Annotated in this window: 34 protein-coding genes, 1 tRNA gene and 1 pseudogene; 26 read left to right on the top strand and 10 right to left on the bottom strand. The window is 62.3% G+C overall.

Annotated elements, in window-relative coordinates:
* Positions 1-131: 131 nt before the first annotated feature.
* From fdhF to ACXAHG_RS20100, 5 genes are all read right to left on the bottom strand, one after another.
* Complete coding sequence (gene fdhF / locus ACXAHG_RS20120; protein WP_475060183.1) at positions 132-2,906, bottom strand: formate dehydrogenase subunit alpha; 2,775 nt, start codon at positions 2,904-2,906, stop codon at positions 132-134.
* Positions 2,907-2,909: 3 nt separating this feature from the next.
* Positions 2,910-4,598, bottom strand: a complete 1,689-nt coding sequence (locus ACXAHG_RS20115) for an NAD(P)H-dependent oxidoreductase subunit E (RefSeq protein ID WP_475060181.1) — start codon at positions 4,596-4,598, stop codon at positions 2,910-2,912.
* Between the two features lie 95 nt (positions 4,599-4,693).
* The gene (locus tag ACXAHG_RS20110; protein WP_475060179.1) at positions 4,694-5,602 is read right to left on the bottom strand and encodes a LysR family transcriptional regulator; all 909 of its coding nucleotides are present in this window, start codon (positions 5,600-5,602) and stop codon (positions 4,694-4,696) included.
* Between the two features lie 51 nt (positions 5,603-5,653).
* Positions 5,654-6,100, bottom strand: a complete 447-nt coding sequence (locus ACXAHG_RS20105) for a winged helix DNA-binding protein (RefSeq protein ID WP_475060177.1) — start codon at positions 6,098-6,100, stop codon at positions 5,654-5,656.
* 380 nt (positions 6,101-6,480) lie between these two features.
* Positions 6,481-7,128, bottom strand: coding sequence for a hypothetical protein (locus ACXAHG_RS20100; RefSeq protein WP_475060175.1), 648 nt, complete (start codon positions 7,126-7,128; stop codon positions 6,481-6,483).
* Positions 7,129-7,350: 222 nt separating this feature from the next.
* On the opposite strand from ACXAHG_RS20100, the gene ACXAHG_RS20095 reads away from it, so the two are divergent.
* From ACXAHG_RS20095 to ACXAHG_RS20080, 4 genes are all read left to right on the top strand, one after another.
* Positions 7,351-8,529 carry a YcaO-like family protein gene (locus ACXAHG_RS20095; RefSeq protein WP_475060172.1) on the top strand — a complete coding sequence of 393 codons (1,179 nt, stop codon included), beginning with the start codon at positions 7,351-7,353 and terminating at the stop codon, positions 8,527-8,529.
* Complete coding sequence (locus ACXAHG_RS20090) at positions 8,526-9,869, top strand: TfuA-like protein (RefSeq protein ID WP_475040434.1); 1,344 nt, start codon at positions 8,526-8,528, stop codon at positions 9,867-9,869. Before ACXAHG_RS20095 ends, ACXAHG_RS20090 begins: the two co-directional genes overlap by 4 nt.
* Positions 9,870-9,911: 42 nt before the next feature.
* Entirely contained in the window at positions 9,912-11,210 is a 1,299-nt protein-coding gene (locus ACXAHG_RS20085; protein ID WP_475060170.1) for a gluzincin family metallopeptidase, read from the top strand.
* A 174-nt stretch (positions 11,211-11,384) separates the two neighbouring features.
* Positions 11,385-12,251, top strand: coding sequence for a hypothetical protein (locus ACXAHG_RS20080; RefSeq protein WP_475060168.1), 867 nt, complete (start codon positions 11,385-11,387; stop codon positions 12,249-12,251).
* Positions 12,252-12,301: 50 nt separating this feature from the next.
* Here the strand turns inward: ACXAHG_RS20080 and ACXAHG_RS20075 are convergent, their stop codons facing one another.
* Both ACXAHG_RS20075 and ACXAHG_RS20070 read right to left on the bottom strand, forming a co-directional pair.
* Entirely contained in the window at positions 12,302-14,026 is a 1,725-nt protein-coding gene (locus tag ACXAHG_RS20075; protein WP_475060166.1) for a tetratricopeptide repeat protein, read from the bottom strand.
* A 120-nt stretch (positions 14,027-14,146) separates the two neighbouring features.
* Complete coding sequence (locus ACXAHG_RS20070; RefSeq protein ID WP_475060163.1) at positions 14,147-14,797, bottom strand: GNAT family N-acetyltransferase; 651 nt, start codon at positions 14,795-14,797, stop codon at positions 14,147-14,149.
* 230 nt (positions 14,798-15,027) lie between these two features.
* Here ACXAHG_RS20070 and ACXAHG_RS20065 point away from each other — a divergent pair.
* A tRNA-Arg gene (locus tag ACXAHG_RS20065) sits at positions 15,028-15,104 on the top strand.
* A gap of 185 nt (positions 15,105-15,289) precedes the next feature.
* On the opposite strand, the pseudogene ACXAHG_RS20060 reads toward ACXAHG_RS20065, so the two are convergent.
* Positions 15,290-15,814, bottom strand: a pseudogene (locus tag ACXAHG_RS20060) (DDE-type integrase/transposase/recombinase); the annotation flags it as partial.
* A 446-nt stretch (positions 15,815-16,260) separates the two neighbouring features.
* A complete protein-coding gene (locus ACXAHG_RS20055; protein ID WP_475060161.1) occupies positions 16,261-17,175 on the bottom strand; it encodes a LysR family transcriptional regulator in 915 nt (304 codons plus the stop codon).
* A gap of 116 nt (positions 17,176-17,291) precedes the next feature.
* Here ACXAHG_RS20055 and ACXAHG_RS20050 point away from each other — a divergent pair, with 116 nt between their 5' ends.
* The 20 genes from ACXAHG_RS20050 to ACXAHG_RS19955 all read left to right on the top strand — a co-directional run bounded on the left by ACXAHG_RS20050 (position 17,292) and on the right by ACXAHG_RS19955 (position 38,953).
* Positions 17,292-18,197, top strand: a complete 906-nt coding sequence (locus ACXAHG_RS20050) for a dimethylarginine dimethylaminohydrolase family protein (protein ID WP_475060159.1) — start codon at positions 17,292-17,294, stop codon at positions 18,195-18,197.
* Complete coding sequence (locus ACXAHG_RS20045) at positions 18,194-19,435, top strand: Zn-dependent hydrolase (RefSeq protein WP_475040420.1); 1,242 nt, start codon at positions 18,194-18,196, stop codon at positions 19,433-19,435. The genes ACXAHG_RS20050 and ACXAHG_RS20045 overlap by 4 nt, the downstream gene beginning before the upstream one ends.
* 128 nt (positions 19,436-19,563) lie before the next feature.
* Positions 19,564-20,454: an ABC transporter substrate-binding protein gene (locus ACXAHG_RS20040; protein ID WP_475045201.1), complete on the top strand. Its 891-nt coding sequence runs from the start codon at positions 19,564-19,566 to the stop codon at positions 20,452-20,454.
* A 77-nt stretch (positions 20,455-20,531) separates the two neighbouring features.
* Entirely contained in the window at positions 20,532-21,581 is a 1,050-nt protein-coding gene (locus ACXAHG_RS20035; RefSeq protein ID WP_475060156.1) for a quaternary amine ABC transporter ATP-binding protein, read from the top strand.
* Complete coding sequence (locus tag ACXAHG_RS20030; RefSeq protein ID WP_475060153.1) at positions 21,578-23,137, top strand: ABC transporter permease; 1,560 nt, start codon at positions 21,578-21,580, stop codon at positions 23,135-23,137. Before ACXAHG_RS20035 ends, ACXAHG_RS20030 begins: the two co-directional genes overlap by 4 nt.
* A gap of 87 nt (positions 23,138-23,224) precedes the next feature.
* Positions 23,225-24,214: an arginase family protein gene (locus ACXAHG_RS20025; protein ID WP_475060151.1), complete on the top strand. Its 990-nt coding sequence runs from the start codon at positions 23,225-23,227 to the stop codon at positions 24,212-24,214.
* Complete coding sequence (gene speB, locus ACXAHG_RS20020; protein WP_475060148.1) at positions 24,211-25,191, top strand: agmatinase; 981 nt, start codon at positions 24,211-24,213, stop codon at positions 25,189-25,191. The genes ACXAHG_RS20025 and speB overlap by 4 nt, the downstream gene beginning before the upstream one ends.
* Before the next feature lie 387 nt (positions 25,192-25,578).
* The gene (gene ehuR / locus ACXAHG_RS20015; RefSeq protein ID WP_475040412.1) at positions 25,579-26,973 is read left to right on the top strand and encodes a MocR-like ectoine utilization transcription factor EhuR; all 1,395 of its coding nucleotides are present in this window, start codon (positions 25,579-25,581) and stop codon (positions 26,971-26,973) included.
* A gap of 97 nt (positions 26,974-27,070) precedes the next feature.
* Positions 27,071-28,090, top strand: coding sequence for a TRAP transporter substrate-binding protein (locus ACXAHG_RS20010; protein WP_475060145.1), 1,020 nt, complete (start codon positions 27,071-27,073; stop codon positions 28,088-28,090).
* Positions 28,091-28,159: 69 nt separating this feature from the next.
* A complete protein-coding gene (locus tag ACXAHG_RS20005) occupies positions 28,160-28,723 on the top strand; it encodes a TRAP transporter small permease (RefSeq protein WP_475060143.1) in 564 nt (187 codons plus the stop codon).
* 10 nt (positions 28,724-28,733) lie between these two features.
* On the top strand, positions 28,734-30,020 hold the full coding sequence (locus ACXAHG_RS20000; RefSeq protein ID WP_475060141.1) for a TRAP transporter large permease: 1,287 nt from the start codon (positions 28,734-28,736) through the stop codon (positions 30,018-30,020).
* A gap of 10 nt (positions 30,021-30,030) precedes the next feature.
* The gene (locus tag ACXAHG_RS19995; protein ID WP_475060138.1) at positions 30,031-30,468 is read left to right on the top strand and encodes a universal stress protein; all 438 of its coding nucleotides are present in this window, start codon (positions 30,031-30,033) and stop codon (positions 30,466-30,468) included.
* A gap of 8 nt (positions 30,469-30,476) precedes the next feature.
* Positions 30,477-31,241, top strand: coding sequence for an ectoine utilization protein EutA (gene eutA, locus ACXAHG_RS19990; protein ID WP_475060135.1), 765 nt, complete (start codon positions 30,477-30,479; stop codon positions 31,239-31,241).
* 18 nt (positions 31,242-31,259) lie between these two features.
* The gene (gene eutB / locus ACXAHG_RS19985) at positions 31,260-32,267 is read left to right on the top strand and encodes a hydroxyectoine utilization dehydratase EutB (protein WP_475060133.1); all 1,008 of its coding nucleotides are present in this window, start codon (positions 31,260-31,262) and stop codon (positions 32,265-32,267) included.
* On the top strand, positions 32,260-33,252 hold the full coding sequence (gene eutC, locus ACXAHG_RS19980) for an ectoine utilization protein EutC (protein WP_475060131.1): 993 nt from the start codon (positions 32,260-32,262) through the stop codon (positions 33,250-33,252). The genes eutB and eutC overlap by 8 nt, the downstream gene beginning before the upstream one ends.
* A gap of 19 nt (positions 33,253-33,271) precedes the next feature.
* Positions 33,272-34,459 (top strand): ectoine hydrolase DoeA, encoded by a 1,188-nt coding sequence (gene doeA, locus ACXAHG_RS19975; RefSeq protein WP_475060129.1) that lies wholly within the window; start codon positions 33,272-33,274, stop codon positions 34,457-34,459.
* A gap of 3 nt (positions 34,460-34,462) precedes the next feature.
* Complete coding sequence (doeB, locus tag ACXAHG_RS19970; protein WP_475040396.1) at positions 34,463-35,455, top strand: N(2)-acetyl-L-2,4-diaminobutanoate deacetylase DoeB; 993 nt, start codon at positions 34,463-34,465, stop codon at positions 35,453-35,455.
* A gap of 13 nt (positions 35,456-35,468) precedes the next feature.
* Positions 35,469-35,948, top strand: coding sequence for an Lrp/AsnC family transcriptional regulator (locus ACXAHG_RS19965; protein ID WP_475040394.1), 480 nt, complete (start codon positions 35,469-35,471; stop codon positions 35,946-35,948).
* 125 nt (positions 35,949-36,073) lie between these two features.
* Positions 36,074-37,549 (top strand): NAD-dependent succinate-semialdehyde dehydrogenase, encoded by a 1,476-nt coding sequence (locus tag ACXAHG_RS19960; protein WP_475060127.1) that lies wholly within the window; start codon positions 36,074-36,076, stop codon positions 37,547-37,549.
* A gap of 30 nt (positions 37,550-37,579) precedes the next feature.
* Complete coding sequence (locus tag ACXAHG_RS19955) at positions 37,580-38,953, top strand: aminotransferase (RefSeq protein WP_475040391.1); 1,374 nt, start codon at positions 37,580-37,582, stop codon at positions 38,951-38,953.
* A 376-nt stretch (positions 38,954-39,329) separates the two neighbouring features.
* On the opposite strand, the gene ACXAHG_RS19950 is transcribed toward ACXAHG_RS19955, so the two are convergent.
* The gene (locus ACXAHG_RS19950) at positions 39,330-40,181 is read right to left on the bottom strand and encodes a LysR family transcriptional regulator (RefSeq protein WP_475060124.1); all 852 of its coding nucleotides are present in this window, start codon (positions 40,179-40,181) and stop codon (positions 39,330-39,332) included.
* Between the two features lie 99 nt (positions 40,182-40,280).
* Here ACXAHG_RS19950 and ACXAHG_RS19945 point away from each other — a divergent pair, with 99 nt between their 5' ends.
* Positions 40,281-40,871: an HD domain-containing protein gene (locus tag ACXAHG_RS19945; RefSeq protein WP_475040387.1), complete on the top strand. Its 591-nt coding sequence runs from the start codon at positions 40,281-40,283 to the stop codon at positions 40,869-40,871.
* The last annotated feature ends 145 nt before the right edge of the window (positions 40,872-41,016 follow it).

The following is a 41,016-nucleotide window of genomic DNA, read 5'->3' as shown; positions in this document are numbered from 1 at the left end:
GTGGTGTTTTTGAAGAAAAAGCAAGGGTTTTTTTCCACCCACCCTTCTTCCTTTTACGCTAGCCGCGACGAAAAGCATGGGCGCGGAACCGAGGTTTCCACGCCCGCCCTGTTCAGCCTTACCTGACCGCCTTATTCAGCTGCGATCTGCCCTTCGATCTTCTCGACCTTCACCGCCGAGAACTTGAACTCGGGGATCTTGCCATAGGGGTCCAGCGCCGGGTTGGTCAGGATGTTTGCCGCTGCCTCCACATAAGCGAAGGGTACAAACACCATGTCCTCAGCAATCGCCCGGTCGGCCCGCGCCATGATCTCGATCGAGCCGCGGCGGGTCGAAAGACGGATCATCTCGCCGGGCTCGATCCCCATAAGCTTGAGCGTGCGCGGGTTGAGCGAGCAGTTCGCCTCCGGCTCCACCGCATCCAGAACCTTGGACCGGCGGGTCATCGACCCGGTGTGCCAATGCTCCAGCTGGCGGCCGGTGGTCATGATCATCGGGAATTCCGCATCCGGTGCTTCATCCGGTGGGATCACAGATGCCGGGGTAAAGCGGGCACGGCCCTCGGGGCGCGGGAAGCCGTCACCGAACACAATCGCCTGACCGGGGTCGGTCTCATGCAGCGACGGATAGGTGATGGTCTCGGTTTCCAGACGCTCCCAAGTGATGTTGTTCAGGGACTTCATGTTCAGCTTCATCTCGGCAAAGACTTCGCTGACATCCTTGTAGTCCCATGGCAGGCCGATGCGCTGCGCAAGCTCGACAGTGACCTGCCAATCCTCACGCGCTTCGCCCGGAGGGGCCACGGCGGGGCGAACACGCTGAACCTGACGGTTGGTGTTCGACACGGTGCCGTTCTTTTCATAGAGCGCCGAGGCCGGCAGGATGATGTCGGCATAGTTCGCCGTTTCGGTCAGGAAGATGTCCTGAACGATCATCAGCTCCAGCTTGGCAAAGGCATCGCGCGCGTGATCGGCATCCGGGTCTGACATCGCCGGGTTTTCGCCCTGGATGTACATCCCCTTGATGTTGCCGGCATAGGCCTGGTCGACGATCTCGGTCACGGTGAGGCCCTTCTCGTTCGAGAAGTCGCCGCCGCCCCAGACGTCTGTGAAGCTCTTGCGGACATCATCCGAGGTCACGGTCTGATAATCCGGCAAGAACATCGGGATCAGGCCCGCGTCGGACGCGCCCTGCACGTTGTTCTGGCCGCGCAGCGGGTGCAGGCCGGCACCCGGCTTGCCAACGTTGCCGGTCATCAGCGCCAGCGAAATCAGGCAGCGCGAGTTGTCGGTGCCGTGAATATGCTGAGATACACCCATGCCCCAGAAGATCAGGCCCGCTTTGCCCTTTGCAAAAGTGCGCGCAACGCTGCGCAGCTGCTCAGGCGAGACACCGCAGATTTCAGACATCTTTTCAGGCGTGAACTGCGCCAGATGCTGTTTCTCCGCTTCCCAGTTCTCGGTGTACTTGTCGATGTATTCCTGGTCGTACAGGCCCTCCTCGACAATCACGCTCATGATCGCGTTCAGCATCGACACGTCTGCGCCGGGACGGAACTGCACCATCTCAGTGGCGAACCGGCGCAGGCCGACGCCGCGCGGATCCATCACGATCAGTTTGCCGCCGCGCTTGGTGAACTGCTTGAAGTAGGTTGCCGCCACCGGGTGGTTCTCGATCGGGTTGGAGCCGATGACGATCGCCACATCCGCGTTTTCGATCTCGTTGAAGGTCGCGGTCACAGCGCCGGAGCCCACATTTTCGATCAGCGCCGCAACCGAGGATGCGTGGCACAGACGGGTGCAGTGGTCGACGTTGTTGTGCTTGAAGCCTTGGCGGATGAACTTCTGGAAGAGATAGGCCTCTTCGTTGGTGCACTTCGCCGAGCCAAAGCCCGCAACCGATTTCGGGTCTTCGTTGCGTAGCTTGATCAGGCCCTTAGCGGCCAGATCCATTGCCTCTTCCCAGGTCGCTTCGCGGAAATGGGTCGACAGGTTGCCCGGATCGACGTTCAGCCCCTTAGCCGGCGCGTCATCGCGGCGGATCAGCGGCTTGGTCAGGCGGTGCGGGTGGTGAATGTAGTCAAAGCCAAAGCGGCCTTTCACACACAGGCGGCCTTCGTTTGCCGGGCCGTTGATGCCCTCGACGTGCTTGACCTTGCCGTCCTTGACCTTGAGCGAGACCTTGCAGCCGACGCCGCAGAACGGGCAGACGCTTTCGGTCTCGGAGTCGTAGTCCTTGCTGTCGCCAACCTGGTTTTCGTCCAGCACGGTTGCAGGCATCAGCGCGCCGGTCGGGCAAGCCTGCACACATTCGCCGCAAGCCACACAGGTGGACTGGCCCATCGGGTCGGCGATGTCGAAAGTCGGATATGCATCGTGGCCACGGCCGGCCATGCCGATCACGTCGTTCACTTGTACTTCACGGCAGGCGCGCACGCACAGACCGCAGGAGATACAGGCGTCCAGGTTCACCTTCATGGCGACATGAGAGTCGTCCAGCAGCGGAATGCGGCCCTCTTCCAGCTTGGGGAAGCGGCTTTCGGTGACGCCGTTCAGCTCAGCCATGTCCCACATGTGGGAGGACTTGTCGTGCGCCTCTTCCTTCTTGGGCTGGTCAGCCACCAGAAGCTCCATCACCATCTTGCGGGCGTTTTCGGCGCGCGCATTGTTGGTGGTGACAACCATGCCCTCGGCAGGTTCACGGATACAGGAGGCGGCCAGCGTGCGCTCGCCCTCGATCTCCACCATGCATGCACGGCAGTTGCCGTCCGGGCGGTAGCCCGGCTGCGGCTTGTGGCACAGATGCGGGATCTTCAGCCCGCGGCCGTTGGCGACTTCCCAGATGGTCAGGCCCTTTTCTGCCGTGACCTGTTCGCCATCGAGTGTGAATGTGACTTTATCGCTCATGGCTCAAACCTCTTCGGGGAAGTGTTTCATGGTCAGGCGGATCGGGTTCGGCGCAGCCTGGCCCAAGCCGCAGATCGAAGCATCAACCATTGCGGTGCTCAGCTCTTCCAGCAGGCCCTGATCCCACTTCTTCTCGCTCATCAGCTTGACGGCTTTTTCGCAGCCCACCCGGCAGGGGGTGCACTGGCCGCAGCTTTCGTCTTCGAAGAAGCGCAGCATGTTCAGCGCCGCATCGCGGGCCGAGTCCTGATCGGACAGGACCACCACGGCAGCGGAACCGATGAAGGTGCCATGCGGCTGCAGCGTGTCAAAGTCGAGCGGCACGTCATTCATCGACGCAGGCAGCAGGCCCGAAGAGGGGCCGCCCGGCTGATACGCCTTGAAGGCGTGGCCATCCAGCATACCGCCGCAGGCCTCAATGATGTCAGTGATGGTGGAACCGGCGGGCAGCAGGTGCACGCCAGGGTTCTTCACCCGGCCCGACACCGAATAGCTGCGCAGGCCCTTGCGGCCGTTCTTTTCAACCGAGTTCAGGCATTCCGGGCCTTCACGGTTGATCTTGCAAACCCAGTACAGAGTCTCGACATTGTGGACCAGAGTCGGGCGGCCAAAGACACCCACCTGCGCCACAAACGGCGGCCGGTGGCGCGGTTCGCCGCGCTTGCCTTCGATCGACTCGATCATCGCGCTTTCTTCACCGCAGATATAGGCCCCTGCCCCGCGGCGCAGGTCAATATAGCCTTCCTCTACGATACCGGCATCTTCCAGCGCCTTGATCTCGCGGCGCAGGATCTCCAGTACTGCCGGATATTCATCGCGCATGTAGATGAAGGCTTTCTCAGCCTCTACAGCCCAGGAGGCGATCAGCATACCTTCCAGGAAGACATGCGGCGTGCGCTCCAGATAGTAGCGGTCCTTGAAGGTGCCGGGCTCGCCTTCGTCGCCGTTCACGGCGAGGTACCGCGGGCCTTCGTTGGCGCGGACAAAGCCCCATTTGGTGCCGGACGGGAAGCCTGCGCCGCCAAGGCCACGCAAGCCGGCTTCTTTGACTTTCGCCTGAACCGCTTCCCAGTCGCCATTGGCACGCAGGTCTTTCAGCGTGGCATAACCGCCTTCGGCCTCGTAGGCTGCGAAGGTTTCATACTCGGGGACATGCGCGTGGGTGTCGTCTGCCGCAATCGCCGCTTCCACTTTCTCCACGGTCGCGTGGTCGATGTGGTTGTGGCCGATTTCCAGAACCGGCGCGGTGTCGCAGCGGCCCATGCAGGGCGCGCGCAGCACGCGGACCTGGGAGGCATCCAGACCGTCTTCCAGCGCCTTCTGCAGTTGCTGGGCACCTGCCAACTCGCAGGACAGCGAATCGCAGACCCGAATGGTCAGCGCCGGCGGCGGCGTCTCGCCTTCTTTCACCACGTCGAAGTGGGCATAGAAGGTGGCCACTTCGTAAATCTCCGCCTGGCCGGTGCGCATCTCCTCGGCCAAAGCCCGGATATGCGCCGCGCTCAGGCAGCCGTATTTGTCCTGAATCAGGTGCAGGAACTCAATCAAGAGGTCACGGTTGCGCGGGCGGTCCCCCAGCAGTTCCTGAACCTCGCTCAGCGCAATGTCGTCGACCTGGCGGCCTTTGGGCGTCTTGCGCCCTTTGCCTTTGCCGGACTTCCATACGCCCTTGCTATCATCCAATGGTGCCATGGGGTCCTCCAGTCAGCACGTCTTTCATCCCGGAATGCCATCAAGAATGAATATCGTCAAATCTAGAAAACCGATTGCACGATAAGGATTGCTTATCACGCCATTTGCGGCATCCCATCGTCCACAAACGTCGCAACCACCTCTTTCAGCGCCTGAACCGTGACCAATTCCGGTGTCCGGTCCAAGGTTGCAATGCAAATCGGCCGCGATTGCTCAGGCTCGACCAGCGACAAAACCCGGGTTCCGCCCAGCCCGCCCAGCGCCTGCATCAGCGCCCGCGGCAGAATCGTTGCCACCGACCCCTCCCGCGCCATCACCATCGAGGCCATGAATCCGTTGGATTCGGAGACGATCTCCGGCTTCAGCCCCAAGTCGGCGAAAATCCGGTCCAGAATGCGCCGGTTCTGCATCTGCTGGTCCAAAAGGCTCAGCGGCAGCTCCGCCGCCTCGGCCCAGCTGATCGCATCGCCGCGGCCCGCCACCATCTCCTCGGGCGCCAGCAGCACATAGCTTTCCTCGTAAAGCGGCTGCACCGTCACCAGGTCCCGGCCCATGCTGTCGGCATAGGTAATCCCGGCGTCGATTGTACCATCATAGAGCCGCTGCTGGATAGCCAGCGAGGTGGTGACTTCGACCTGGGCCAGAATCCGCGGATAGGCCTGGCGCACCTGATCCACCAGCTGCGCCGCCCAGGCGGTGGCGGTCGGCACCACCCCCAGCACCAGGTTGCCGGTCACCTCGCCGCGGGAGGCCGCAATCTCCTGCTCCAGCGCCTTGGCGTCATCCAGGATCGACCGCGCACGGCGCACGATCATCATGCCCTCTTCGGTCAGGCCCTGGAACCGGTTGGCGCGGCGCACGATAGACAGGCCCAGCCGCTCCTCCAGATTGCGGATCCGCATGGAAAACGCAGGCTGCGACATTCCGCAGTCAGCGGCCGCCTTGGCAAAATGCTGATGCCGCGCCAGCGCGGTCAGCAACTGCAGGTCCTTGAGCTCAATCATGGCCAAACCTTACGCCGCGCTGCACGGCGCGCGCAACGGGGCTGCCGCCTTTCACGCAGAGCTGTGCGCTTCCGTCCTGCGCAGCGCCTCGTCGTAGAGAGCTGCCAGCTCCTCCATCGCCTGCGAAACCGTTTCCAGCTGCGCTGCAAGCACAGGATGCCCGCCCAGCCTTTGCAGCAGCAGCGCTTCGCGATTGGCCAGAATTGCCTGCTCTGCCGCGCGGCCCTCATCCGTCAGGCTGTAAGTCACCCCGGAACGGCCGGCCCCTTGCTTCCTGGTCAGACCGGCGGAGGCCAGCTTGCGCAGGGAATACTGGATATTGGGAATATCCGTCCGGTTGGTGGCGCGGGCCAGTTCCTTGATCGTCTTTGACCGCCCGCCGCTGCCGATCAGCAGCAGCAATGTAACCTCGGCTCCGGCAAGCCCGGCGCCGCTGACCTTGTCAAAGCAGCCCGCTTGCCAGCGGATCAAACCTTCCTGCGCTTTCTGAATCGCCAATTCAAGACTGTACAAAGTGCCGCCAAGCCCCGAAGAACTCTCAGCGGCCGGAACGGAGGTGTCTGCTGCAAACGGGGAAAGAACGGCTTTTTTATCCAACAATCAACTCCGGCAAAAATCAGTTTTAATGCCCGCAACGGGCCAAAGATACTGCGGATCAGAAATGCAGCCACCGGGCCTGCCTGTATCCTGCAGCACCGGAAGAATTTCTGAAAATCCAACTCAAATCGGCCCAACATATCCAACCAATTCCGCTGAACTTCAATACCTGGCGGAAAACTCTGTTGCGGCTCCAATTCCGCAAGTCCGCCATTTTGCGGTAAATTTACGATCCGGACAGCCTCGCACAAACGGCTGCCCTGCAGGGACTCGCGGGGGCTTCAACTGCCGCTGCGGTGCACCTGCGCATCCCTTGCTGGCACGAAAACCTCCGCGATTTCCTGAACCAGGTTGTCGACGATTGCCTGGGCCTGAGCCTGTGACCGTTTGGCGCGCAGCCTGCGGGCAAGAGCGGAACCGCGCACCCCCGCTTCCTGCACCAGAAGCAGCAGCGCGATTTCCCGCAGCTGATGCATCGTCTGATCCGCCGCATCCTCAGGCAGGCCCTGCTGCAGCCGGTCAGGCACCGGACTGTTACCCAGCAGGCGCTTGATATCTCCGCCGTGTTTTGAGGCCTCTGCCTGGGCAAAACAAAGTTCTGCCATCGGGGCCATTTCCGACAAGAAGACCGCGGCAGGCAGCCGCGTGCTCTGCCGGGAATAGCCTGCCTGCCGCTCGATCCCAAGGTCTGCACGCGCCGGATCAAAGGCCAGCGTCAGGCCTTCCGCCGAAAACTCCGCAGCCCGGTGAAGACCAAAACTCTGATCCAGGCTCAGACCTTCTGCAAACAGTACCAGCCGGGCCAGCGCTGCAGGCGGCAAATCGCAGGACAGGCGCTGAATGCCGCTTTGGCCGGTCTGTTTATACTTCAGAACCAGGCGCGCCCCGCCGCCATCCCGCGCTTCCATGGAGAAACTTCTTGCAGTCATGCTGCGAGTTACAAGGGATTCCGCCAAAGCTTCAAGCACCGCTTGAACCAGCGGCAAATCTCCGCGGCCCCAAAGCGGCCTGCGCCTCCGCTGCATTGACCTAAGGGGCACTGGCCCCATCCTTAACCTGTGCCCGCCAGCCTGATCAGGACCCCTAGCAGCCTGGCAGCAGCGGCCCGGACAGAAAGGCGGCCTATGCCCAAGACGCCAGTAAAGGAATATATGCTGGACACGCACCGGCTTTGCGATCCGGCGCAGACGCTGGCTTCGGTCAGGCCGCATCTTGCGGCGATGGGTATCACCCGCATTGCCAACCTCACCGGCCTCGACCGGGTCGGCCTGCCGGTCGTCATGGTGAGCCGTCCCAATTCCCGTTCGGTAGCCGTGGCCCTCGGCAAGGGGCTGACCCTGGAGGCCGCACAGGCCTCAGGCGTCATGGAGGCCGTGGAGACCTGGCACGCGGAACGGGTGATGCGGCCTTTGCGGGTGGCAAGCTTCCGGGAGCTGGAGCAGACCGCCCGTGTTGCCGATGCCCGCCGTCTGCCGCGGGTGACCGGCGGACGCTTTGATCCGGACCTGCGCCTGCTGTGGGTCGAAGGGGAAGATCTTGCAGACGGCGGCAAGGCCTGGGTGCCGTTTGAGATGGTCGACACCGACTACACCGGCCCGCCCTGCGGCGGCCAGGGCGTCTTTCCCCGCACCACCAACGGGCTGGCGTCCGGCAACAGCCGGGCAGAGGCGGCCTGCCATGCCATCTGCGAACTGATTGAAAGAGACGCGCTGACCCTGTGGCACCATGCGGCGCCCGGGCCGCGCCTCGATCCGGAGACGATTGATGACCCGCGCTGCCAGGCGGCGCTGGACTGTTTTGCCGCAGCGGGCCTCAGGACCGGGGTCTGGGATATCACCTCAGATACCGGCGTCGCCACCTTTCTGTGCATGGCCTGCGGCGACGGCAGCCACCCAGGCCATATCGGCATAGGAAGCGGAACCCATCCGGACCCGGGCATCGCCCTGCTGCGGGCGCTGACAGAGGCGGCGCAAACCAGGCTGACCTATATTTCCGGCGCCCGGGATGATCTTGACCCGCTGGAATTCACGCCCAGCGCCGCCGCCGAACGGGCGAAATATGTCAGCCGCCTGCTGCAGCAAACGCAGCCGTCGCAGAGCTTCCGGCACTGCCCCGCTTTCACCTCGCCTGCTTTCGAGGAGGATTTGTCCTGGCTCCTGAAACGGCTGGCGGCAGTTGGAATCACCCAGGTGCTGCTCGTCGATCTGTCCCGCCCGGGCTTAGGCATCTCTGTGGTGCGCGCGGTGATCCCGGGCCTGGAGGCGCCGCATGATGATCCCGATTTTGTACCGGGCCCGCGCGTTTCGCAGCTGTCAGGAGCACGGGGATGAAAGCCATTGTCTTTGCCGGCCCTACGATCAGCGCAGCGGAGGTTCAGACCGTGATGGATGCCACGGTTCTTCCCCCTGCCGGACAGGGCGACCTTTACCGTGCGGCCCGGCAGGACCCGCCGGCAATCGGGCTGATCGACGGCTATTTCGAAGGTGTCCCCTCGGTCTGGCACAAGGAAATCCTGTGGGCGCTGGAACAGGGGATTGCTGTCTTTGGCAGTGCCAGCATGGGCGCCCTGCGTGCGGCCGAGCTGGCACCGTTCGGCATGATTGGCGTCGGGGATATTTTCGCCAGCTACTTGTCCGGTTCGCTGTGCGACGACGACGAAGTCGCCGTCCTGCACAGCCCAAAGGAACTGGGCTTTGCAGCGCTCAGCGAGCCGATGGTCTCAATCCGGGCAACCGCGGCCCGCGCCGAACAGGAGGCGGTGCTGGATGCGGAACAATCCCAAGCGCTGACCCGCGCCGCCAAGCAGCTGTTTTATCATGACAGAACCTGGGCGCAAATCCTGGCCGGATTTGCCGGCGCTGACTGGCATCCCCGGTTCTCCGCCTGGCTGGCCACCGGACGGGTCGATGCCAAACGGAAGGATGCGCAGGAAATGCTTGTGCGGATGGCCAACTATTTGAACGGCCAGAACGAACCTGCTGCAAAGCCGCCGCAGAAGCTGGAGCCGTCGCTGGCCTGGCGGGAGCTTGTCAGACGGGCCGGAACAGAACAACACCGCCCGCCCCCCGCAGACCTGCGCGTGCTGGATGAACTGCGCCTGGAGCCGGACCGCTACCAGGAATTCCGCACGCGTGCTGCGGCCCGCTGCCTGGCGCTTGGCACCGCCGAACGGGCCGGGCGGCAGGCAGAACGCGCTGCCATCCTTCGCCAGCTCGAGGACCACCGCGAAGCCCATGGCCTGTTCCAAAGCCGCGCGCTGCAGCGCTGGCTGGCAGAAAACCGGCTCACTCCGGCGGGCTATGAGGCCTTGCTGGCCGAGGCCGCGCTGGCTGGCAGCACGGTGGAGGAACTGGGGTCGAGCCTGGATGCGCATATGCTGGCTGAGCTCCGCCAGGCCGGGGCTTACGCCCGACTGCAGTCCCGCGCCGCCGCCAAGGCGCATCTGCGCGAACCGGGTGCGCAGGGGCAGTCTATGCCGCCGCAGCACCGCCTGCATGTCGCGGCCTGGTACTTTGAGGACCGGCTCCAGCGCAATATCCCCGACGATCTGGCGGGATACGGCAAATCCCTGGGCCTCGACGGACTGGAGGCATTCTATGACCTCATATGGCATGAATTCATGTACCATACGTCGGGGCAACCCCAGCCTGCACAAAGAAACAGGGAATAGGCAAGGCAAACAGGCGGAACCTCCGCGGAAGGGAGGTCTTGCATGAACAACGGCTATGATCCGGCGGAAGAGCCACCGGGAACACGCTTCCTGCTGTTTCCACAGTCCCCGTTCCGGACAGCGGATCCGGTGCCGGAACTGGTAGAAATCTCTGCCCCCCCCGGGACAATCGGGGCCGGGCCCTCCGGGCCGCGGATGTATGCCGTAAATCCGCAGGGAAAAACCATCCCCTTTGGCGCCATTGTTCCGGGCCCTTCCGGGCCGGGGATGTATCTGCCGCCCTGGCATGGCGAGCTGCTGCCACCGCCGGAACCGGATGAGGACGGCCATTTCACCCATATCCCCCCTTCGGACCCGCGGTTCGAGGCCGCGCATCTGTTTGCAGCGGCCCATTTCACGCTGGACGTCTGGGAGGAATATTTCGGCCACCCGATCCCCTGGCACTTTGCCCGGGACTACGACCGGCTGGAGCTATCCCTGCTGCCCAGCCTGGACAATGCGCATATCGGCTGGGGCTTTCTGGAAACCGGCGGCACCTGGGAGCACGGCGGCGAGTACCGCGCCTACAGCCTCAACTTCGATGTGGTCGCCCATGAAATCGGCCACGCCATCATCTACAGCGTTGCTGGCATGCCGGAGACAGCAGAGGTGCCGGGTGAATATTACGGCTTTCACGAATCCGCAGCCGATATGGTGGCGCTGATTGCCGCCTTGCATTTCGGTTCCGTTGTCGACGAGCTGCTGGAGAGCACGCGGGGCAATCTTTACACCTTCAATCAGCTGAGCCGCTTTGCCGAGCTTTCCGGCAACGCCCAGATCCGGATGGCGGCCAACACCCGGACGCTGCAGGAATTCGCGCAGGGCTGGAACAGCGAACACGCGCTGTCGGAACCGCTGACCGGCGCCATGTTCGATACCTTCGTCGATATCTTCCACGAACGCCTTCTGGTGCACGGGCTGATCACACCGGAAATGGAAGATCTGTCGGACCAGCTGGAGGAAACCCCGTTTTACAGCGACGTCATGCAGGCGCTGTTCGATGCGCGCTATGCGCTGGATCCCGAAGGGTTCCGCGTTGCGCTGCTGGAAGCGCGCGACTTTCTCGGCGGCTACCTCGCCGCTGCCTGGAGCCTGCTCGACGCCGGCAGCCTGACCTACGCGGCCGTCGAGGAGGCCCTGCTGGCCGTTGACCGCGAAACAACCGGCGGCGCCTTCCAATCCATCATCGAAGGCAACTTCCGGATGCGCGGCATCGGCCTGGTCCAGCCAGGCCCCCGCCTGCCGGAAGCGGATGAGGACAGCCACGCCCATTCTGTGAGGACACGCGTTCCCGGCGGTTAAGGCCCAGACGCTGGGAACAGGAGCTTCAGACGCCTATTGGCTGTAATTTGCAGCCAATTTGTGCTATTTTCACCCTAAGGGGGACTTTTCCGGAAATTGTAGTCGCGCATTTTGCGCGCGGCAATTGCGAAGAGAACGCCTGGTGTCGTTTCCATAGCCACAGGAGTGTGTACGGTGGCCGAGTCTTTACTGAGTTTTTCCGAAGTGCTGTTATTTGGACGTTTGATCGACGATATGACGGTGACCCCCAAGACTTATGGGGCCGCTGTGGGCACAACCGGCAATGTTGCAAATCTTGCAGGCACGTCGGTGAATAACCAGACCGTCAAGGCTGGCGACAAGATCCTGGTGATGGCCCAGACCAACAACCGCCAGAACGGCCTCTATACGGTTTCAAATTCTGCCGGAAACCCTTGGGTGCATCAGTTGCAATTGCCCGAAGGCACCCTGGTCGAGGTCGCCCGCGGCAACCGCCGCGGGCTGTGGAAACAGGACGGTGATTACGAGGCCGGGCAGCAGGAATTTTCCGCCCCGGAGTCGCGGCGGCGGAGAAGACGCGGAAAAGGCAACAACAATTTCCTGGGCGATCAGCTGAGCGACGATCCCAAACTCGCCCGGATTTACGGGTTCTCCTACGAAGGCACGTATTTCGAGCTGCCGGAACCGGTGATCTTCCTTGTGCATGGCGACGGGGACAGCGCGACCGGTGTGGTTCCAAACTCCAATAGCGTGCAGGTTTCCCGCGCGCCGCTGGATCCCTCGGTGACGGGCGTCGCCTCCGCGGAGTATCAGATCGCAAACGGCATCTGCGTCTGGGAATATGACAAGGCGGATTACTCGATCCGGATGGATGTGATGACCGGTATGCTGGAACAGGTGCTGCTGGATGTCTATTTCGGCGGCGGCGGCCCGGCGGTCAGCGGCGCCAAAGTGAGCGGTGCAAAGGTCAGCGGGGCCAAGGTCAGTGGCGCCAAGGTCAGCGGGGCCAAAGTGAGCGGCGCCAAGGTCAGCGGGGCCAAGGCCCGCGGCTCCGGCGACTGACCCGGGCACCCCAGCGAGTCCTGCCGCCCCCGAAAAAGCAGGGCCTGACCCTAGAACCCCGCCTTCTTCAGGCCCTCGACAAAGTGATGGGTGTCTTCCTCCAGCTTGTCCGGCTGGACCTTGGCCCAGCGCTCCAACGAGAAATTCGGATGCGCCTCGCGGTGCCGATCCGCCATGTCGCGGGCCAAATCCATCTTGCCCAGTTGCGCATAGCTGGCCGCCAGCATCCGCTGGCCCTCGGTCGGGTTGTTCATCCGGGTCAGCGTGTCGATGACGGCATCGTATTCCTTGAGATTGTAATAGGCCCCGCCCAGGTGCCACAGGTACTGATCCGGGAAATACGGGTTCAGCCGCATCGCCTGCTGCAGATTGCCGATCGCGGCTTGGTTGTCGCCGGAATGGGCCAGCGCATCTGCATAATCCGACAGCAGGTCGGCGTCATTCGGATTGAGCGCCAGGGCGCGCCGATAGGCGCCGATCGCCGCGTCATGCTCCTTGCGGTACAGATGGACGAACCCCAGTTCGCCAAAGCCCCGGGCATCGGTCGGGTCCAGTTCCACCGCCCGCTGCGCATAGGACAGGGCCGTATCCAGCGCGTGCTCCGAATCCTTGGCCCAGGAATACCGCCAGTCGATATTCAGGGTGCGCGAAATGGCGGCCGAAGCCCTGGCATAATCCTGGTCACGGGCCAGCGCCCGCTCATACAGGGTCTGGGCTTCGCGGTTGTCCTGCCGGGTATAGCGGAAAATGAACTGCTGACCGCGCAGCACATAACCATAGGCGGCCAGATCCGAAGGCGCCGTCTGCGCCATGCGCCGCCGCTCCTGCGCTTCGATCAGCACCGCCGTCGCGGCCACAATGGCATCCGTCACTTCGTCCTGAATGGCGAAGATATCGTCGATCTCCCGGTCATATCGCTCGCCCCAGATGGTCCTGCCCGAGGCGGCGTCTATCAGCTCAATCGCCACCCTGACCCGCGCCGCCGCGCGCCGGACACTGCCGCGCGCGACATAGCGCACGCCAAGCTCCCGGGCGGCCTCCTGCGGGGACATCGACTGGGTCTTGAAGAAAAAGGCAGAATTGCGGGCAATGACAAAGAGGTTCTTGAATTTGGACAGGTTGAGGATGATGTCCTCGGTTAGCCCGTCCGCGAACCAGCTGTCCGACGGATCGCCGCCAAGGCTGCTGAAGGGCAGCACCGCAACAGAGGGGATGCCGGGGGGCGGCCGGCCGGCCGGCTGGGCTTCGGGCGGCCGCCGTGTTGCTGCCATCGTGGCCCCCGCCACTTCGCTGCGCACGCAATAAGACGCCACTGGCTCTGCAATATTCTTGAGCTGCTTCGGCCCGAGAAACTCGAACCCGAAGCGCAGCCGGTTGCGTATCTGCTCATAGACGGCGGCACTGATATAGACCCGGCCCGGCTCCGCAATCTCTTGCAGCCGGGCTGCGATATTGACGTTGTCGCCATGAATGCCCCTGTCGTCCACCAGGATCTCCCCCAGGTGCACACCCGCACGGAACCGGAGCTGCTGGCTTTCCGGCCGCGAGAAATTGTTCTGTTCCGCGATGCGGTGCAGCTCAACGCCGAACCTGACGGCATCTGTTGCGGTTTCGAACAAGGCCAGCACCCCGTCGCCGCGCACCGCGACCACCCGCCCGTCCAGGGCATTGCAGGCCGCCTCCAGTTGCTCCAGCAAGGATTTCAGGGCGCTGTAGGTGTCGAATTCATCATTGCCCATCAGGCGGGCATATCCGACCACATCAGCAAACAGCACAGCCCCGAGCTGCCGCCTGACTCCTGTTTTGCTGCTGTCGCCGCTCACAAGCTGTCCTCCTCCTGTGAGTGCCGGCAAGGCCTGCCGCAGACGCCGGCCATGCCTGTCTTCATTTGCCAGTCAGTCCGCTGGCGGGTCTTGCGGGCCTGGCGGCCAGGCCCATCCTGCAGTTCCGGCACCGCGGAACCCAATGCGCAAGCCGGCATCAAGCGCTTGTGCCAGCGCACCGCGGCAGGCCTCCCATTCCGTCCGCAACAGCCCCACAGTTATCATGTCGAAATACCGGCCTTCCGCATACCACGCAGCCCGCATTCTGCCTTCGGCTGCAAAGCCCGCGCGTGCGGTCAGCTCTCCGCTGCGGGTGTTGTCGGCACGGTAGTAGGATGTAACGCGATTTAGCCCGATCTGCCGGAATGCAAAGTCCAGAGTCAGCGCCAGGGAGCGGATGCCAATGCCCTGCCGACGCCTGGACTGTTCGATGAACAGCGCAACCACCGCATCGCGGTTCACCGGCGAGATACTCTCAAGACCGGTGATCCCACACAGCTCCCTCGTGCCGGAGGTGATCGCGAACCAGCACTTGCGGGTGTCCTCCGCGGTGCCCAGCGCCGGCGCCCATGCCTGTTGTATCGAAGCCAGGCTGAGCGGTGCCCGTGCGGTCCGGTCAAAACAGGCGAGATCGGCAACATTCTGAAACCAGCCGGCCAGCGCAGGAAGGTCGTCTTCTTCCAGCGGTCTCAGCTGGAAATCCTCTGCGGGCCGTTCCGGCATCTGCCGTCCCTTTCTGCTTTGCTGTTTGCACTGCCGCGCGGGCGGGAACACGTATCCCTGCTGCCTTATAGCACATTCCGGCACGGTATGGGCGAACCAAAGACGGTCCAATTCACCCTGCCCCGCCCGCGGCAGCTGCCAAGACCGGTAGTTCTGCCTGCAAGAAATGCCGACGGGCCTCCTTTTTGGGCTTGCGACTCTGCAAGGCTAAGATTAAACCCCGCCGCAGTGGACCGATAGCTCAGCTGGATAGAGTACTTGACTACGAATCAAGGGGTCGGGGGTTCGAATCCTCCTCGGTCCGCCACTTTCCCTTTTGTTGGACGACGCATAGTTTTGCCATTTGGCACCCATAGTCGTTCCATTCCCCGTCCTTTCGGTTCAATACGCTCGCGGCTGAATTGCAGGTCAGACGCCGAAGGCGCCTGTTCCAACTGATCTGCCACGTGGCGAACGAGGGAGAGGTCGAGGCATTACTAATCGACAGGGTTGCTGATCTTCCAGCCGCTCGCCCAGTTCAGCAGAGATGCAACTCGACCCGTTAGCGCTCAGCAGCCGTGGCTTGTGCCGTACGGCTGCCTGATCGCAGCCCGAGGCCCGCAGCGCCAGGTCCAGAGTGCCGGTCACGTCGCCCGCTTTCATCGTCGTGCAGAGTTTCCAGGCGATGATGTAACGGCTGTAATCGTCGCGGAACATAGACAGGTAAAACCAGCCCCAGCCGATGACCTTAAGGTAGAGAATGTCGGTCTGCCAGAGCTGGTTCGGCTGTGTGGTCTTGTCCTGGCACTCGTCAGCTGCCGACACCACCGCAAAGGCGGGCTGGTGATCAGGTCGTAGGATTTCAGGGTGCGATACACGGAAGCCTCTGACATCGAGCCATTGGAACGCCATTGATCCGAGAGACAATGGGCGAGGGTACTTTTCCGCATCTGTGAAGCGCATGGCCAACTCGCGCGGCGACGGCTCGCTTTCCTGCAGGGCGAGCCCCTTGATCTTCTCTCGAACCGGCTCGTGAACAGCAGCAACCTTCTGTTTCCCCGGGCCGTCAACAATCACATTGCCGGACATGTCAAAAACTTGCCGGGCTTATTCAGGCCTTTGCCAATCAAGCCGCCTTCCTTGATATCAGCTTTGATCCAGGCCAGCTATCGCCGGTCGAGCCGCCGGTTTCGCCAGGCGCAACCGTGCCTTCGCGCAGCCCGGTGCCATAAACGGTGCCGCCGGGCTTGAACGCACGCCCAAAAACTGCCTTTGCAATTGTTGAGAAACTGCATTTGAATCTCTCATTGGCGGCCAGCTCCGCAGCATTCTTCTGCTGCCTGCAGTCCGAATTTGCCAAAGACGTTCATCTGTTTCGGTGCCATTCCGCACAGATTGAGCTGCAACGCGGATCCCGGCACTGTATAGCCAGGCGGCAGCAGGCCTTAGGGCAAGCAGACTGAGGCCCCTCAACTTCTTTACTCTTACCTAGGCGGCCCACAACTTTGTTTCACAAGCTGGATGAAGGTCTTGACCACCAGGTTCGGCTCCACACCGCGTTTGCGCACCAGTTTGATTTCGGACTTCAGATCAAACATGCCGTCGCCCACTGACCGGACCCGGCCTTCCCGCACCCAGATATTGGCAAAGCTTTCCGGCAGATAGCCGATGTAGCGGCCGGTCAGCACCAGCATCGCGATACCTTCAATCTGATGCGCGCTGGCGTTGGACGGCAGCCCGCGGGAAACCGGTGCGACCAGATCCTCGTTCAGATAGGCCCGCTTGCAGAAATTGGCCTGGGGCAACAGCTCCTCAACCTGAGCAGGTGTGTCAGCCGTGAACAGCGGATGCCCGCGGCTGCAATAAAGTCCGATCCGTTCGAACCCCAAGGTCTCATAGATCAAACCGGGCTTGTGCTTGTGAAACACCCCGACCCCTAGCGCGATCTGGCCGTCCTGCACCGCCATCTCGATGTCATCCGGGGCAAGGGAATGCATCTCGATCTCGACCTCCGGCGCAATCCGGGTGAATTCGGCCAAGGCCCCCATGACCGGCGCTTCGTTGTTGAACACCCAATTGTCGATTGCGGCCACCGGCAGGCGTCCGACCAGCTTGCCGCGGGTGCCGTCCACCGTCTCGCCGAACTGGTCCAGCGCCGCAAACAGCTTGTGCGAGGCGGCATAGACGATCTCGCCCTTGTCAGTCAGCCGGAACCCCTTGCGGCCGCGCTGGCACAGCCGCATGCCCAGCCGGGTCTCCAGATCGGCAATCTGCCGCGAAATGGTGGACGCCGAGACATTCAAGGCAATCTGCGCCGCTGAAAACCCGCGCGCCTCCACCACCGCGCAGAACACGTAGAGCAGGTGAAGGTCAGCTTTGGACAGGGCGGGTGGCAGCATGGTCTCACCATACTTGCATAAGTGTAAAAGTTAAGTCCCTTAGTTTGTAGTTTAATAAAAGCTAATCCCGGCCAATCCTATCGCCCAAGCATGTAATGACTGGGAGGTTGAGCAGCATGGATGCAAGCATTGCAACGGCCAAGCGCTGGGGGATCAACAACGACTATGCCAAGCTGACGGATGTTCTGCTGGGCAAGCCGGAGTATTTCAAATGGGTCGAGGCCGGCCCGCTGATCGGCCGCACCCTGGCCAATGCGCATAAGACCGGGGTGCAGTTCGACCTGCAGCTGGCGATGAAACAGCACTCCGAAATGGTCTCGATCTACGAGGAGGCCGGCGTCACCTGCCACTACCTCGACAGCGACGAAGTTTTGCATCGCAATTTCTTTGCCCGCGACAGCTCGGCCATGACCCCTTGGGGCGCGCTGATCTGCCATATGCAGCTGAAATGCCGCCGGGCGGATTACGCGACCGCGATCAAATTCTACCAGGACAACGATATTCCGATTTGGAAGTTCGCCACCGCGGGCCACTTCGAAGGCGGCGACTTCAACATCATCGAGCCGGGCCGGGTGCTGATCGGCTATTGCGGCGAGCGGTCCGAGAAAGAGGGCTCTGAACAGGTCGCCGAATTTGTCCGTGCAGAGGGCTGGGAGGCCGTGGTGGCCCCGATCAGCCGCGAGTTCGTGCATATGGACGGGCTGATCGTGCCGCTGGCCGAGAAGCTGGCAGTGGCCTGCATCGACGCGATGGAGCCCTGGCTGGTGGATATCGTCAAGGGCTGGGGAATCGAGATCGTCGATGTCTCCTATGCCGAGGCCAAGAACCTGGGCGTGAACTTGGTGGCCTTGGGCGATGGCAAGGTGCTGTCGATGGCCGGCGCCAAGGACCTGAACGCCAAGATGCGCGCGCTGGGGTTCGAGGTCTTTGACCCCGACATGTCGATGTTCACCCTGGGCGGCGGCGGCGTGCATTGCCTGAGCCAGGCGCTGTGCCGCGAAGACGCCCCCCAAAGCGCATGAGCAGCAACCATCGCATAGACGGCGCCCGGCTGTGGCAGAGCATCATGGAGATGGCCAAGATCGACGCCTTGCCGGGCGGCGGCTGCGGGCGGCTGACGCTGACGGATGGCGACCTGGAAGCCCGCGAGCTGTTTACCCGCTGGTGCGAGGATGCGGGCTGCACCGTCACCTATGACCGGCTGGGCAACATGTTTGCCCGCCGCGCGGGACGTGATCCGGACGCCCTGCCCATCGCCATTGGCAGCCACCTGGACACCCAGCCGCACGGCGGCAAGTTCGATGGCGTCTATGGCGTTCTTGCGGGCCTAGAGGTGGTGCGGACGTTGAACGATCTGGGGCTGGAGACCGATGCCCCGATCGAGATCGTCAACTGGACCAATGAAGAAGGCGCGCGCTTTGCCCCTGCCATGCTGTGCTCCGGCGTTTATGCGGGGCTGTTTGATCTGGAGTTTGCCCTCAGCCGCGAAGACGCCGAAGGGCTGCGGTTCGGCGATGAGCTGGAACGGATCGGCTATGCCGGCTCAGAACCCTGCGGCGCGCATCAGTTCGGCGCCTTTCTGGAAGCCCATATCGAGCAGGGCCCGGTGCTGGAAGCCAATGAGGAGGTGATCGGCGTGGTCACCGGCGGCCAGGGCCAGCGCTGGTATGATGTCACCGTCAAGGGCCGCGACGCCCATTCCGGCTCCACCCCGATGCCCGGGCGCAGCGACGCGCTGGTCTCCGCGGCGCGCCTCATACAAGAGGTGCAGCGGATCGCCCTGGCCTATGGCCCCGATGGCGTCGGCACCGTGGGCGAGCTGCACGTCAGCCCGAATTCCCGCAACACCATCCCCGGCGAGGTGCGGTTCACCATCGACTTCCGCCACCCTGACGACGCGGTGCTGAGCGGCATGGACAACGCCATCCGCCGCGCCGCCGCCGAAGAGCAGGAAGCCGGGGTCGCTCTTGACATGATCTGGCACAACCCGCCGGTGAACTTCGATGCCGTTTGCGTCGGCGCTATCGAGGACGCGGCCAAGGACAGCGGACACCCCTGGCGCCGGATGGTGTCGGGCGCGGGCCACGACGCCTGCCAGGTCGCCCGCAAGGCACCCACCGCAATGGTCTTTGTGCCCTGCCGCGGCGGCCTCAGCCACAACGAGGCTGAATGGGCCGAACCTGACCACCTTGAGGCCGGCTGCAACGTGCTGTTTCAGGCCGCCCTCACGCTTTCAAAACAAATGGCCCCGGCAACGTGATCACGCGCCGGGCGCTCAAACAAAAACAAAGTGATCATCCAACAAGGGAGACTAACATGAACAAGACCAAAACACTGGCCAAACCTCTGGCCGCCGCCGCACTGGCCGCCACCCTCGGCAGCACCGCCATGGCGCAGGATGTGGTGATCGGGGTGCCAAACTGGGCCTCAGTCCGCGGAACCGCGCATATCCTAAAGGTGGCGCTGGAGGACAATCTGGGCCTCTCGGTAGAGCTGCAGAACGGCACCAATCCGATCATCTTCGAGGCGATGGATTCCGGCGCCATGCATGTGCACCCGGAGGTCTGGCTGCCAAACCAGCAGAACCTTCACGACACTTTTGTCACCGGCAAGGGCACGGTGGACTATAACCCGAACGCGGTGCTGTCCGACCAGCAGATCTGCGTCACCAAGGACACCCAGGAGCGCACCGGCATCTCGGCCCTCAGCGATCTGACCGACCCTGAGATGGCAGCGAACTTCGACACCGATGGCGACGGCCGCGGCGAGATGTGGATCGGCGGGGCCGGCTGGGCCTCCACCAATGTCGAGAAGATCCGCGCCAAATCCTATGGCTACTCCGAGACCATGAACCTGATGGAAATGGACGAGACCCTGGCGCTGGCCCAGGTCGACAACGCGGTGGCGCAGGGGCAGAACATCGTTTTCTACTGCTACACGCCGCACCACATGTTCTCTCTCTACGACCTGGTGCCGCTGACAGAGCCTGCCTATGACGCCGCCGAATGGGATGTGAAACAGCCGACCGACGATCCGAACTGGCTGGAAAACTCCAAGGCGGGCACTGCCTGGGACGCGGCCAAGCTGCATGTGTTCTATTCAGCGGGCCTCGCTGACAGCCAGCCCGAAGCGGCGGCGATGCTGGGCAAGGTCAAGCTCACCACCGAGCAGGTAAACGCCGTGGTCTATGCACTGTCCGTTGATGGTCAGGACCCGGCAGAATTCGCCCGCAACTGGGTCGATGAAAACGCCGATCTGGTGGACTCCTGGTTCCAGTAAACTGCCGGAACCTAAGGGCCACAGGCGGGCGGCACTGCTGCCCGCCAAACGAACCGGGACATCCGGAGACTGAGCATATGACTGACAATGTGATCACGCTGGACGGCGTGTGGAAAATATTCGGGCCGAATGCCGATGCCGCGATGGCGGCAATCCGCGAACGCGGCCTGGGCAAGGCCGAGGTGCTGGAGGAATTCAACTGCGTGGTCGGCATCGCCGACGTGTCCTTCGAGGTGAAACGCGGCGAGATCTTCTGCGTGATGGGGCTGTCGGGCTCCGGCAAATCCACCATGGTGCGCCACTTGAACCGGCTGATCGAACCGACCGCAGGCAATATCTCGGTGATGGGCCGGGACATGCTGACCCTGTCGGACGCGGCCTTGCGCGAGATGCGGGCGATGAACATCGGCATGGTGTTCCAGCACATGGCGCTTCTGCCGCACCGCACCGTGCGCGACAACGTGGGCTTTCCGCTGCAGGTGCGCGGCGAGCCGAAATCCACCCGCTGGGAAGTCTCGCAGCGCTGCCTGGACAAGGTGAACCTGACGGGATTTGAGGACCGTTTCCCGCGGGAACTCTCCGGCGGCATGCAGCAGCGGGTCGGCCTGGCGCGCGCGCTCGCCTCGGACCCGGATGTGCTGTTGATGGATGAACCCTTCTCAGCCCTCGACCCGCTGATCCGCCGTCAGTTGCAGGACCAGTTCATGAAACTGTCGGCTGAGCTGAACAAGACCACCGTCTTCATCACCCATGACCTGGACGAGGCGATCCGTATCGGCAACCGCATCGCCATCATGAAGGACGGCCGCATCGTGCAGATCGGCACGCCGGAGGAGATCGTCACCCAGCCCGCCGACGACTACGTGCGCGATTTTGTCGAGGGCATCTCGAAACTGAAACTGGTCTTTGCCCATTCGATCATGGTGCCGATCAGCGAGTACCGGCCCACCCGGCCGGTCAATTTCGACGAAAGCCCGCGGGCGCATCACGGCACTGACCTGGACCAGCTGATCGACATCGCGACGTCCACCGAAAACGTGATTGTCATCACCGGCGACGATGGCGCCGTCATTGGCGTGGTCGACCGTGCAACGCTCTTGAAGGGCATCCAGGGGGGCAAGGCATGAAGGATACTGCTATCGAAACGCACAGCCTCAGCGTCGAAGAATTTGCCGTAGAAAACGGCTCCTACTACGCCTGCGAATTTGCCCGCATCCAGGGCAAAACCGGCTTTGCCTGGTCCTGGAACACCATGGCCGCCGTCTGCGGCCCCCTGTGGGGGGCGGCGCGCGGGGCCTGGGGCTTCTTCTGGATGTTCCTGGTGCTGGAGCTGTTTGCCCTGGTCCAGATCGGCCGCGGCTTGTGGGGAGAGCTTGGCGCCGACCAACTGGCCCGTTACGAACGCCTGCTGACCAATATCGCCAAGCGCGAGGCGCAAGCCGCAGACCTGACCGCCGCGGGCGACGCCGCCGGCGCGGCCTCGAAACTCAAGATCGCCGACAACCTGCGCGCTGCAGCCGACAAGGCGCTGGAGGCCGCCAATGCGGCCAGCAGCACCGCGCTCGCAATTCTGCTCACCGGCCTTGCCCTGATGGCCGTGATCAAGCTGGCCGAAGGTTTCTATGCCAATACAGCCTATGAAGCGCAGTACCTGCGCTGGCGCTCGGGCCAGAAGGCGCAGTCGGGCCTCAGCCGCAATGGTCTGATCTTTGGTGCCATCGGCATGCTGGCGATCTGGCCGCTTACCCTGGTGCGCTTCACTGTCGCCAAACCGGATGAGGCCATGGCCGGCGTCACCGGCGGCCTCTTGGGTGAGCGCCTGCCGATCACCGAATTCCCGGTCGGCAAGGATTACTTCGCCGCCCTGTCCAAGAAAGGCGACGCAGGATTTGACTGGCTGGCCAACAACTTCGGCGATGTCTTCGATGGGGTGACCGCCGGCATCCGCTGGGTGCTTGACGGGCTCGAGGTGCTGCTGATCCAGACACCCTGGCCGGTGGTGATGTTTGTGACCGTGGTCATGGCGCTGCGCCTGGCCGGGCCGCGGGTGGCGATCTTTACTGCTGCCTCGCTTGCCTACCTCGCCTTCATGGGCCTGTGGGAGCTGGCGATGATCACCGTGGCGCTGATCGGTGCCGGCGCCTTCCTCTGCGTGGCAATCGGCATTCCGCTCGGCATCTGGTTCGGCAAGTCCAAACGCGCCTATGCCATCGCAGAACCGGTGCTGGACTTCATGCAGACCATGCCGGCCTTTGTCTACCTGATCCCGATCATCGCCTTCTTCGGCACCGGCAAGCCGCCGGGGGTTCTGGCCACCCTGGTCTTTGCCATGCCGCCGGTGATCCGCCTGACCGCCCTCGGCATGCGCGGCGTACCCGAGGCCACCAAGGAAGCTGCTATCGCCTTTGGCTGCTCACGCCGCCAGCTGCTGTTCAATGTCGAACTGCCCCTGGCGCTGCCTTCGATCATGACCGGCATCAACCAGACCATTCTGATGTCGCTGTCGATGGTGGTGATCGCCTCTCTGATCGGTGCCGAGGGCCTCGGTGCCCTGATCCTGGAAGCGCTGCAATACGCGGCCAAAGGCCAGGGCCTCTTGGGCGGTCTCGCCATCCTGTTCTGCGCCATGGTCATCGACCGCATCGCACAAGGCGCCTACCGCAGGAAAACCGGCGAAAGCTAGACCCTCCCCCGGGGCTGTCCCGGACTGCCCCGGTGCTGCAACTTTGGCATCGGGGCCTTTTTCTTCTCTAACCCGGAAAGGCTGCACATGGCTGATGAACATCTGAAATCCATGATGGAGAACCTCTATTGGTGGGGCATCCCCACCATGTTCCGCTGCCCCAACGAAGGTCCCGAAAACCAGGACATCGCCCTGGTAGGCGTTCCGCATTCCACCGGCAATGGCACCACCGAGCGCGACCAGCACCTGGGGCCCCGTGCGCTGCGCAACGTCTCGGCCGTGGGGCGCCGGGTGCATGGCAGTTTCGAACTGAACCCCTGGGAGGCCGCCAGAATTGCCGACATCGGCGACGTGCCCTTCCCGCGCGCCAACGACAACGAGGACTGCATCGAGCAGATCACCCGCTTCTACCAGGAGGTCGACGCAGCCGGCGCCCGTCCCGTCTCCATCGGCGGCGACCATTCGATCACCGGCGGCATCGTACAGGCCATCGGCTGCGGCAAGATCACCAAGGGCGAGCCGGTCTGTTTCCTGCATTTCGATGCCCATACGGATGTCTTTACCAAGGTCGACCACTTCCTCGGCGCAAAGAAATCCGCAGCCCATTGGGGCGCTTACCTGGCCGACCAGGGCAAGGTCGATCCGCATCATTCCATGCAAATCGGGTTGCGCGGCCACCCGCGCACACTGGACTGGCTGCAGCCGTCCTATGATTACGGCTACAACATCGTCACCATGAAAGAGTTCCGCAAACGCGGAGTCGAGGATGTGGTGGCTCAGATCAAGGACGTGATGGCAGGCAGACCTGTTTACATCACCTTCGATCTCGACTGCCTGGATCCGACAATTGCCCCCGCAGTTTCAAACCTTGAACCGGGCGAGAAAGGGTTCGACATCGACGAAGCCGTTGCCCTGCTGCACAGCGTGCGCGGCATGAACATCGTCGGCGGCGATATCGTCTGTATGATGCCGACCAAGGACAGCCCGAACCAGATCACCGCCCTGACCGCCTCTGCTATCATGTTCGAGATGATCGCGATGATCGCGGAAAACGTAAAGAACGGAGCAACCGCATGACCCCAAAAGGTGATGACTTCTTTCAACCGGTTTCTGCCATGGACCTGCCCCGTTTTGCCGGGGTGCCCACCTTCATGCGGCTGCCGTCGCTGACGCCGGACCATCCCCGCTATGACGAGGTGCAGATGGGGCTGGTCGGGGTGCCCTGGGACGGCGGCACCACCAACCGGCCCGGTGCCCGGCACGGGCCGCGGCAGCTGCGCGACTATTCCACCATGATCCGGGCGATGAACCCGGTGACCGGCGTGAACCCCTTTACCACCGTCAACTGCGCCGACCTGGGCGACGTGCCACCCAATCCGGTCGACATCCAGGATAGCCTGGAACGGATCACCGCCTACTACAGCGGCTTCAAGGCGGCAGGCATCACCCCGATGACGGCGGGCGGCGACCATCTGATCACCTTGCCGGTCCTGCGGGCGCTGGCTTCGGACGGGCCGCTGGGGCTGGTCCAGTTCGACAGCCACACCGATCTCTTCGACAGCTACTTTGGCGGCTACAAATACACCCACGGCACCCCGTTCCGCCGCGCGGTGGAGGAAGGGCTGGTCGACCCCAGGCGCTTTGTTCAGGTCGGCATCCGCGGTACTGCCTATAACACCGAGGACATCGAATGGGGCCTCGAGCAGGGCATCCGCATCATCCGGGTGGAAGAGCTGTTCGACCGCGGCATCAAGGACGTGATGGAAGAGGTGCTCGGCATCCTCGGCAGCCAGCCGGCCTATTGCACTTATGACATCGACTTTGTCGACCCCACCTATGCGCCCGGCACCGGCACGCCCGAGATCGGCGGGCCCAACAGCTTCCAGGCCCAGCAGGTGATCCGCGAGCTGGCCGGCGTCAATCTGATTGGCGCGGATCTGGTCGAGGTGGCACCGCCATTTGACGAGAGCGGCGGCACAGCCTGGCTGGGCATCTCGCTGATGTTCGAACTGATGTGCGTTCTATCCCAGGCGATGGCGCGGCGAAAGGGTTGAGCCGCAACAGGCTTTGCAGCCAAAAGATGGATCCCGCATTGAGCGACCGGTCAAGAGACATTGAACTCGAACGCCCACACTTTGGATGCGGTTTTTTAAGAAGGCCAAACCTGCGGGGCAGCTCCCCTTGAGCCGGTGCTGTCTCAGCCAAAGACGGCCTTGCGCGGTTTCTAGTCTTTTACGTCTCGAGCAGCGTTCAGCGGTTCGAAAGCAGCGGCTGTTTCCGGCCAACGATCCGGCCCTGTTTCCAGGCTGTGCGTTTCGGGGTAACGGCGGGAAGGTAGTCAATTGTCATATTGCGCCCGAAATCCAGTTTCCGTCTTGAAAAATTTCCGCAAGGCGGCAAATGCATTGCGAAGGAGCGTCACTCAATTGTAAATGTATTGCATGACAAATTGGCTGCCTGATCCCTCCGCCCTTAGCTCCCCTTTGCATACCAGCCTTGCCATTGCCATTGCGAAGGCGATCTCGGAGGGGAAACTGCCAAAAGGCACCCGGCTGCCGACTCACCGAAAGCTGGCCGAGGAACTTGGCCTAAGTGTTCACACGGTAAGCAAGGCCTATGAAAACCTGCGGCGGCAGCGGTTGATCGACGGCCAGGTCGGGCGTGGCAGTTATGTCCTGGATCCGGACACTCCGGATGATCAGCCGTTTCAGCTCAGTTCCGAGCGCGGCCGCAATTTCGATCTGTCGATTTCACGGCCTGCCTTCTCCCAGCGCCATGCAGAGCTGTTTCAGCAGACGCTGACAGAGCTGCCTCAAGGGCTGGACCCCAGCTATTTTCTGGCCTGCCGTCCGAATGTCGGGCATGATGCCCATAGGGCTGCCGGGGAGAGGTGGCTGCAGATTTGCGGGCTGGATGCACCGGCAGAGCGGATCATCATGACCAATGGCGTCAGCCATGGCATGTCTGCTGCGCTGTCCGCGCTTACCCGGCCAGGCGACACAGTTGTGTCGAGCCGGATCACGCATCACCTCCTGGTTTCCGGCTGCTCCTACCTTGGGCTCAATCTCGCCGGAGTTGACTGCGACGAAGATGGAATCCTGCCGGACGCCTTGGACAGGCACTGTTCTGAGAGCAATGCTAAGGTATTGTTCCTGCTTCCATCTTTAGCCAACACAACAGCAGAGATGATGCCAGAAGAGCGCCGTCTGGCATTGCTGAAGATTGCCCGCAAACATGACCTGCACATTATCGAAAACGATGCTTTCGGCCCCGTTGCCGAGGACCGGCCCATTCCGGTTGCGGCCTTGGCGCCTGAACGCACGATCTATCTGACGACCTTTACCAAATGCACCGTTTCCGGCTTGCGGGCGGGCTACATGGCGGCGCCTGAACACCTGCTGCCGGCACTAACGGGGCGGATTGTCGTATTCGGCTGGATGGCAACGCCGCTGATGTGTGAGATCGCCACCCGCTGGGTACAGGACGGTACCGCGCTGGAGCTGGCCCGCTGGCAGCGGCGCGCCTTGGCGGAGAGGTATGAAATCGCGTCGCAAGCGCTGCAAGGCCGCCAATGGCGGGGACATCCGTCAGGGCTGCACCTCTGGTTGCCCCTGGACTCCGGCTGGACCACTTCCAGCTTTGTGTCTTATGCCCGCGAACTCAAAGTTGCTGTCGCTCCGGATGCACCGTTTCTGACACCCAAGACTCCGCCTCAGAACGCGGTACGGATTTCCCTGGGCAGCGTCCAGGACATAGGCCGCTTCAAACAGGCCATGGAACTGCTTGGCGGCATGCTGAACCGCCCGCCTGAGGGAGTGGCGCCGCTGGCCTACTAGCATTGTCATGCGACAATAAAAAAATTGACATGCAGTACAATTCCTAACAAGTCTGTCGCAGCGGTGCGCAGGCACCCATGAGACTTGGGAGGAAATCATGGCTCAATCCATCACATTCACCTTTGGGGCCATTGCGGCCGCGGGGATTGCACTGACTGCCGGCACAGCTGCTCAGGCAGACACCTGGCGTTATGCCTTTGAGGAGGCGATGACCGACGTTCAGGGCGTCTATGCTCAGAAATTCAAAGAGGAAATCGAGGCGAACTCGGATCACGAGATCCAGCTGTTTCCCTATGGCACCCTGGGTGAATCCGCCGATATCATGGAACAGACCCAGGACGGCATCCTGCAGTTCGTGGACCAGTCGCCGGGCTTCACCGGATCGCTGATTCCCGAGGCGCAGGTGTTCTTTGTGCCCTACCTGCTGCCCACCGATCAGGAGCACTTGGCGCGCTTCTACAAGGAGAGCAAAGCCATCAACGGCATGTTCAAGCCGCTGTATGCCGCACAGGGGCTGGAGCTTTTGAACATGTTCCCCGAGGGCGAAGTGGCGATGACCACCAAAACCCCGGTCACCACCTGCACCGACCTGAACGAAGTGAAGTTCCGCGTCATGACCAATCCGCTGCTGGTGGAAAGCTACAAGGCCTTTGGCGCCACCCCGACGCCGCTGCCCTGGGGCGAGGTGTACGGCGGGCTGCAGACCAATGTGATCCAGGGGCAGGAAAACCCGACGTTCTTCCTCTATTCGACCAAGATTTACGAGGTGACCGACTATATCACCTATGCAGGCCACAACAATTTCACCACCGCAGTGATGGCCAACAAGGACTTCTATGACGGCCTCAGCGCCGAAGATCAGCAAGTTGTCCAGAACGCGGCGCAGGCCGCCTATGACCACACGGTGGTCTATCAGCAGCAGGCGGCGGAAACTGAGCTTGCCAAGATCATGGAGGCCAAGCCGGAGATGAAAGTCACCGTGCTGACCGATGAGCAGCGCAGCTGCTTCAAGGATGCGGCGGCTGAAGTCGAAGCCAAATTCATCGAGATGACCGGCGACAGCGGCGCTGCGATCCTGGAGCAGATGAAGGCAGACCTGGCGGCAACCGCAAACTGACGCCAGCACTGCAAACGCCGCTGAGCAGGTGCTGTCTGCTCAGCGGCCCGCGGACCTTCGGAGGAAGCTATGCTCACGCATGAGTCAGCGCTGCCCGGCTTTCTGGGCGTGATCGACAGTGCCATCAGCCGTACAGAGTCATTCCTGCTGGCAGCTGGTGTGCTGCTGATGGCCGCCAACACCGTGGCCAATGTGGTGGGCCGATTTGTGCTGGGACACTCGATCTTTTTTTCCGAAGAGCTGAACCGGATCCTGATCATCCTGATTACCTTTGCGGGCATCAGCTATGCGGCGCGCAACGCCCGCCACATCCGGATGTCCGCCATCTATGACCTGCTGCCGCCGCATCTGCGCAAGGTGATGGTCGTGGTGATCTCGCTGGTCACCGCGGGCTTTATGTTCCTGCTGTGTTTCTATGCGGTGAAATACATCGGTGCGCAGGCCTCGCGCGGGCGGGTGCTGCCCGCGTTGCAGATACCGGTGTGGACTATCCTGGTCTGGGTGCCTGCGGGATTTTTCATGACCGGCATTCAATACCTGCTGACTGCGGTGCGCAATCTGACCTCTCCCGGCATCTACCTCTCGACCCACGTGCAGGAAGGGTACGAGGACGCCGAAGAAATCGAAATCTGAGGACCTGCCCATGGCTGCTGCCATCTTCCTGACCATGATTGTCCTGCTGCTGCTGGGCTTTCCGATGATGATCCCGCTGATTGCCGGCGCCTTCATCGGCTTTCTGATGCTGTTCGGCGACCTGGCCCGGACCGAAACCATGGTGCAGCAGATGATGGCCGGCATCCGGCCCGCGTCGCTGATTGCGGTGCCGATGTTCATCTTTGCCGCCGACATCATGACCCGCGGCCAGTCGGCCGGGCGGCTGATCAATGTGGTGATGGCCTATATCGGTCATATCCGCGGCGGGCTTGCGATCTCCACCGCTGCGGCCTGCACCATGTTCGGCGCGGTCTCGGGATCGACTCAGGCGACGGTGGTGGCCATCGGCTCCCCCTTGCGGCCGCGGATGCTGCAGGCAGGCTACAAGGACAGCTTTGTGCTGGCGCTGATCGTGAATGCCAGCGACATCGCCTTTCTGATCCCGCCCTCGATCGGCATGATCATCTATGGTGTGGTGTCCAGCACATCAATTGCAGAGCTTTTCATTGCTGGGATCGGGCCCGGCCTGCTGATCCTGGTGCTGTTTTCCCTCTATGCCTACATCTATGCAGTGCGCAACAACGTGCCGACAGAGCCGAAAGCCACTTGGGCCGAGCGTTTGCAGACGATGCGGCAGGCGCTGTGGCCAATGGGGTTTCCGGTGATCATCATCGGCGGCATCTATGGCGGCGTGTTCAGCCCGACAGAGGCCGCCGCAGCCTGCGTGCTTTATGCCCTGATCCTAGAGGTCGGCGTGTTCCGGTCGATGACTCTGGCCAATGTCTATGACACGGCTAAATCCACCGGGCTTGTAACGGCCATCGTGTTCATCCTGGTGGGGGCAGGCGCTGCGTTCTCCTGGGTGATCTCCTTTGCGCAGGTGCCGCAGCAGATCCTGGGGGCCATCGGCATTGCCGAGATGGGGGCCATCGGCGTGCTGTTCGTGATCTCCATCGCCTTCTTCTTCGGCTGCATGTTTGTCGACCCCATCGTGGTGATCCTGGTGCTGGTGCCGGTTTTTGCTCCGGTTGTGAAATCAGTTGGCCTTGATCCGGTGCTGGTCGGCACCATCATCACGCTGCAGGTCGCCATCGGATCCGCCACGCCCCCATTTGGCTGCGATATATTCACGGCCATCGCGGTCTTCAAACGCCCCTATGCCGAGGTCGTGCGCGGCACGCCGCCGTTCATCCTGATACTGCTGGGCGTGTCGGTGGCGCTGATCTTCTTCCCGCAGATTGCGCTGTTCCTGCGCGACCTGGCCTTTGCCAAGTAAGGATGCCCGGATGTTCACATCTATTCTGGTGCCGTATGACGGTTCGCAGGGAGCTGAGGCCGCCTTGGTCAAAGCGACAGAGCTGGCGCGGCTGTGCGATGCCGGTCTGACACTGCTTTCGGTCTACCGCCACCATTCACTGCTGGAGGCCTCCATGCATATGGTGGGTCCCGATCAACCGGATGATCTGGACGACATCATGCGCCGCCATGCCACCGAAGTGGCCGAGCGGGGCAAGGCACTGGCGGCGGCCAGCGGCATTACCGCCCCCCGTGCCTTTGTCAAAGCCGGCCCGGTTGCCCGCACCATCACCAGCTTTGCCAGGGAACACGGCAATGATCTGATCGTGATCGGCAGCCGGGGTCTTGGATCGCTGGAAGGCGTGCTTTTGGGCAGTGTCTCGCACAAGGTGACCAGCCTGGCAGAAACCCCGGTTCTCATAGTTTAGGAACGAACATGGCTCTAGATATCCGCTCCACACCGTCGCGCATTCCCGCCCGGCTGGACGCCCGCCCGGTAAAAAAGCAGATCGCCTTGGTGGCACTGGCCACCGATCATACGTCTGAGCGCGACTTCGCCCGCATCTGTGATCCGGATCAGGTTGGCGTCTATGTGAACCGCATCGAATTCGAAAATCCGACCACCAAGGAAACGCTTCTGAAGACCGGGCCGCGCCTGACGGCGGCCGCAGCACAGATCCTGCCGGATGAACAGGTGGATGTGGTCGCCTATGGCTGTACCGCGGCGTCTATCGTGCTGGGCAATGATGCCGTGACCCGGCATTTGAACGCCGCCAAGCCAAATACGCCCTGCGTCACGCCGAGTTCTGCTGCCTTTGACGCCTTTGCAGCCCTTGGCGCAAAACGGGTGTCCTTGCTGACTCCTTACAGCCCGGACGTAACCGATGAAATGGCGCAGTACTTTGCGGCGCATGGTCCCGAAGTTGTCAGCGCAACCTGCTTTGGGCTGACCGACGACCGGCAAATGGCTCGGATCTCCGAGGACAGCATCGTTGAGGGCGCGATTGCGGCCTGCGACCCGCAGGCAGACGCGCTGTTTCTCTCTTGCACCGCCCTGCGTGCAGCCACCTGCGTGCAGCGGATCGAGGACCGCCTCGGCAAGCCCGTGGTCTCCTCGAACCAAGCGATGATCTGGCGCTGCCTGCGTCTGGCAGGAATTACCGATCCTGTGCAGGGTTACGGCAGGCTTTTTGAACTATAATCAGGCTGAACAGGTCCAATGACAAAGAATATCACTCTTCAGGACAGCGTCCGGGCCCGGGCCCGGATTGCTGGCCGCATCCGTCAAACGGCGTTGCTTGACTCGCCCTCCCTCAGCAGGCTGAGCGGCGGGCAGGTGTCGCTGAAGCTGGAAAGCACTCAGATCACCGGCAGTTTCAAGCTTCGCGGCGCCACCAATGCGGTGCTGTCCCTGACAGAGGAACAGCGCGCGGCAGGCGTGGTGGGCGTCTCCACCGGCAACCACGGGCGCGGGCTGGCCTATGCGGCGGCGCAGGCCGGGGTACGCTGCATCATCTGCATGTCGGAATTGGTGCCGCAGAACAAGGTCGAGGGCATCAAGTCCCATGGCGCCGAAGTGCGCATCCTGGGCCGCTCGCAGGATGATGCGCAGGTGGAGGTCGACCGGCTTGTAGGTGAAGGCATGACCATGCTGCCGCCCTTTGACCACCCCGATATCATTGCGGGCCAGGGCACCGTTGCGCTGGAGATGCTGGAGCAGGCGCCGGATCTGGAGACCGTTCTGGTGCCCTTGTCCGGCGGCGGGCTGATTTCCGGCGTGGGCATGGTGCTGAAAGCGGCAAACCCGGATATCCGGGTCATTGGCATCAGCATGGAGCGCGGCGCGGCGATGTATGAATGCCTGAAGGCGGGCAAGCCCATACTGGTCGAGGAAAAGGCAACACTGGCCGACTCTCTGGGTGGCGGGATCGGGTTGGACAATGCCCATACCTTTGAGATGACCAAAGCGTTTGTTGATGACGTGGTGCTGGTCACTGAGGCTGAAATCGCCGCCGCAATCCGCCATGCCTATTTCGAAGAACGCCAGGTGATCGAAGGCTCCGGCAGCGTCGGCATCGCAGCGCTGCTGGCGGGTAAGATCGAAAACCCGGGGCGTTGCGTGTCGCTGGTCAGCGGCCAGAACATCGCCATGGACCTGCATAAACGCATCATCGACGGTGAAGACGTAGATGTGGAAGCCGAGACAAAGGGAGGCGCAGATGCCTGACATCAGAATCCTGACCGAGGCGGAGCTGCGCGATCTGGTGCCGCTGGACCTGGACGCGGTGGATTGTGTCGAACAGGGCTTTACAACGCTGGCCGGGGGCAAGGTGGTGATGCCGCCGATCATGACCCTGCCGGTGCCGGATCATAACGGCGAGGTTTGCGTGAAGACCGCCTATGTGCCGGGCATTGACAGCTTTGCGATGAAGATGAGCCCCGGTTTTTTCGACAACCCCAAGATCGGCCTGCCCAGCACCACCGGGCTGATGGTGGTGTTTTCCAGCAGGACCGGCCTTCTTCAGTCGTTGCTCCTGGACAATGGCTATCTGACGGATGTGCGCACCGCTGCGGCCGGCGCTGTTGCCGCACGCCACCTTGCGCGCGCGGGTGCGGCGCATGTCTGTATCATCGGCGCAGGTGTGCAGTCGAAGATGCAGCTGAAAGCAATGACTCTGGTACGCGATATCAAAAGCGCCGTGATCTGGGCGCGGGACGGGGCCAAGGCCGAAGCCGCGGCCGCCAGCCTGCGCCAAGAACTGGGGATCGAAATCACCGTCAGCGCGGATATCGCCCAGGCGGTTGCATCGGCGGATATCGTGGTCACCACAACGCCCGCCGCTGACCCTGTCCTTCAGGCTGACTGGCTGCAGCCGGGCCAGCTGGTTGTCGCCATGGGCTCGGATCAGGAGCACAAATGCGAGCTGGAGCCTGCCTGTCTGGCCAGGGCGGACCTGTATGTCCCTGACAGCCAGTCCCAATGCGCCGTCAAGGGCGAGCTGCGCAGCGCCATCGAAGCCGGGCTGATTGCCCCGGAACAGAGATTTTCGGAACTTGGCAGCATCACCGCCGGCCAGGCCGCCGGACGCCGCTCGGACAGCGACCTGATCATTGCCGATCTGACCGGCACCGGCGTTCAGGACACCGCAATCGCAACTCTTGCTGGCCACCGCGCAGATGCGGCGGGGGCCGGTGCCTCTTTCACCAGCTGATCAATCAGGAACCACGCATATGGCAGACCCCAAGCTGTATTTCTCCCGCGCGGAATATCAGGCGCGCCTCGACAAGACCCGGGCCGAAATGTCCCGCCGCGGGCTTGATCTTCTGATCGTCACGGACCCCTCGAACATGAACTGGCTGACCGGCTACGACGGCTGGTCCTTCTATGTGCATCAATGCGTTGTCCTGGGCCTGGAGGGAGAGCCGCTTTGGTACGGCCGCGGCCAGGACGCCAACGGCGCGCTGCGCACATGCTTCATGGATCCCGCCAATATCATCGGCTACCCGGACCATTACGTGCAGTCGACCGAACGCCACCCGATGGATTACCTGTCAGCGCAGCTGAAGGACCGCGGTCTGGACGGCGGCACTATCGGCGTCGAGATGGATAATTATTATTTTACCGCTGCGGCATATGCCTCCCTGCAGGCGCATCTGCCGAATGCGCGCTTTGCCAATACCAACTCTTTGGTCAACTGGCAGAGGGCGGTGAAATCCGAGGCCGAGCTGACCTACATGCGTCAGGCAGGCAAAATTGTTGAGCGCATGCATCAGCGTATTTTCGAGCGTGTCGAGCCGGGGATGCGCAAATGCGATCTGGTGGCGGATATCTATGATGCCGCCCTGCGCTATGACGCGGATCTTGGCTTTGGCGGCGACTACCCTGCAATTGTGCCGCTGCTGCCTTCGGGGCCGGATGCCGCCGCACCGCATCTGACCTGGGACGATCTGCCGATGAAATCCGGCGAAGGCACGTTCTTTGAAATTGCCGGTGTCGTTCACCGCTACCATTGCCCGCTGTCGCGCACCGTGTTCCTGGGCAAGCCGACGCAGACCTTCCTGGACGCGGAAAAGGCGGTGCTGGAGGGCATGGAGGCAGGGCTTGAGATGGCCAAGACCGGCAACACCTGCGAAGATATCGCCAAGGCGTTTTTCAAGGTGCTGAAGAAATACGGCATCGAGAAGGACAACCGCACCGGCTATCCGATCGGCGTCAGCTACCCGCCGGACTGGGGTGAGCGCACCATGTCGCTGCGTCCGGGCGACACAACGGTTCTGGAAGAGAACATGACCTTCCACTTCATGACCGGCCTCTGGATGGAGGATTGGGGCTTTGAGATCACCGAAAGCATCCGTATCGGGGCTGACGGGCCGGAATGCCTGTCCGATGTGCCGCGCAAGATGTTTGTGAAGGACTGAGCCATGAAGCCAAACCCGATTTCCCCCACCATCCCGCTGGATCAGGATGGGGTGCACCACGGCTTTCTGAAACTGCCCTACAGCCGGGATGACTCGGCCTGGGGGTCTGTGATGATCCCGCTGACGGTGATCAAGAACGGCGAGGGGCCGACCGCGCTCTTGACCGGCGCCAACCACGGCGACGAATACGAAGGCCCGATTGCGCTGCACGAACTGGCCGTAAACACCAAGGCAGAAGACGTGACCGGCCGGCTGATCATCGTGCCGGCCTTCAACTATCCGGCCTTCCGCGCAGGCACGCGCACCTCGCCCATCGACAAGGGCAACATGAACCGGTCGTTCCCGGGCCGCCCCGACGGCACTGTAACTGAGAAAATCGCCGATTACTTCCAGCGTACATTGCTGCCGCTGGCGGATCTGGCGGTGGACTTCCATTCCGGCGGCAAGACGCTGGACTTCGTGCCCTTTGCCGCCGCGCATATTCTGGAGGACAAGGCAACGCAGGAAGCCTGCTTTGCCGCGATGAAGGCATTCAATGCGCCCTATTCGGTGGAGCTCTTGGAGATCGACAGCGGCGGCATGTACGACACCGCTGTTGAGGAAATGGGCAAAGTTCTGGTCACCACCGAACTGGGCGGCGGCGGCTCTTCCACGGCGCGCAGCAATGCGATTGCCAAAAAGGGCCTGCGCAATGTGCTGATCCATTTTGGCATCCTCCAGGGTGAGATGCAGCTGGATGAGACCGTGAAGCTGACCATGCCGGACGATGACTGCTTTCTGTTCAGCGAGGGCGATGGGCTGTTTGAGATCATGGCGGATCTGGGCGAACCAGTTGCCAAGGGCGATCTGCTGGCCCGCGTCTGGCCGCTGGACCGCTCCGGCCAGCCGCCGGTGGAATACCGCGCCCGCCGTGCAGGCCTGGTGATCAGCCGCCATTTCCCGGGGCTGATCAAATCCGGCGACTGCGTTGCGGTTGTCGGTGTCTCTGGCGTCTGACGGGACCTGGATTATGCAACTGGACCAGCGCGATCTCGAAATTCTGCGTGTGCTCTCGACAGAGGGCCGCATCACCAAGACCGCGCTGGCCGAACAGATCGGCCTGTCCCCTACGCCTTGCTGGGACCGGTTGAAAAAGCTGGAGCAGGCCGGGCTGATCGAAGGTTACGGCGCCCGCATCAACCTGAAAAAACTGGCACCGCATGTGACGGTGTTTGTGGCGGCAGAGATTGCCGACCACACCGCTGCCAGCTTCCGTGCCTTTGAAGCGGCAATGCAGCGCTATGACGAAGTCACCGCCTGCTGGGCCCTGGGAGGCGGGTTTGACTATCTTTTGCAGATCGTCACCCGCGACATCGACGCCTATCAGCGGCTGATCGACGAGATGCTGGACGCCCGTATCGGCCTCAGCCGTTACTTCACCTATGTGGTCACCAAACCGGTCAAAGGCGCGGGCGCGCCGCCCTTGGATATTCTGCTGGGGCAGGCATGACGCCGCGGTGCTTTTCTTATGCCAGTTGCCGGGGCGCAGCTGTTTCTTCTGCCCGCCCGCCGAACTTCAGTCACATTCTCTGCTGCGAGCAGGCAGAATTCTCTGCATGATCTGAGGAGGATATCATGACGGAGACCGCCCTCTCGGCCCGCGGCGACATCGCTGACAAGGCACTAATTCGTTCTTTTTCATACATTAATGGCAGGTGGTGCGGCGCTGGAAACGGCGAATGCTTTCCCGTAACCGATCCGGCGGATGGCTCTGAGCTGGGACATGTCGCGAGCCTCCCGGCAGAGGAATCCTCTGTTGCGGTGGATGCAGCGCAGTCCGCGTTTCCAGCCTGGGCGGGGATGCTGCCGCAGCAGCGCGCCGCCATCCTGCGCCGCTGGTATGCGCTTCAGCTGGAGCACAAGGAAGATCTGGCCCGCATCATGGTTCTGGAACAGGGCAAACCCCTGTCGGAGGCGCGCGGCGAGATCGATTACGGCGCGGCCTTTGTGGAATTCTACGCCGAGGAAGCCAAGCGCCCTAATATCGAAGGCGTGACCAGCCACCTGCCTGATGCTGAGGTGGAGCTGTGGCGCGAACCGGTGGGGGTGGCAGCGCTGATCACGCCCTGGAATTTCCCCTCGGCGATGCTGACCCGCAAGGCGGCGGCGGCACTGGCGGCAGGCTGCACCGTGGTGGCGCACCCGTCGGGCGAAACCCCCTTCAGTGCGCTGGCGCTGGCGGAGCTGGCAGAGCGCGCGGGCTTTCCGCCCGGCGTGTTCAACGTGGTGACCGGCCACGCACCCGCCGTCGTGGAACCCTGGACCCGCGACCCCCGCGTGCGGGCTCTGTCCTTCACCGGTTCGACCAGCATTGGCAAGCTTCTGTACCGGCAATCTGCGGACACCGTAAAACGGCTGGTGATGGAGCTGGGCGGCCACGCGCCGGTGATCGTCTTCAAGGGATGCGACCTGGACAAGGCGGTGGGCGAAGCCATCAAGGCCAAGTTTGCCACCTCCGGCCAGGACTGCCTGGGCGCCAACCGGATCTTTGTCGAACGCCCGGTCTATGCCGAGTTCTGCACCAGGTTCACCCAAGCCGCCAAGGCGCTGACCATTGGCCGGGGGATGGATGATTGCGACCTCGGCCCGCTGATGAATGAAAAGGCCGTGCAAAAGCAGGAAGAGCATGTTGCAGACGCATTGGCCAAAGGCGCCACGCTGGCCTGCGGCGGCAAACGCCATGTGCTGGGACCGCTGTTTTTTGAACCGACCGTGCTGACAGATGTGCCGGCCGATGCGCGGATCATGTCAGAGGAAACCTTTGGCCCGGTCGCCCCGATCACCCCCTTCGACACCGAGGAGGAGGTCATCGCCCGTGCCAATGACAGCGAATACGGGCTGGTGGCCTATGTCCACAGCCACGATCCGCGCCGCATCTACCTCCTCAGCCGGGCGCTGCAATACGGCATGGTGGCGGTGAACCGCACCAAGGTGACCGGCGCGCCGATCCCCTTTGGCGGTGCAAAGCAATCCGGCCTGGGGCGCGAAGGCGCCCGGCTGGGCATGGAAGAATTCACCGAGATTAAATACGTCTGCCGCGACTGGGCCTGAACCTTCCGCGGAAAGGAAAGGAAGCAAAATATGCTGAAGAACGATCAACTCGACCAGTGGGACCGCGAGAATTTTTTCCACCCTTCAACCCATCTGGCCCAGCACGCTCGCGGAGAAAGCCCGAACCGGGTGATCAAGACCGCCAGCGGTGTCTTTATCGAGGACCGGGATGGCAACAAGCTGCTGGACGCCTTTGCCGGCCTATACTGCGTGAACGTGGGCTATGGCCGTCAGGAAATCGCCGAAGCTATTGGCGATCAGGCCAAGGAACTGGCCTATTACCACTCCTATGTGGGCCACGGCACCGAGGCCTCGATCACGCTCGCCAAGATGATCCTGGACCGGGCGCCCAAGAACATGTCCAAGGTCTATTTCGGCCTTGGCGGCTCTGACGCCAATGAAACCAACGTCAAGCTGATCTGGTACTACAACAACATCCTGGGGCGGCCTCAGAAGAAAAAGATCATCTCCCGCTGGCGCGGCTATCATGGCTCCGGCCTGGTCACCGGCTCGCTGACCGGGCTGGAACTGTTCCACAAGAAATTCGATCTGCCGGTAGAACAGGTGATCCATACCGAGGCACCGTACTACTACCGCCGCGATAATCTGGAGCAGAGCGAGGAACAATTCGTCGCCCATTGCGCGGCTGAGCTGGAGGCGCTGATCAAACGCGAAGGCGCCGATACCATCGCCGCCTTCATCGGTGAGCCGGTACTGGGCACCGGCGGCATCGTGCCGCCGCCTGCGGGCTACTGGCAGGCCATTCAGGCCGTGCTGAAGAAACACGACATTCTGCTGGTGGCGGATGAGGTGGTGACGGGCTTTGGCCGCCTTGGATCGATGTTTGGCTCTGATCACTATGGGATCGAGGCGGATATCATCACCATCGCCAAAGGCCTCACTTCTGCCTATGCACCGCTTTCGGGCTCCATCGTCTCGGACAAGGTTTGGAAGGTGCTGGAGCAGGGTACTGATGAAAATGGCCCGATTGGCCATGGCTGGACCTATTCCGCACACCCGATTGGCGCGGCGGCGGGGGTTGCGAACCTCAAGCTGATTGATGAGCTGAACCTTGTCAGCAACGCCGGGGAGATTGGCGCCTATCTGAACGCCACAATGGCAGAAGCGCTTTCCGGCCATGCACATGTTGGCGAAGTCCGCGGCGAGGGGATGCTCTGTGCGGTGGAATTTGTGAAGGACAAGGACAGCCGCACCTTTTTTGACGCCACGGACAAGATCGGCCCGCAGATCTCCGCCAAGCTCTTGGAGCAGGACAAGGTGATTGCCCGGGCCATGCCGCAGGGCGACATCCTGGGCTTTGCCCCGCCTTTCTGCCTCAGCCGCGCTGAGGCAGACCAGGTGGTTGCCGCCACCCTGCGGGCCGTCAAAGCAGTGCTAGGCTGATTGAGCCCCCTGACAGGGAAAGGGCCGGCGGACGCCGACCCGATTCACGTTTTTCTGCAGGCTGCCGGATGTAAAAAGATGCGCCTGGCAGGAATTCACATATTTAAACCCGAAAATGCCCGCTACTCTCGCAAAGCGCTGACATCTGCCGTTGGAACAAATCTGAGGAACTTACGCTTTGTCCCGCGCTGTGCAGGTCCGGGTCCTCTTCCTCGCTGCGGACGGCACAAAGGGCCAGTATTCCCGCTGCGCGGCATCCGCGCGCCCGCGATCGCAAACCGGCACCGAGAGCTTCCGGCTCAGCCCTGTTTCCGCCTGCCCGGTCCGCAATCTGGCGATCCGCTGAAATCCGGCACGTGCTTTTCTGCCCAAGGGTCTAACTGCCCGCGCGCACTTCCCGCAGCCCTTGCAGCACCTGCCTGATCTGCTCCAGCGCCGGATTGTCCGGCAGATACAGCGCCTTGCAGCTGAGGTGTATCGCCGGCGCCTCCTCCACTGCGTAAACCTGGCCGGCCGCCAGCGCCTCTGCCGCCATATAGGCCGGAAAATACCCCATGCCGCCCCGTTTCATCAGGTAACGCAGCCCCATCGGCGCATTGCCCAGCACGATGTGCTGGCGGCTGCGCTGCGGCAAAACCTCCTGCAGCTGCGCCGCATATTCGCGTCCGAACTCCAGATTGATGAACAGGGGCAGCGCATCCCGGCCCAGCCGCAGCGGCCGGTCCGCCACCAGCACCAGCGCTTCCGGTGCCAGTTCCTCGACGCCCAGCCGGGTGCCCGCCGGCACCTCGTTGACAATGGCCAGGTCCAGCAGCCTGCGCGCCACCGCCTCGGCCATGTTCAGCCCGTGATCGTAATTCAGGGTAAAGGGCACCATGCCCTCTGCCCGCTCCAGCCAGACCGCCACATCCACCAGCAGCGGATCCCAGACCGACAGCTGCGCCCCCAGCCGCAAGGACACCCGCCCCGCCAGGCTGGCCCGCAGATCACCGGAGACAAACTCCCAGGTGCGCATCATCTGCTCTGCATAGGGCAGGAACTGCCGGCCCGCCGCCGACAGCCGGGTGCCGCCAGGGCCGCGCTCGAACAAGCTGGCGCCCAGCGCCTCCTCCAGCGCCTTGATCCGGGCACTGACCGCGGTCTGGGTAATGTTCAGCGCCCGCGCTGCACCGTGAAAACTGCCGGCGGCCTCGATGGCCAGAAAGGTTTCAAAGGCGTTGATCTGCATGTTGATCAATATTTCCGATCAGTTTGAGCAAATCAATTCGTTTTCCTGCTCAGAATGGACAGGCTACGCTGCTGACAGATCAACCAAAGGACACGCGCCATGCTGGACAAAAGCCACAAGCCAAACTGGACCAGTTTCGAAGAAGCCACGCCCGAGGACTGGGCCGCGGTCGAAGCCTATGAGGAAGCCTATAACGCCGCCCTGCCCGACCGCATCCTGGATGCCATCCGTTCGCTGGACGAGGACTGGACCCCCTACCCGGTGAACCGCTACCAGCACTCGCTGCAGGCCGCGACCCGCGCTTGGGAGGACGGCGCCGACGACGAGATCATCGTCGCCGCCCTGGTGCATGACACCGGCGACATCCTGTCGCCCTACAACCATGGTGAATTGTCGGCGGCGATGATGAAGCCCTATGTCAGCGAGAAGACATACTGGATCCTCAAGCACCACTGCGTGTTCCAGGGCTTCTACTACAACCACCACTTCGGCGGCGACCGCAACGCCCGCGACAAATACCGCGACAGCCCCCATTGGGAAGACTGCCGCTATTTCTGCGAGAAGTATGACCAATGCGCCTTTGACCCGGACTACCCGACCAAACCGCTGGAGTTCTTCGAGCCGATCCTGCGCAAGGTCCTGTCGCGCGGCTGGGGCCACATGGAGCTGGCGGAGACAGCTGAGGACTGAGGCCGCCACTCAGGTTTTGCGCCGGGCTGCGCCCGTCGCCACGGGCCAGGGGGGGGGGGGAGGTTGTGGGGCCTTGCCTGCTCCCCAAAGGACGCCTCAGTTTTTTCTCTCCCCAGGCAAGAGGGGGGGGGGGGGTGTTTCGAAA

The organism is Leisingera sp. ABD4_442, from assembly GCF_056160905.1.
This window is presented reverse-complemented; position numbering and strand designations above follow the sequence as displayed.

Excerpts from the sequence above, each read along its gene's own strand:
- ACXAHG_RS20115 (WP_475060181.1), bottom strand. The coding sequence starts at position 4,598 with ATGGCACCATTGGATGATAGCAAGGGCGTATGGAAGTCCGGCAAAGGC.
- ACXAHG_RS19945 (WP_475040387.1), top strand. The coding sequence starts at position 40,281 with ATGCTGGACAAAAGCCACAAGCCAAACTGGACCAGTTTCGAAGAAGCC.
- ACXAHG_RS20100 (WP_475060175.1), bottom strand. The coding sequence starts at position 7,128 with ATGACTGCAAGAAGTTTCTCCATGGAAGCGCGGGATGGCGGCGGGGCG.
- doeB (WP_475040396.1), top strand. The coding sequence starts at position 34,463 with ATGAAGCCAAACCCGATTTCCCCCACCATCCCGCTGGATCAGGATGGG.
- eutA (WP_475060135.1), top strand. The coding sequence starts at position 30,477 with ATGGCTCTAGATATCCGCTCCACACCGTCGCGCATTCCCGCCCGGCTG.
- ACXAHG_RS20090 (WP_475040434.1), top strand. The coding sequence starts at position 8,526 with ATGAAAGCCATTGTCTTTGCCGGCCCTACGATCAGCGCAGCGGAGGTT.
- ACXAHG_RS20000 (WP_475060141.1), top strand. The coding sequence starts at position 28,734 with ATGGCTGCTGCCATCTTCCTGACCATGATTGTCCTGCTGCTGCTGGGC.
- ACXAHG_RS20010 (WP_475060145.1), top strand. The coding sequence starts at position 27,071 with ATGGCTCAATCCATCACATTCACCTTTGGGGCCATTGCGGCCGCGGGG.
- ACXAHG_RS19950 (WP_475060124.1), bottom strand. The coding sequence starts at position 40,181 with ATGCAGATCAACGCCTTTGAAACCTTTCTGGCCATCGAGGCCGCCGGC.
- ACXAHG_RS19995 (WP_475060138.1), top strand. The coding sequence starts at position 30,031 with ATGTTCACATCTATTCTGGTGCCGTATGACGGTTCGCAGGGAGCTGAG.
- ACXAHG_RS19955 (WP_475040391.1), top strand. The coding sequence starts at position 37,580 with ATGCTGAAGAACGATCAACTCGACCAGTGGGACCGCGAGAATTTTTTC.
- ACXAHG_RS20095 (WP_475060172.1), top strand. The coding sequence starts at position 7,351 with ATGCTGGACACGCACCGGCTTTGCGATCCGGCGCAGACGCTGGCTTCG.
- eutC (WP_475060131.1), top strand. The coding sequence starts at position 32,260 with ATGCCTGACATCAGAATCCTGACCGAGGCGGAGCTGCGCGATCTGGTG.
- ACXAHG_RS20035 (WP_475060156.1), top strand. The coding sequence starts at position 20,532 with ATGACTGACAATGTGATCACGCTGGACGGCGTGTGGAAAATATTCGGG.
- ACXAHG_RS19965 (WP_475040394.1), top strand. The coding sequence starts at position 35,469 with ATGCAACTGGACCAGCGCGATCTCGAAATTCTGCGTGTGCTCTCGACA.
- ACXAHG_RS19960 (WP_475060127.1), top strand. The coding sequence starts at position 36,074 with ATGACGGAGACCGCCCTCTCGGCCCGCGGCGACATCGCTGACAAGGCA.
- ACXAHG_RS20030 (WP_475060153.1), top strand. The coding sequence starts at position 21,578 with ATGAAGGATACTGCTATCGAAACGCACAGCCTCAGCGTCGAAGAATTT.
- ACXAHG_RS20040 (WP_475045201.1), top strand. The coding sequence starts at position 19,564 with ATGGCGCAGGATGTGGTGATCGGGGTGCCAAACTGGGCCTCAGTCCGC.
- ACXAHG_RS20055 (WP_475060161.1), bottom strand. The coding sequence starts at position 17,175 with ATGCTGCCACCCGCCCTGTCCAAAGCTGACCTTCACCTGCTCTACGTG.
- ACXAHG_RS20070 (WP_475060163.1), bottom strand. The coding sequence starts at position 14,797 with ATGCCGGAACGGCCCGCAGAGGATTTCCAGCTGAGACCGCTGGAAGAA.
- ACXAHG_RS20110 (WP_475060179.1), bottom strand. The coding sequence starts at position 5,602 with ATGATTGAGCTCAAGGACCTGCAGTTGCTGACCGCGCTGGCGCGGCAT.
- ACXAHG_RS20025 (WP_475060151.1), top strand. The coding sequence starts at position 23,225 with ATGGCTGATGAACATCTGAAATCCATGATGGAGAACCTCTATTGGTGG.
- ACXAHG_RS20005 (WP_475060143.1), top strand. The coding sequence starts at position 28,160 with ATGCTCACGCATGAGTCAGCGCTGCCCGGCTTTCTGGGCGTGATCGAC.
- ACXAHG_RS20085 (WP_475060170.1), top strand. The coding sequence starts at position 9,912 with ATGAACAACGGCTATGATCCGGCGGAAGAGCCACCGGGAACACGCTTC.
- fdhF (WP_475060183.1), bottom strand. The coding sequence starts at position 2,906 with ATGAGCGATAAAGTCACATTCACACTCGATGGCGAACAGGTCACGGCA.
- ACXAHG_RS20050 (WP_475060159.1), top strand. The coding sequence starts at position 17,292 with ATGGATGCAAGCATTGCAACGGCCAAGCGCTGGGGGATCAACAACGAC.
- ACXAHG_RS20045 (WP_475040420.1), top strand. The coding sequence starts at position 18,194 with ATGAGCAGCAACCATCGCATAGACGGCGCCCGGCTGTGGCAGAGCATC.
- eutB (WP_475060133.1), top strand. The coding sequence starts at position 31,260 with ATGACAAAGAATATCACTCTTCAGGACAGCGTCCGGGCCCGGGCCCGG.
- speB (WP_475060148.1), top strand. The coding sequence starts at position 24,211 with ATGACCCCAAAAGGTGATGACTTCTTTCAACCGGTTTCTGCCATGGAC.
- doeA (WP_475060129.1), top strand. The coding sequence starts at position 33,272 with ATGGCAGACCCCAAGCTGTATTTCTCCCGCGCGGAATATCAGGCGCGC.
- ehuR (WP_475040412.1), top strand. The coding sequence starts at position 25,579 with ATGACAAATTGGCTGCCTGATCCCTCCGCCCTTAGCTCCCCTTTGCAT.